This window comes from Actimicrobium antarcticum (assembly GCF_039536745.1).
In the GTDB taxonomy this organism is placed as follows: domain Bacteria; phylum Pseudomonadota; class Gammaproteobacteria; order Burkholderiales; family Burkholderiaceae_D; genus Actimicrobium; species Actimicrobium antarcticum.
The window spans coordinates 57,672-114,816 of record NZ_BAAAZE010000012.1 but is presented as its reverse complement, the minus strand read 5'-3'; the positions used below and the strand labels follow the sequence as shown (position 1 = coordinate 114,816).

The following is a 57,145-nucleotide window of genomic DNA, read 5'->3' as shown; positions in this document are numbered from 1 at the left end:
ATCTCGGCTTTGGCATGCTTGTTGCCGACCGTATCCATCATGTAGGCGGCTTTCAGTGTCAGCAGGCGGGCGCTGTCGATCTGGATGCGCGACTCGGCGATACGCTCGCGCCAGACACCCTGCTCGGAAATCTTTTTGCCAAAGGCGACCCGTTGATCGAGTCGCTTGCACATCAGTTCGAGGGCGCGTTCGGCGACGCCGATGGCGCGCATGCAGTGGTGAATCCGGCCAGGCCCGAGACGACCCTGGGCGATTTCAAAACCGCGACCTTCGCCGAGCAGTATGTTGGAGACGGGTACGCGCACATTCTCGAAGCGGATTTCGCAATGGCCGTGCGGCGCGTCGTCATAACCGAACACTGGCAACGGCCGAACCACGGTGACGCCTTTGGTCGATGCCGGTACCAGAATCATCGATTGCTGCGCGTGGCGCGCGGCGTCCGGGTCGGTCTTGCCCATCAGGATATAAATCGCGCAGCGCGGGTCGCCGGCACCAGAAATCCACCACTTGTGGCCGTTGATGACGTACTCGTCACCATCGCGTTCGATGCGGGTTTCGATATTGGTCGCGTCCGATGACGCCACACCGGGCTCGGTCATCGCGAACGCCGAACGGATTTCACCGCGCAGCAGCGGCTCCAGCCATTCGCGCTTGTGCGCTTCTACGCCATAGCGTTCGATGGTTTCCATGTTGCCGGTATCCGGTGCGCTGCAATTGAACACTTCGGGTGCCCAGCTGACGCGGCCCATGATTTCGCACAGTGGCGCGTAGTCGAGGTTGGACAAACCCTCCGGTGCGCGGTCCGACTTCGGCAGGAACAGATTCCACAGACCTTGTGCACGCGCCAGCGGCTTGAGGGTTTCCATCAATTCGGTGGCCAGCCAGCGATTGCCTTTTTCTTTGCCGTTGCGATCGATTTCCTGTTTGTAGGCTTTCTCGTTCGGGTAGATATGCTGGTCCATGAAGGTCAGCAATTGTGCCTGGAGGGTCTTGCAACGGTCTGAATACTCGAATTCCATGTCGTCTCCTAGTGAATTATTGTTTGCTATAGCTGGTGTCGGTATTGCTACTGATACTGGTGATGGAAGTCGTTATTGCGCGCATGCGTAACGCCAGCCCATTTCGGCCATTGCCCGCGCCGCCTGACCCGATTTCAGGGCCTGCGCGCTGGACGCTGTGCCATCGACGTAGCGTTTCATGATGCCCTGCAGGATGCCCGCCATGCGGAACATGTTGTAGGCAAGATAGAAATTGAAATCTTCCGGACGTATCGTCTTGCCGGTGCGGGCGCAATAGCTGGCGATGTAATCGGCTTCGGTCGGAATCCCGAGCGCAGCGTGATCGAGTCCGGCAATCCCGCGGAACTGGCCAGGCTCGATATGCCAGCTCATGCAGTGATAGGAAAAGTCGGCCAGCGGATGACCGAGTGTAGACAGCTCCCAGTCCAGTATCGCCAGGATGCGTGGCTCGGTCGGATGAAACATCATGTTGTCGAGACGGAAGTCGCCATGCACGATGCTGGTCTCGTCGCCGGGCGGGATATTATTCGGCAGCCAGGCGATCAGTTGATCCATCGCATCGATCTTTTCTGTTTCGGAGGCTTTGTACTGGCGCGTCCAGCGGTCGATCTGGCGGCCGAAATAATTGCCTGGCTTGCCGAATTCGCCCAGGCCAATGGCGGCGTAGTCGATCGTGTGCAACTGGGCGATGACGCGATTCATTGCGTCGTAATGGGCCGCGCGTTCGGTCGGCGTCATGCCCGGCATCGATTGATCCCACAGCACGCGACCATCGACAAATTCCATCAGGTAAAAGGCCCGCCCGATGACCGCTTCATCGGTGCACAGCGTGTATTGTTTTGCCGCCGGAAATCCGGCCTTGTTCAGTGCATCCATGACGCGATATTCACGGTCGATGGCATGGGCCGATGGCAGCAGTTTCGCAGCAGGACCGGGTTTAGTGCGCAGTACATAGTGCTGGTCGACTGTGCTGACCTTGAAGGTCGGATTGGATTGTCCGCCCTTGAATTGCGCGATCGTGAATGGACCCGAGAAGCCATCGACATGCCGGTTCAGGTATTCGCTCAAGGCATCGAGGTCGAACTTCTGGCGATCGGCGACGGGCATGGTGCCCATGAATTCTTCGTACATCTGGTCTCCTGACAACGTGTTTTTTTCGATTTTACAGCAACAAATCGTACGATCGTACTATTTGCGGCGACGGAGGTAATTTACACGAAGAACAGGCCGCCGCGACAAATCTTTGCCCTCCGCATAATGACTGTGCCGGGGCATGATTGTTCCGTTCTTCGCCATCGCATCAGGCGGGTTTCGGTCGATACGCACCTGACTGCATGCTGGAATTTTCTGGCCGGCTTAGCGATAGCGCGGCGAGCGCTTTTCGAGGAACGCGGTAATCCCTTCCTGCGCATCGCGGTGGTGAAGGCTTTCGACGAAGCTGTGTTTTTCAGCGTCGAAGTGGGTGCTCAACGCATTGCCGCTGACATCTCTGAGCAATCCCTTGATGCGTTGCACTGCGTTTGGCGAGCGTGTTGCAAGTTCGTCGGCCAATTGCAAGGCCGCCTCCAACGCGCTGCCGTCGGCGACAACCCGATTGACAACGCCTGCTTGATAGAGACGTTCCGCGCTCACGGGTTTGCCGCCAATCAGGATTTCGGTGACCAGTTGCCGAGGTAGTGCCTGGCTTAAAAACCAGGAGCCGCCGCCGTCGGGAGTGAGTCCGACATTGACATACGCCATGATGAATTTTGCGGAGGCGCCGGCGATGATCATGTCGCAGGCGAGAGCCAGAGAAAATCCGGCGCCTGCCGCGCTGCCTTCGACCGCAGCGATGACCGGTTTTGTACAATCCCGCAAGGCTTCTATCCATCCGTTGAGACTGTCAATCGAGTCGGACTGGACCGATCGCGGAAGCGCCCGGTTGCCGATCAGGCGGTTCAGATCGCCACCGGCACAAAAGAAATTATCTGCGCCAGTCAGGATCACCGCGTGAATGGACGGGTCCCGGTCGGCAGTCGCCAGCGCTTCGATTGCAGCAGTCGACATGTCGGGATGCAGCGCGTTGCGCTTTCCCGGATTGGCAATGGTAAGAATTAACGTCGTATCGTGGCGGGTAGCTTGCAGGTCTGCTGACATGGGATCGCTGGAAGAGGTTGAGTACAGGGCGGTCCTCGAGCAACGCTTGAGGACCAGCGGCATTGAACGCGCAGTATTTGCAGTATTAGCAGGCAGCAGATCGCCAATGGAATTAATAAAACTGCATCGTTGTCGCCTTGCAACCTAAACAAAAATCACTGAAAATGCAACTGCTCCCGGTAATCAGCCATTACATGAATATACGCATGGGAACCCGCCGCTCGCATTAGTGAGTATTAAGCCTTGTCCATCATGGAACCTTTTGGTTTTCAACTGCACTACGTGATTGGACAGCGCATCATTGCAGACCGTGATGTTAGGTGTCGGCGTCACAATTGTGCTGTTGAAATGACTGCCATTTGATTTCGCTTCATTCCAGACGGTTTTCTGTATATTATCAATCGACGTTAATGGTGACTGTTGGTGGCTTTGGAGACCATTTGTGAAGAAATTCAAAATAATGAAACGTATCAAGACAATTCCTGAAGCTCGCCATATTGCACTGGCATTGCTGGCAATCTGGTCTGGTTCAGCGCATTCGGTGGGTCTTGGATCGATTCGTGTGCAATCAGGTTTGGGTCAACCACTTAAGGTTTCCATTCCGCTCATCGGCGCAGATAGCGCTACTCTCCTGCCAAGTTGCATCAGGTCGCGGATCGAATCAGCGGATGGTGCTTTTCTTGTGACGCCGACGGTTAACTTGATCGGAGCCGGAAAAGACCAATCGCTCTTGCTTTCTACACGTAGCCCGATGAATGAACCCGCGTTGTCGGTGTCGATCGATCTTGCCTGCGGCGCGCTGGTACATCGCGACTTCCAGATTTTGATGGATCCGGTCGAAAGCCAGGCGCTGTTGAGTGAACCGGTGCAAGCATCCACTGCCAGGGTTCGGGATAACGGGAGCGGTAGCCCTGCGACGACTGCCATTGGTTCTGGCGCCGGAGCGAGTTTTCGTGGTCCGGCAAAAAATGAAATTCGGGCAGCAGGCGCAGTTGCCCGCGCGCGTACCGACAAGTCCCTGCAGTCACCTGTTCCTGCCAAGGCAGCGCCGAATGTTGTGCGCCGAAGTGTCCTGAAGTTATCTTCCGACAGCCTGACCAAAGAAGACATCGCAACACTAGGTCATCTTAGATTGAGCAACGAGCTGGCGGATGATGTCCCGGTGACAGACCCGGTGCGACAAAAGGAGATCCGCGCTGCGCAAAATCAGTTCGCGATGATTTTGCGCGGAGAAGACCCGCTGCGCAATGCAGAACTGGCCAACGATGCAAAAGTTACTGCTCTCAAACGACAAGCTGCAGCGGCGCAGGCGCAGCGTGTGACAGAACAGGCGGCGTTCGAAGACATGCGGCAAAACACCTTGCCATTGAGCTGGGGCATTGGCCTCGGCGTGCTGCTATTGGGAAGCCTGGCCGCCGCTGGTTGGCTGGGCTTGCGCTATCGGGCATTGAAAACGCAGGGTGCCGAGCGTCCATGGGATATGTCGTTCTTCGAGGAGAAGGCGGGGCAGGGCAATTCCGCGATAGCCGTTGGAGAGATGCAAGACAGTCCTGACGAAGAAGAGACACACTTTTTTTCCGGTGGTACAAAAGAACCGGTCAATCTGACGTCGGTACCCGAATTTTTGCGACCGGCAGACACCTTGCAGCCAGACCGGATTGAGCAACCCGCGCATGAACCTCTGGCATTCGAGCATGCAAGCAAGCCCGCCTTAACTCACTACGCAGACTCCAAAGTGACCGATGTCATGTCGGCAGATACAGTTGAAGCATTGCAGTTTCACTCAGCGAAAATAGAGAACCTGAAGGTCGAAGAGATCTCCGACATCATGCAGGAGGCGGAGTTCTGGATATCGCTCAACGATTCGGCGAGGGCCATCGAAATACTTGAGCCGTATGCTGAACTTGATTCGCCAGACTCACCGATGCCCTGGCTATTCCTGCTTGATCTGTATGTCGCGGCGGGTAACCAAGGCAAGTACGCATTGTTGCGCGAGCGCACATTACAGCGGTTCAATGCGCGGATCGCTACCTGGGAAGATGTGAAAGCAGGCGACACCGGCATGACGCTGGAAGATTTTCCGCACGTTATCGAGCGCATTTGCGAATTATGGCAAACCGCTGAGGTCGTTCCTTACCTTGAAAAATTGATCCTCAATTCCCGCGAAGAGATGAGAGAAGGTTTCGATATCGCCGTGTACCGCGAGATCGTCTTGCTGATATCGATTGCCCGTGGCTTCGGTCCATTGAATTATGCCAAGCCCTTCGGTGCGAAGCGGCAGCTTTCGGTTGAATAACGTACCCCAACACGACAACAAGGCAATGCGATGATCAAGCTGGGCGGATTTGCACTAAGCAATTATTACAATAAGGTCAAACTGGCGCTGCTGGAGAAAAACATCCCTTTTGAAGAGGTCCTGGCGTGGGCCGATCGCTCGGCCGGCCTGCTTCAGAAATCACCGCTGGGCAAGGTGCCATTTCTTGAAACCGAGCAGGGCGCGTTGTGCGAATCGCAGGTGATTGTGGACTATCTCGAGCAACGCTACACCGAGGTGCCGTTGTTGCCGGCAGACCCGTATGCGGCTGCCAAGCTGCGGGAACTGATCGCCTTCCTTGAACTGCATCTTGAGCTGGTGGCACGCGATCTGTACGGCGCGGCTTTTTTTGGTGGCACCGTTTCCGAAGAGACCAAAACGCGCGTGCAGAAGACGCTTAGGCGCAACGTCAAGGCCTTCGCGACTCTTGCCAGCTTCGGGCCCTACGTCGGCGGGTCGGAGTTCAGCATGGCGGACTGCGCGGCGCTGGTGCACTTGCCGCTGGTCGCGCTGTCATCGAAGATCGTGCTGGGCGAGGACGTGCTGGCCGGCTTGCCGGTGCGTGCCTATCTGGACATGTTGGCGCAGCGACCGCATGTGCAGCGGGTAAATGCGGACCGCAAAGCGAATCAGGCGTTGATGGCGGAACAGAACAAAAATCCGTTGTGATCGGTGGTGCTTGAGCCGTTGACCTGATTGCACAGGGATGCCGTACGGAGTTTATTCTTCGCGGCCAGAAATGTTGGTAAACATTGCCGTCCACGCCTCTGGTGTCAAGATCAGGAACAGGCCGTTGCGGCGCGTCTTGCCCGCCAGTTTCAGCAATGCCTTGTCTTTGGTGATCAGGACGGCGGCTTCCGCATCACGTGCCAGTTCGAGAAATTTCTGATCGTCGCGATCCTTGCAAACCGGCAGGCGGGCTACATCTCCGGCGGGTGTCGCAAATGGCAAGCAGCGAATCAACGCATCGAATTGCTCTGTACACGTCTGGCGCGACTCCGGATCGAGTGGCAAATGCGGGTAGCCGAGCACGATCAGCCATTCCGTTCTGCAATCGGTGCGCGTGACTGCCTCGATCGACCTATCGCGCATCGCGGCCAGCATCGCGTGCCAGCGTGGATCGTGGAACACAAACAGGTCCAGGCAGACGTTTGTGTCGATAACGATGCGGTTCGGTATCATGTGGCTTGCCCACTTTTTCTTCGTCTGTGTTCCATGCTCATCGTCCTGTCTCCCGCAAAAACCCTCGACTATGCCACACCCGCGACCACGACCGTGTCTAGTAGCCCCGACTTCGCTGACCGGTCGTCGGTACTGATCAAAACCCTCAAAAAAATGACGGCGGCCGATATTGGTACGTTGATGAATATCTCGGACCCGCTGGCCCAGCTCAATGCAACCCGTTATGCCGGCTGGGTAAAAACGGCGACCACCGACAATGCAAAGCAAGCCGTGCTGGCGTTCAACGGCGATGTCTACGAAGGACTTGATGCCCCGTCACTGCAACCGGCCCACCTCGATTATTTGCAGGCGCGCCTGCGCATCCTGTCGGGTTTGTATGGCGCACTGCGCCCGCTGGATCTGATGCAGCCGTATCGTCTTGAAATGGGTACGCGCCTGGCGAACGCGAAGGGGCGTGACCTGTACGCGTTCTGGGGCGACACGGTGACCGATGCACTCAATGCACAGGTGGCGGCGCAACAGGCCACGGCACTGGTCAATCTCGCATCGGAAGAGTATTTCAAGGTGGTACGGCCGGCACGCTTGACGGTCCCGGTTATCACGCCGGTGTTCGAGGACTGGAAAGGTGGCAGGTACAAGATCATTTCGTTCTATGCCAAGCGGGCACGTGGCCTGATGACTCGCCACGCAGCGCATCAGGGCATCACGGACGTCGAGCAGCTCAAGAGCTTCGACACGGCCGGATACCGTTTTGACGAGGCTGCTTCGGTGGGCGCCCGGTGGGTTTTCCGGCGTCGCATCGAAGCGTGATTTGCCAGCAGCGAACACATAAAAAAAGATCCCTTGAAGGGATCTTTTTTTGCATCGACTTGACTACCAGATCTTCCACCAGGGACCATCTGCCTTGCGGCCACCCTTGTAGTACACGCTGTTCGGATAATTCTTTTTCATGACACGGTCGGCATCGTCGCGCAATTCCGGCATGCCAAGCGCATCGTAGCTCCGGGTCATGACAAACAACGCTTCTTCGCTGGCCGGTGCGCCAGGGTATTCCTTGACAGCGAATTGGGCCCGGTTGACGGCCGCGATATACGCGCCACGACGGTAATAATAATTCGCCACATGGACTTCATGCTGCGCGATGGCGTTGACCAGATACTTCATCCGCAACCGCGCATCCGGTGCGTACACGCTGTCGGGAAAACGCTCGACCAGCTGCTTGAATGACTCGAAGGCTTCACGCGCGGCTTTCGGATCGCGTTCGGTGGCATCCTGGCGCGAGACAAAATCGAACAGGCCGAGTTTGTCATTGAAGTTGATCAGGCCACGCAGGTAGTACATGTAGTCGACATTCGGATGATTCGGATGCAGCTTGATGAAGCGTTCGACCGCTGCCAGCGCTTGCGCCTGGTCGCTCTGACGGTAGTAGGCATAGGCTACTTCCATCTGCGCCTGTTGCGCAAAGGTGCCGAACGGGTAGCGCGATTCGAGCTTCTCGAAATATTTGATTGACGTCTCGTAGTTACCGGTTGCCAGTTCGTCGCGTGCCTCCGCGTATAATTTGGACGCTGACCAGTTTTTGGTTTCGTCGACTTTCTCCGGCAACAGGCCACAAGCCGAGATGGTCAACACTAGCGCCAATGCGGCGTATTTCATTAATTTTTTTTGCATAGTCTTTTGCAAGAATCACTTCGTATCAATCAATAGGCTGATTATAGCCGATGGGACTTGCCGTGAGATTAACGCCACCGTTGCATGAAACGGAAACCCTGATCGACCTCGACATCGACGAACAGGAAGAACTCGCCGGCGGCATGCCAGTCATGCCGCCAATCGCACTGGATCTGGTACCCGCTGACTGCGGCGAACGCTTGGACAAAGTTGTGTCCAGGATGGTTCCTCAGTTTTCGCGCAGCCGCATGCAGCAATGGATCGAAGACGGGTTCGTGACTGTCGACGGCAAGGTCGGGCGCACCCGCATGACCGTCTACGGCGACGAGCACATCGTCATTCTGCCGCAAGCCGCGCCCGAGGATACCGCTTTCGCACCAGAAGATATCGCGCTCGATATCGTCTTCGAAGATGACGCCATCATTGTCATCAACAAGCCGGCCGGACTGGTCGTGCATCCCGGTGCTGGCAATTGGTCTGGTACGCTTCTCAATGGTTTGCTGCACTACTGGCCGGCGCTGATTGGTGTGCCGCGCGCGGGCATCGTGCACCGGCTCGACAAGGATACCAGTGGGCTGATGGTGGTTGCCAAGACGCTGGAAGTACATACCGACCTGGTTCGCCAGCTGCAAGCGCGCACGGTGCGTCGCGAGTATCTGGCGCTGGTCTGGGGTACGCCAAATCTGAGTGGCACGATCGATGCCGCAATGGGGCGTCATCCGCGCGACCGCATTCGCATGGCCGTGCTGGAAAACATCACCGCCAAGCCGGCCATCACGCATTTCGAACGCCTCGAATCGGGATTGCTCGATCGTCGTCCGGTCAGCCTGATGCGCTGCAAACTCGAAACCGGTCGCACTCACCAGATTCGCGTGCACATGCAATCGATCGGCTTCGCGCTGGTAGGCGATTCGCTGTACGGCAAAGCCCATCTGGCACCCGCGTTTCATCGGCAGGCATTGCAGGCCCGCAGGCTGGGGCTGGTGCATCCGGTCAGCGGTGAGGAGGTGGAATGGCAGGTGCCGCTGGCCGACGACTTTGCCGCCCTGATTGCCACTGCCGGTATCGCTGAGCCGGACTTCAGCAGCGCCGAGGAAGACTGATGCATTTGGTCGTCAAGGTGTAAAACGATGGCGATCATGCAGATCGACTGGCCCGACGCGCCGCGCAATATCTCCGCCATCAGCACCTTGCGCAGCGGCGGCGTCAGCCTGCCACCGTACGACGATGGTGCTGGCGGTGGTGGCTTCAACCTCGGCATCCATGTGGCAGACAACCCGGTGCACGTACAGCAGAATCGCGCGCGTCTGCGCCAGCTGCTGCCGGCCGACCCCGCCTGGCTCACCCAGATACATGGCACGACAGTGCTGGATGCGGCGTCGGTCATCGATGCACCTGACGCCGATGCCAGCATCAGCACCGAGGCCGGCGTGGTCTGTGCCATCCTGACGGCGGACTGTTTGCCGATCCTGTTCTCTGATGTTGCCGGCGCGGTGGTCGGTGCCGCGCATGCTGGCTGGCGTGGACTGGCAGCCGGTGTGCTGCAACAGACTGTCGCAGCGATGCGTCTTGCTGGCGCCAGCGAGATCGTGGCATGGTTGGGGCCGGCAATTGGCCCGCAACAATTCGAGGTTGGTCAGGACGTGGTCGATGCATTCGTGACGCGCGATCCGCATTGTGCGACGGCATTTCGTCCGTTCACAGGGCGTCCTGGAAAATACTTTGCCGATATCGCGCTGCTGGCACGTCAGACCCTGGCTACTATTGGTGTGGAGCGCGTCGCGGGCGGCGAGCAGTGCACCGTCACTGACCGCGAGCGCTACTTTTCATTTCGTCGTGATCAGCAGACCGGGCGCATGGCCTCGCTGATATGGATCAATCCGTAAGCCGCCGAACCGGATGCGTCCTGAGTGGGTCAAGTACTCTCGTCATTGGCTTTGGTTGGATCCACTTCGTTGGCGAGGGTCGTAGTACGCAATGATTTTTCTTGCGCCTGACGCCGACGTCTGCGCATGGGCGTTGCCATTACGTATAAGATAATACCCAACGGGAATACGCAGTACAGCAGGAAGGTCATCACCCCGGCAATGAGGGATACTTCCGTCATTGACATCAGCAGTACGACGTAAATCCAGGCAATGGCCACCAGATACAAGTACATGTTCGTCTCGTCCTAATCCGATAAACCGCAACGATACGCCCTATTTGAAAAGAACAGCATGACTACACCAGATCCGCTTGCCGCAATGCCCGCCTGGATGAACCAGTTGGCCAACCCTGCCCAGTGGCAGAATTTTCTGAAACCGATGCAGGGAAATACAACTCCTCATGGCGCACTTGGCATGACGGCGGACAGCGCGCAAATCGCACCGGAAGTTCTGGCGCAATTGCAGACCGAGTATGTCGGCGAACTGGGCAAGCTCTGGCAGGATATGCTGGCCTCCAAGCCCGCCGCGATTGCCGACAAACGCTTCGTGGCGCCGGCGTGGCAGGCGAATCCGATGGCGGCATTCAATGCCGCGGCCTATCTTCTCAATTCACGCTTCCTGACCGCCATGGCCGATGCTGTCACGGCGCCGCCGAAAGCCAAGGAAAAAATCCGCTTCAACGTGCAGCAAATGGTCGATGCGATGTCGCCGGCAAATTTCCTCGTCACTAACCCCGAAGCGCAGCAAAAGATCATCGATACCAAAGGCGAAAGTCTGGTGCAAGGCATTACCCAGATGCTGTCCGATATCAAGAAGGGCCGGATCTCCCAGACCGACGAGACGGCTTTCGAAGTCGGCAAAAATGTCGCCATGACCGAAGGTTCGGTGGTGTTCGAGAATGACCTGTTCCAGCTTTTGCAATACAAGCCACTGACCAAAACAGTCCATGAGCGGCCGTTGCTCATCATGCCGCCATGTATCAATAAATTCTACATCCTCGATCTGCAGCCAGAGAACTCGCTGGTGCGATATGCCGTCGAACAAGGCCACACCGTATTCCTGATTTCGTGGCGCAATCCCGACGCGTCGCTGGGTCATCTGACCTGGGATGATTACATCGAACAGGCGGCCTTCAAGGCCATCGCCGTAGTGCAGGAAATCTCCGGTCAGGAGCAGATCAATGCACTGGGTTTCTGCGTTGGCGGCACGATCCTGTCGACCGCGCTTGCGTTGCTGTTTGCGCGTGGCGAAAAGCCGGTCGCCAGCCTCACGCTATTGACAGCCTTCCTCGACTTTTCCGACACGGGTGTGATCGATGTGTTCGTCGACGAAGACGCAGTGAGTGCGCGTGAAGAAAAAATCGGCCAGGGCGGCCTGATGCAGGGCAAGGATTTTGCCTCGGCGTTTTCCAGCTTGCGGTCGAACGATCTGGTCTGGAACTACGTCAAGGCCAACTACCTGAAAGGCGAAGCACCACCTGCATTCGACCTGCTGTACTGGAATGCCGACAACACCAATCTGCCGGGGCCGATGTTCTGCTTCTATCTGCGCAACACCTACCTCGAAGACAACCTGAAGCATCCGGGCAAACTAAGTGTGCTGGGTCAGCCGGTCGACATCGGCAAGATCGCCGCGCCGACATTCATTTACGCTTCGCGCGAAGACCACATCGTGCCGTGGACATCTGCGTATGCCTCAATGCGCTTGCTCAATCCGAAAAATCCGAAGCTCAATCATTTCGTACTCGGTGCCTCTGGCCACATCGCCGGCGTGATCAATGCACCAACCAAGAACAAGCGCAACTTCTGGACCGGGGACAAGGCGGTCACGTCTGCCGAAGACTGGCTCGCGACATCGTCCGAGGTTCCCGGTAGCTGGTGGCCGGAATGGGCGGCGTTCCTGCACAAGCATGCCGGCAAGCAGATCAAGCCGCCACGTGTTGCCGGCAATGCGCAGTACAAGCCGATCGAGCCGGCTCCGGGGCGGTATGTGAAGGCCAAGGCGGAGTAGTCCAACGTCAGAGTGGCGATTGCCTGGTCGAGACAACATCGACCAGGCAATCCGCTTGGTTCAGTGGCAGGTCCGTATTTTCACGTGATGCTCATCGGCTCCGATATGCGTTCGTGGAATGCGCGCAGTCCGCCATCGCGCCCGGAGGGCGACGTAACACAACAGCATTCGCCTCTTCGTCACCAAAGCTTCTTCACCACGACCAAGCCTCCCGCAGCTCATTGTGAAGCGGCGGACTTTCCATTGTTAATGGGGGTTCCTGTCACTTCCATTGACCCCACCGCGCCCCATGCGCTCCCGGCCAATCCTGTTTTTTCGCCGCCCCCAACGCGGTGCCGCCATGGTCGAATTCGTCGTGGCGGGTTCACTCATCAGCCTGATGGGTTTGGCGATACTGCAATACGGGATGCTGTTTTTTGCCCGTAACCAGATGAACCATGCGGCTTTCATGGCCGCGCGCGCCGGCAGCATGCAGCACGCCGATCTGGCGGCAGTACGCACTGCATACACCGCGGCGCTCATGCCGATGTACGGCGGCGGCACCGCCGCTGCACAACGTTCCGCCCCGGCCGACAAGGCGCGCACCGATGTCAACGCCAATGTCCGCATTACCTTGCGCAATCCCACCACCGAGAGTTTCGCTGACGGGAAATCCGACGCCCTGCAAAGCACCAACCCGAACGGCAAGCGCGTTATACCCAACAGCGGACAGTCCTACAAAACGCCGTCGTGATCCGGCCCAATTCCGGCCAGAACATCCAGGACGCCAACCTGATCAAGATGCGCATCACGCATGGCTACGAGCCGAAGGTGCCACTGCTGCGCTCGGTGTATGCGGTCTACCTCGCCTGGCTTGATACGGGCACCGACGACTTCACGACGCAACTAATCCGCCAGGGCCGGATTCCTGTCGATACCCACGTCACGTTGCAGATGCAATCGGATGCGTTCGAACAGGACCCGGTGTCGATGCCCGGCATGGGCAACAACGGCAATCCGGTCGAATTTGCCCCACGGCCGGCTGCAGCACGGTCAGCTCGGGCTCGGGCGGTGGCGACGGCAGCGATTGCAATGGGACGAGTTGCCCGGTAACAGATTGCCGGTCCACCGCGACGGCAACGCTGCCCGCCGATGTGCTGTTCGGATTCGGCAGCAGCGTGATGTCGGCCAGTGGTGCCGCCCGACTGGAGTCGCTGATCGCCTACGTTCAGGAGAATCGCCTGACCACCGCCAAAGTGATCGGTGACACCGACCAGATCGGCAGCGACGCCATCAACCAGACTCTGTCGCAGGCCCGTGCCGACGCGGTGCGTCGCTATTTGCGCAGCCATGGCCTGGCCAATCTGGCCATCACTACCGAAGGACGCGGCGCCAGTCACCCGGTCACCGACCCGGCGCGTTGCGCAGGCCTGGCGCTGGCGGCGCAACGGGACTGCCTGTCGGCGAATCGCCGCGTCATGATCGAATTTCCTGCCTGAATGATGACGATGAAGATGACATGCCTGCGCCGATGGATACCCCGATTGCTGTCAGCCGTCCTGCTCTGCGCCAGCATGACCAGTGCGAACGGCGCCGCCAATCCCGTTGAAACGCCCCAGTGCACCAACGGCGCCAGCACCACCGGCACTACCGGCACCACCGGCACCCCGTGCGAGAAGGCCGCCGGCAATCCGATCAATATCGCCACCGGCAACAAGTACCAGCGCGAGGTTGACATGCCCGCGCTAGCGGGCGTCCTCGGTCTCGAAATCATTCGTCATTACAACAGCTACTTCAGCGGTACCGACATCCCCAACGGCAACCTCGGACGCGGCTGGAAACTCTTGTACGAAACCGATCTCTACGTCTCCGGCAAAACCCTGCAAGTCGTCCAGGCCGACGGCACCCGCCTGGTCTTCAACCGCGACCCGCTCTACCCGAGCCGATGCAGCACCGCCAATCCGGCCAACGGCACCATCGTGATTCGTCCCACGCCGGGCGGGAACAGTTATTTATGGACCCAGCGCGATGGCCGCCGGATGACCTTCAGCGCGCTCGGCAAGCTGGAGCAAATCCAGATCGCCAACGGTGAATTCGTCAGCATGCAGCACGATTCGCGCGGGCATCTGCTCAGCGCAGATGGGCGCAGCACCCGCCCATTGGTCACTGATATGGACGTGCGCGCGTTCACCGGACTGGCTGGTTTTACGCACGGCAATGGATTGAAGACCTCCCTTCAGCACGATCGTCGTACCGGGCAGCTGACCAAGCTGTCGACCACCGCATCGCAACCTGCTGCAGTGGCGCTACAGACGCACCAACTGGGTTACGACATCGGTGGGCGCCTTACCACGATCACGCGTAATGGCACTACAGAAAAATACGGTTACGACGGCAACGATTATCTGAATCGGGTCGATACGCCGACAGAGCAAGTCGGCTGGACTTACGATCTGGTTGGTAAGCGGCTGGCAGCAACTGCATTGCCATCGGGAACGGGAACGGCATCTATCGCGCTAGTCCAGGCACTGACCTACCAGCCGTCAAGCAACCGACTGCAATCGGTTGCTCAGCCCGAGGCACAAATCGCATACGACTATGACGCTGCCGGCAATCCGGTACGCATCGGTACGCGCAGTTCGGTCTACGGCGTAACTGGTCGGTTGATACAGGTCAGTGACGCCGACAAGGTGGTAGCGCGCTACGCCTACAACGCGCACAGCGAGCGCATCGCCAAGACAGTGATCGCCGCGAATGGCGTTGCGACGACCACGTACTTTTTTTGTCAGGGACAACAACTGGACGCGGAGGCCGACGGCAACTGCAGGGTCGTTGCGCATCACATTGATAGCGGGCACATACCGCTGATCAAACTGGACTACCCGATACTCAACGCTCAAAAGTTCTGGTGGCGTGCGGTGCTCGATTGGTGCACGGGATGGTTGGGAGTCGATACGGATCCTCGAGCCAGTCACATTTATGCGATCCATACCGATCACCTGGGCACGCCGCGTAGCATGACGGATGCGCAGCAGCGGAGTGTGTGGCAGGCGACGTATGCGGCTTTCGGGAAAGCGACAGTGACAGTGACAGCGACGGCTACGTTGAACTTGCGGTTTCCGGGGCAATATTTCGATGGCGAGACGGGTGGGCATTACAATTATTTCAGTGATGATGATCCGCAGACGGGGAGGTACATTCAGTCAGATCCTCTCGGTCTTAATGGAGGGCCGAACACATATACCTATGTCGGAGGCAATCAGCTTTCATTCGTCGACCCACTTGGTCTTGATCGATGGGGAAGTTACGGTTATGGGCGTTATATTCCTTCAACCAATTTTTCTCCGTCATTCCGGGAAAAGCTAAATTTTGCCGAGACGCCTGAGCAGCGAGCGTTCGGTCAAAAGCTAATCGATGGTTTTGCCGGCGGGATATGTGGGTCATCAAAGGCGACAACCACACTTTTTAGAGCTGTTACAGAAGGTGAAGCAGCGCAGATTGCTCGCACTGGCACGTTTATACAGGTACTCACATGACGACTGCATCGGTGAACACAAGAGTTACATGGGCAACAGAAAAAGAGCCGCATCGCCCTTCATCCACAAGCTACAGCACGGTAGCAAAATTTCGGAGGATGCCGAAAACTGGCCTGATACAGCTTGGAGGGTAATGCTTGATTTTTCATCGCCAGCGACTGCACATGCAGCTTCATTTGACGCTACAGCTCGCTTCCTCGCGCCGGACGCTGCTTGGGAAAGATTAAAAAGCGGGTGTGTATTTGAACTTTATGGAGGCTTTAATAAAACAGCCAGCGTTATTGGCCTGTGACGGAAGAGTCAATGTTTAAGCTGATGGATTCTTAGTCCATGTCATCGAAAGAATCTCTGGCAGCAGCATCGCTGCGACTGCTCATTCCGAACTCTGGCATCGTTCAGCGTTTCGTTGACGCGAATTTTTGCCCGCCTCGACGAGATGCGACTGCTCATCGGCAGTCCTGCGGAAAAGGTCGTCAATTAGTGTAATCCTGCCACCGGCCAGCAAGTAATCGATACCATCTAAAAAGGACTTACGATGACACCTAACAGCAGAATCAAACTTGCAAACTTCATCACGCTGAAAGCTAAACCCGGTCAGGAAGAAAACCTCGCAGCCTTTCTCGCTGGCGGAGCCAGTGCAGTCGCTTCGACCGAACCATTGACGCTGTCCTGGTTCGCTGTGCGCATCGATGCCGGCACTTTCGGCATCATTGATTTCTTCGCTGATCAGGTCGGACAGGATGCCCATGTATCCGGTCAGGTTGCCGCAGCGTTGAAGGCTGGCGCAGACCAAATGATTGTTGGAGGCTGGGAGGAGGGCGTGCTCAAGCACTTTCAAGTGTTTGAAGTGCTATCGGCTGCGATCTGACGTTCGTCCGTTTAACCAAATACCCCGGCGTGATATTGCGCCGTCGCTACGTCAGAAACGCCAAGTTATCTCCGGTTTTCTCTGACTTGCAGACGCAAGGCGGTGCGCAAGTTTGATCACTGATGATATCTGCGAACGACTGAATCCGGTACCGGACAATCTGCCAGCTCCGGTGTGCGAGACGGAAACGGCCGTCAAAAATCCGGTTGTCGTTGACGACAGTACTTGTTCCTTGCAGCCCGTCATGGGCGAATCGACGTACTGCAAAAACAGCCGGTCTTCACCAAATCAAGAAAGAGCGCCTCGTATCACTGACACCATTCCATTTGACCCTATAATGCTGCAGCGCGAAGAGAACGAGCGTTCAATTCGGTGAAGACTAATGACAAGGCATGGCAGCGACGCGTTGCGATGCAATAGATGGGACTTTTTAATGAACAGTGTCAAAAAAATTTCCGAGCGCCTGATCAAGAAGTACCCGAACCGCCGTCTCTATGACACCCAGACCAGCTCCTACATCACGCTCGTCGATGTCAAGCAATTGGTGCTCGACAATGAAGAGTTCACCGTCATCGACGCCAAGACCAATGACGACCTGACCCGCACCATCCTGCTGCAGATCATTCTTGAAGAAGAGTCGAATGGCTCGCCAATGTTTTCCAGTGCGGCGCTGTCACAGATCATCCGGTATTACGGTCATGCGATGCAGGGCATGATGGGTAACTACCTGGAAAAAAACATCCAGGCGTTCATCGATATCCAGAACAAGCTGACCGAAAATTCCAAGGGCATGTACGAAGGCAAACCCTTCAGCCCCGAAATGTGGACCCAGTTCATGAACGTCCAGGGTCCGATGATGCAGGGCATTACCAGCAACTACATTGAACAGAGCAAGAACCTGTTCGTGCAGATGCAGGAACAGATGCAGACCCAAACCAAGTCGATGTTCGGTGCCTTCCCGTTCAATCCGCTGGATCCGGGCTCCAAAAAATAAGCCTGCCGGATCGCAGGAGTACAAAGGGTACAATGGCGCCTTCGCTTTTTGTGCCCTTTTTTACGGGCCCCAACTCCTCATTCCCATGTCCAGTCCCTCCGAAGTAGTACCCCAGATCGCCTCCGGCGCCGCACCCAAAGTCGGTTTCGTCTCGCTCGGCTGTCCCAAAGCCCTGGTCGATTCCGAGCAGATTCTGACGCAACTGCGCGCCGAAGGGTACGAGACCGCCAAGTCCTACGACGGCGCCGACCTCGTCATCGTCAATACCTGCGGCTTCATCGATGCCGCAGTGCAGGAATCGCTCGATGCGATCGGTGAAGCGCTGCACGAAAACGGCAAGGTCATCGTCACCGGCTGTCTCGGTGCCAAGAAAGATGCGAGCGGCGAGGACATCATCCTCAAGGTACATCCGAAAGTGCTGGCGGTCACCGGTCCGCATGCGCTGGCCGAGGTCATGGATGCGGTCCATATTCACCTGCCGAAACCGCACGCGCCGTTCTTTGACCTGGTGCCGCCACAGGGCGTCAAGCTGACCCCAAAGCATTTTGCGTATCTCAAAATTTCCGAAGGCTGCAACCACCGCTGCAGCTTTTGCATCATCCCGTCGATGCGCGGCGACCTGGTCTCGCGGCCGATTGCCGAGGTCATGCTGGAAGCCGAAAACCTGTTCAAGGCGGGCGTCAAGGAATTGCTGGTGATTTCGCAGGACACCAGCGCGTATGGTGTCGATGTCAAATTCCGCATGGGATTCTGGAACGGCAAGCCGGTCAAGACGCACATGACCCAACTGGTGGGCGCGCTCGGCGAGCTGGCCAAACAGTATGGCGCCTGGGTGCGCCTGCATTATGTGTATCCGTATCCGCATGTCGACGCGATCATTCCGCTGATGAATGAAGGCCACGTGCTGCCGTATCTCGATGTACCGCTGCAGCATGCGCATCCGGATGTCCTGAAGCGCATGAAGCGGCCCGCCAATGGCGAAAAGAATATTGAGCGCATACAAGCATGGCGTGCCATGTGCCCGGACATCACGATCCGCTCGACCTTCATCGCCGGCTTTCCCGGCGAGACCGAAGCCGAATTCGAGTACCTGCTGGACTTCCTGAAAGAAGCCGAAATCGACCGCCTCGGTTGCTTCGCTTACTCTCCGGTCGAAGGCGCGACAGCGAATGCGCTCGACAATCCGGTGCCGGAAGAACTGCGCGAAGAACGGCGTGGCCGCGTGATGCTGCTGCAAGAAGAAATTTCAACCAGGCGTCTGAAGGCCAAGGTCGGCAAAACCATGCGCGTGCTGATCGACTCGCTCGATCGCAGCGGTGGTATTGGCCGTTCGTCGGCGGATGCCCCCGAGATCGATGGCGTGGTCTACGTGAAGCCGCCGTACGAGCCGCATCGCAAACTGAAAGTCGGCGAGTTCGTCGAGGTCAAGGTCACCGCATCGGATGCGCATGATCTGTGGGGCGAGGCGCAATAAGCCTGCCTTCATCGCATTGCAATCATCCCGAGGCACTTCATGGAGCGTAACGCGTGAGCCAGCAAAAATCCCTGCAAACCCTGCTCAGTCATAGCGACTACACCGCACCCGAAGGCTTCGATGCCTTCCCGGTGCCGATCCACCATGCCTCGACGGTGGTGTTCAAGGATGTGGCCGCGATGCGTTCGCGCAGCTGGCAACACAAGAACTCCTACACCTACGGCCTGCACGGTACGCCGACCTCGTTCACGCTGGAAGCACGACTGGCCGAAATCGAACAGGCCAGGCACTGCCTGCTGGCACCCAGCGGACTGGCGGCAATTGCACTGGTCAATCTGGGGCTGCTGAAAACCGGCGATGACGTGCTGTTGCCCGACAATGTCTACGGTCCCAATCGCGAGATGGCGTTGTGGCTGGCACAGGATCACGGCATCAGCGCACGTCTTTACGACCCGATGACAGGCGCAGGGATTGCTGCATTGATCCAGCCGAATACCCGTTTGCTCTGGACCGAGGCACCGGGTTCGGTGTCGATGGAAGTGCCCGATATCCCGGCTCTGTGCGCCGCCGCACATGCCCGCGACGTGCTGGTGGCGATCGACAATACCTGGTCGGCCGGACTGGCGTTTCCGGCGTTCGATCATGGCGCCGACATCGTCATGCAGGCGCTGACCAAATACCAGTCCGGTGGCGCCGATGTGCTGATGGGTGCGCTGCTCACTCGCGACGACGCATTGTCGCAAAAGCTGGGTCTGGCGCACATGCGCCTCGGGATGGGTGTCGGCATGGACGACGTCTATCTGATTCTGCGCAGCCTGCCCAGCATGCCGCTGCGTTTTCATGCGCACGACATGAGCGCACGGCATCTTGCAACCTGGCTCAAGGCGCGCCCGGAAATCACGACGGTATTGCATCCGGCATTGGAAGATTGTCCCGGACATGCCAACTGGAAGCGTGACTTTACTGGCGCTGGCGGCTTGTTTTCGGTGATCTTCGATGCGCGCTTCAGCGAGGATCAGACCGACCGTTTTGTCGATAGCCTGCAACTGTTCAAGATCGGTTTTAGCTGGGGCGGCAGCAACAGTCTTTGTGTGCCATACCGAATGGCGACCATGCGGCACGACTGGCCGCACACGGGACAGCTGGTGCGCTTCAATGTTGGCCTGGAAAACCCGCTCGACCTGATTGCCGATATCGAGCGTGCGATGGCGATTGCGTTTTCCTGACGACGTGCTGAACGACAAATTCCTGCTGCTGTAATGCCCTCGTCGCGGCATCCCGAATCCGGGATGCCGCGCACACGTCAGGCCGGCATCGGCCGATTGTTGTTGAGATCGACGAACCCCCGTATCAGGCGATACGCCTTCCAGACCCACGCCCCGAACCAGATCAGGTAAGCCAGCGGTATCCCGATGATCGTGACAAAGCAAACGCCACCGACCACGATCCAGAGTACGTACCACCAGAACGAACTGATTTGCCAGCTGTGATGGCTGTAGACAAACGTGCCGGCGGCGTCGCTGCGCTTGAGGTAACTGATGAGCAGCGGAATCCATGAGAACGCACCCAGCGAAAACACCAGACTCAGCGCATGAAAGATATACAGCCACCAGGCCAGGTTCTTGATGGACTGCGTTTGATTATCGAAGACAATGTCCTGCGTCATAGAGGTGCTTTCGTCATCGGTGAGTCTATGGATTCAGATGAATCAGGAGGACCAACATGGCATCATGGTCGATAAAATTCAAGACTGGTTTTTTGTAACGAAAAAAATCGCTATTCCTGCCGTTGGGGAGCAAATCCGGAATTCACATGCGCAGAGTACGGCGGCAGCATTGGAGCGACAAATCGTTTGGCAGGACGGTCAGGCATCGGCGGCACAGCATGCCACGCTGTTGGGGCAGCAAGCAGTCACGCTCTGGTTGACCGGCCTGAGTGCTTCCGGCAAATCCATCCTCGCATACGCACTGGAGCAGCAGTTGCATGGCCTCGGCCGCGCATGTTACGTTCTCGATGGCGATAACGTTCGGCATGGCCTGAACCGCGACCTCGGATTTTCCGAGCAAGACCGCGCCGAGACTAGTCGCCGGATAGCCGAGGTCGCACGGCTGATGAACCAGGCCGGGCTGATCGTGATTACGGCGTTCATCTCTCGGTCTCGCGCAGACCGGGCCATGGCACGGGACATTATCGGCGCCGATAATTTTCGGGAAGTATCGGTGAGCACGTCGCTGGCGGTCTGCGAGGCACGCGACCCGAAAGGCTTGTATCTGAAAGCCCGCAGCGGGCAGCTGGCGGGATGCACGGGGGTGTCGTCGCCCTACGAAGCCAGCGAAAGTCCGGCATTGTCGATCGATACGGCGCAGGTGCCGGTCGACGTGGCGGTGCGCCAGATGATGCAATTGATCGGCATGTCACCTGCTACTTAGCGCGTCGGCCCGATCCGCACGATGTGCCGAAGCCTCAGCGTGCATGCACCCGCTGCCGATATTCGCCGGGGCAGGCGCCGGTCCATTTCTTGAACGCGCGATGAAAGGCGCTGGCTTCGGCAAAGCCGAGTTCGCCGGCGATATCAGCCACGCTTTTTGCGGTGTGGCACAGGTAGTCGATGGCCATGTCACGGCGCAGCTGATCCTTGATGGCCTGGAACGATTGGCCTTCTTCGTCAAGCCGTCGGCGCAGGGTGGACGGTGTCATGTTCAGGCTGTCGGCCACCACCTCGAAATCCGGCCATTCGGTGCGTGCCGCAGCACGCAGGCGGCGGCGTATCTGTGCCGCCAGGCCCGTGCTGTTCTTGTATTTCAGGACGATATTGGCCGGTGCGCCGCGCAGGAATTCTTTCAGGCTGTCCTGGTTCTGGATCACCGGTAACGCCAGATTGGCGGCGTCGAAGGTAAGCCGCGTGGTGTCTTCGTTGAAGGACAATTGTTCCGAATACATGCGGTGGTATTCGGCGCTGCGGGAGGGTTCGGGATACGCAAATGCGGCAGCGCGGATCGGAATACGCCGGCCCACCAGCCAGCACGCCACACCGTGCTGCATCATCAGCAGCGTCTCGAAACCAAACACATGCGGCACGCGGCCAGCGGTCTCGCGGATGGTCAGATGGGCGTGGCGCGCATCCGATTCGATCGCGCAGTGGAAGTCATCAAGCAGCAGGTTGAAAAACCGCGCCATCCGCTGCAATGCCGTATGCAGCGTGTCGCAGTGAATCAGGGTCTGGCACAGCATCGCAAAGCTGCCGACCTTCATGCGTCGTGCATCCTGATTGAACAGTTCGTCATTGAGGACGTGGGCCACGCCTAGCCACAGGAAACTGAAGTTCTGCGCGGTGACGCGGCTTTGCGCCGACAGCAGCAGGGCGGGCGAAATGCCGGCATTGCGCAGCAGCGGGCCGATATCGATGCCGCGTGCGATCACCGGCTCCAGCGCCGACTGCACGAAGTAAATGGAAATACTGCCTTTGCCCATGGCTGTCACAGTGTCAGATAAAAAGATGGCCGATTGCAGCCGCATGGAAAACAAATACGCGAGTGTATCGCGAAGCGCCCCGGCATCGACATGACACGACACGACAGGCTACCCAAAGTGACCAATCCTCGCAGACAATTTGCCAGTTTTTGGCATGGTCTTGCGGCGGTCTGCTTTCTATACTCGTGAGGCAGGAATAGTATCGGTTGGTATCAACCGCAATCCTGTTCTCCCGAGTCCCCCATTTCCGTGAAGCGAGCCGCCATGACTGATCTCTCCGTTGTCCAGAAACTGACCGAATACAAAGTGGTCAACAAGGTCCGCTTCGTGACTGCCGCATCGCTGTTCGACGGGCACGATGCCTCGATCAACATCATGCGCCGCATCCTGATGGCCAATGGCGTCGAGGTGATCCATCTCGGTCACAACCGTTCGGTCGACGACATCGTCACCGCAGCCTTGCAGGAAGACGTGCAAGGCATCGCGATCTCCAGCTACCAGGGCGGTCACGTCGAATATTTCAAGTACATGATCGACCTGCTGCGTGAGCGCGGCGGCGCCCACATCAAGGTATTTGGCGGTGGCGGCGGCGTGATCGTGCCGTCCGAAATCGCTGACCTGCATGCGTATGGCGTCTCGCGTATTTTCAGTCCGGAAGACGGCCAGCGCCTCGGCCTGGTCGGCATGATCCTGTCGATGATCCAGGCCTGCGATATCGACCTGTCGACCTATGCGCCAACCACCCTTGCGCCACTCGAAAATGGTTCATTGGTCGAGCGCCAGCGTCCGCTGTCGCAACTCATCACCGCACTCGAAAATGAAAAAGTCACCGCCACGCTGCTGACCGAATTGCACACCGCTGCCGACGTGATCAAGGTGCCGGTACTCGGCATCACCGGCACCGGTGGCGCTGGCAAATCCTCGCTGACCGACGAGCTGATCCGCCGCATCCGGCTCGATCAGGACGATGCGCTGAACATCGCCGTCATCTCGATTGATCCGTCCCGCCGCAAGTCCGGTGGCGCGCTGCTCGGCGACCGCATCCGCATGAACGCGATCAGCCCGTGGGGCGGTGTCAGCCGTGTCTTCATGCGCTCGCTGGCGACCCGCGAAGCCGGCTCCGAAATCTCGCAGGCATTGCCCGACGTGATTGCTGCCTGCAAGGTGGCCGGCTTCGATCTGGTCATCGTCGAAACCTCCGGCATCGGCCAGGGTGACGCCGCCATCGTCCAGCATGTCGACCTGTCGATGTACGTGATGACACCCGAATTTGGCGCCGCCTCGCAGCTGGAAAAAATCGACATGCTCGACTTTGCCGACTTCGTCACCATCAACAAGTTCGACCGCAAGGGCTCGCTCGATGCCTTGCGCGACGTCGCCAAGCAGTACCAGCGCAACCGCGAACTGTGGAGCCAGAAGCCGGAGCAGATGCCGGTGTTCGGCACGCAGGCCTCCCGCTTCAACGACGATGGTGTCACTGCGCTGTACCAGGGTTTGCTGCCACGTCTGGCCGAATGCGGGTTGCCGGTCATGGCGGGCAAACTGGCGCGGGTCGCTGTGCGCCACTCCTCGGGCAAGAACGCCATCGTGCCCGCAGCGCGCAGCCGCTATCTGGCCGAGATCGCCGACACCGTACGCGGCTATCACAAGTTCACTGCCAAAAACGTCCGGCTGGCACGCGAGCGACAGCAATTGCAGGAATCCAAACGCATGCTGGCTGAAGCCGGCAAGGTCGTCGACATGGATGACCTGATCGCCGACCGCGAGCACCGGCTTGACGCCGGTGCCCGCCAGCTCATCGCCGGCTGGCCGGCGATGCAGCTCGCATACGCCGGTGACGATTACGTCGTCAAGATCCGCGACAAGGAAATCCGCACCCGCCTGGTTGCGACCACGCTATCCGGCACCAAAATCCGCAAAGTCGCCTTGCCGCGCTTCGAAGACCACGGCGAAATCCTGCGCTTCCTGATGCTGGAAAACGTCCCCGGTTCGTTCCCGTACACCGCCGGCGTGTTCCCGTTCAAGCGCGAAAACGAAGACCCGACCCGCATGTTCGCCGGCGAGGGCGATGCCTTCCGTACCAACCGTCGCTTCAAGCTGGTCTCCGAAGGCATGGATGCGAAGCGCCTCTCGACCGCGTTCGACTCGGTCACGCTGTACGGTGCCGATCCGGCCATACGCCCTGACATCTACGGCAAGGTGGGTAACTCGGGCGTCTCGATTGCCACCCTCGACGACATGAAGGTGCTCTACAGCGGATTCGAATTGTGCGACCCGACCACCTCGGTCTCGATGACCATCAACGGTCCGGCACCATCGATACTGGCGATGTTCATGAACACCGCCATCGACCAGCAAATGGACAAGTTCCGCGCCGAAAAATCCCGCGAGCCGAGTGCCGAGGAAGCCGCAAAAATCCGCGCCTGGGTCCTGCAGAATGTCCGCGGCACGGTCCAGGCCGACATCCTGAAAGAAGACCAGGGCCAGAACACCTGCATCTTCTCGACCGAATTTTCATTGAAGGTGATGGGCGATATCCAGCAGTATTTCGTGCAGCATCTGGTGCGCAATTTTTACTCGGTCTCGATCTCCGGGTATCACATTGCCGAAGCCGGCGCGAACCCGATTTCACAGCTCGGCTTCACGCTGTCGAACGGCTTCACGTTCGTCGAAGCCTATCTGGCACGCGGCATGAAGATCGATGACTTCTCGCCAAACCTGTCGTTCTTCTTCAGTAACGGCATGGACCCGGAATACACGGTGCTGGGCCGCGTCGCCCGCCGTATCTGGGCGGTTGCCATGCGTGAAAAATACGGTGCCAACGAGCGCTCGCAAAAGCTCAAGTACCACATCCAGACCTCCGGTCGTTCGCTGCATGCGCAGGAAATCGACTTCAACGACATCCGCACCACACTGCAAGCCCTGATCGCGATTTACGACAACTGCAATTCGCTGCACACCAACGCCTACGATGAAGCCATCACCACGCCGACCGATGAATCGGTGCGCCGCGCGCTGGCGATCCAGCTGATCATCAATCGCGAATGGGGCCTGGCCAAAAATGAAAATCCGAACCAGGGCAGCTTCATCATCGAAGAACTGACCGACCTCGTCGAAGAAGCCGTGCTGCAGGAATTCGAGCGCATCGCCGAACGCGGCGGCGTGCTCGGCGCGATGGAAACCGGCTACCAGCGCGGCAAGATTCAGGAAGAATCGATGCTCTACGAGCACCAGAAACACGATGGCACGCTGCCCATCATCGGCGTCAATACCTTCCGCAATCCGAAGGCCAGCGACACCCCGCAAGTCATCGAACTGGCGCGTTCCAGCGACGAAGAAAAGCAGTCGCAACTGACGCGTTTGGCGGCCTTCCATGCACAGCACGCCGCCGAGTCACCGGCCATGCTGGCGGCGCTGCAGCAAGCGGTGATCGAGGACGGCAACGTGTTCGAGAAGCTGATGGATGCGGTGCGGGTTTGTTCGCTGGGGCAGATTACGGATGCGTTGTTCGAGGTGGGTGGTCAGTATCGGCGCAGCATGTGATGGTGGGGCGGTTATCTTGCTGAGTTGATAAACCGCTCCGTCGACCAATCGACCATTCCACTAATTGAATTCGAGGCAGCATTGACGCGAATTCGGTAAGCACAATTGCACGAATACAGGCGGCTATCTCTCGATGCCGCTTTTTTTATCGGCAACCTCCAGCGCATGGTCTGCCTGCCTGACAACGCTTCCCATCTAATTTCGGTTCCTTCGGTGAACCAGGAACTTGACTGTTCGCGACGCATCCCGCGTTGCAATGACGCGGAACAATAATATGGCCAAAGGTCATTTTTTTGGATTGCGGTACAAGTTCCCCCCTCATCCGTGAAATTTTGCCATCGCTGTTGTAATAGGTTGATGAGCATTTTTTTATTCATGCGACTTCGAGATAATAGGTTTTTACTTATGGTAATTTTGAGGAGGCACTAAATTTTTCCTGAAATTACATGGCCGTACGTCAGTCTGCAAAGACTGCGCCAACCATCAACTCACGCAGACCCTCCCAACCATGAAAGATGTTTTATTCATCGTCAATCCCAAGGCCGCATCCGGACGTGCAAGCCGGGTCTGGTCGTCGTTATGTGACGGATTGCCAAGTCTGCGCAAGGCGCCGCTACTGCATTGGAGTGGCGCCGATTCGGTGCGCCAGGCAATCGTTGCTGCCTTGACGCCGCGCATACGCCGTGTGGTGGTGTTGGGAGGTGACGGGACACTGCATGCGTTAGTCAATGTGATGTTGAACGAGGCATCCGATACGTCGCGTTGCCTCGGGCTGGTGCCGGTCGGTACCGGCTCCGATCTCGCGCGCGGGTTGGGTCTGGACCAGAAACCGGTACATGCCTTGACTCGGGCACTTGATGCGCCGCCGGGCTGTCTCGATGTGTTGCGTCTGCAATCCGGCCAGCAATCACGCTACTTTCTCAACGAGGCATCGCTCGGCATCACGGCGATGGTAGCGGCACGCGTGAACGCGCTGTCGCACCGGAATGCCGGCACGTTTCTTGGTGCCGCACTGCGTGAACTCGTGACCTACAAGCCAAAGTGGGCACGTATTCATCTCGACGGCAAACTCTGGCGCGAAGGGTTTTTCTACATGGTGGTCGTTGCGAACTGCACGCACTTCGGACGCGGCATGCGCATTGCCCCGACAGCGGATGCGGCCGATGGTTACGCCGACATCGTCGTGGTTGAAAATGCATCGAGGGCGCTGTTGCTGGCATGGCTGCCGAGCATTTATCTTGGCAAGCACCTCAAGGCGCCTTTCGTTCACTGTGCTCGCGCGCAAACGATCGATATCGATACCGGGCCAGAATGTCTGGTTTTCGAGGGTGATGGTGAAGTCACGCTGCCGGCGCCCGGCAACATTACCGTGTTACCCGATGCTGTTTTATTTTGCGGTGCAGGTCGACAGACTGTCACCTGACCGAGATGATGCGCGACTAACCGAGGCAAGCGATCCATGCAAATCAACATGCAGCCAACATTAACCAAACAGCAAGGACATGCGGCCTGGTGTGCGCTGTCGCAAGAGGTCAACGCGCAGCAGCTGTCCGCGAGCACGTCATCCCGGTCCATCGTCAGGTTGGTGGCGCTGCTCGGATTGCTGAGCGCAGCGCTGGCAGTCGCCTGGTTGTCGGTGCCGTCGTTCTGGACGCTCACGGCAGCCTGCACGGTCATTGCGCTGTTGCTCGCGCAATGTGCGTTTATCGGCCACGACGCCGGGCACGGTGCCATCAGCCAACACGAGCGCCTGAACCGGGTGCTTGGTCAGTTGAGCATGACGCTGCTGACCGGTTTGGCGTTCGACGAGTGGATGGCACGGCACCGGGTGCATCACCGCTTTTGCCAGAATGAAGATCACGATCCGGACCTCATGGTCGAGTTCGTCGTCTCGCTCACGGATAAATCCAGGCGACGCAAAGGTCGATTCGGCAGATTTCTGACACGCTATCAAACATGGCATATCTGGTTGTTGTCGCTTCTGTTCGGCCACAGTCAGCGCGTGCTTTCCCAAGGCGCCGTATTACGCAAGCTGCGTCGTTACCCGCTCGACGGTGCGATGCTGGTGCTGCATCTGGGACTGTGGTTCGGCATCCCTTGTGTGATTCTTGACGTGTCCTTCGGGCTTGCGCTGCTGGTCTATCTGGTGCCATTGACCATCCTCGGCCCGTATCTGGCAGCGATCTTCTGGGTCAATCACATGGGCATGCCACTGATCGAGGATGTGTCGACGTATTCGTTTCTGGAGCATCAATCGGTCACTTCGCGCACCATCATCAATGCGCCGCGGTGGAACTGGTTATTCGGGGGACTGAATTTTCAGATCGAGCATCACCTGTTTCCGAAAGTGCCTTCAGAACGGCTTGCCGCGGTGCAGATCATCGTCCGGTCCTATTTCGAGAAACATGGCATCGCTTACAACGGCGTGTCCTGGGTCGCCGCGGTGCGCGCGATCCAGACCCACCTTCGCAGAATTGCCACCGCATCATGAACCTCTCCTACACATGGCAACAACGGTGGGTCGAATACGTGGCGATCGGACTGTTCGTGCTGCTCGCTGGCTGGAGCGCGTGGCGCCTTTTTGTAGCGGCAAACTGGTTTCTGGTGCCGGTGCTGCTGGTCGCCGTACCGGTAGCGTGGCTGGTCACGGATGTGTTAAGCGGCGTCGTGCATTGGGCCTGCGATTCCTTTGGCAGCGTCAACACGCCACTCATCGGCAAATCGCTCATACGTCCGTTCCGTGAACACCATGGCGATCCCAAGGCGATGACGCACCACGATTTTATCGAGACCCACGGCGCGAGCTGCTTTGCGGCGTTGCCGTTCGTGGTCGGTTCGAGCTTGCTTCCGCTAAACGGGTTCGCGACCTTCCTGCTGCAGGCAATCCTGCTGTCGATTGCCCTCGGCGCGCTAGCAACAAACCAGTGTCATCAATGGGCACACAGGGATAGTGCAGCAATCCCGGCCGCCATTCGCTGGGCGCAACGCCACCATCTCGTTCTATCGGACCGGCACCATCAGCGACATCACACGGCGCCATTCGACGCGCACTTTTGCATGGCCAATGGCTGGTTCAACCCGCTGTTCAATGCCGTGTTGCGCCGATGCCGTCGCTGACCGCCAGCCTTCGCATTGCCATCGGCAAGCGCGCTGCGCTGACGTCGGTCCTTCTGGGCGCGCTCTGTATCGTTGCGGAGCTGTGCTTCTTGTTGCCCGACCTGCTGGTCACCAAGGATGCACTGCCTCTCTACAAAGCGCATATCGCGCTGTGCCGGGGCATACTTCATGCAAGTATTTTTGCCACATTCGCACTCGGGGCATTGGGAACAATGCTGGCGCCCATGAGTCGCCATGGCCTGTTTGGCATTGCCTTTGGCATCGTCGCGATGTTGATGGGTGGTTCGCAGGCCGAAGCAATCGACATCGGCGGTCTGCGGTCCTGGGCGGCCGGTCTGGACTACTTTGTCCTTGAGTTGCTGGTGCTGGGGCTGGTCTTCATACCCACTGAAGCCTTGTTCTGGTTACGTCGGCAAAAGGTATTGCGTCAGGGATGGCAGACCGACCTGAAACATTTTTTTGTCAGTCACGCCGGCGTGCAGCTGCTCTCGTTTGCCGTTTTGCTGCCTGCACAGGTTCTGTTTTCATGGGCCGTCCAACTCGACTTCCAAAAGGCCGTTGCCGCCCAGCCGCTCTGGCTGCAATTCATCGAAATGGTCGCCATAGTCGACCTGGCTACCTACTGGATCCACCGTGCCTTTCACCAAGTTCCGTGGCTCTGGCGATTCCATGCCATTCACCATTCAAGTCAGCAAATGGACTGGCTGGCCGGTTCGCGCATTCATCTTGTCGATGCCTTGCTCACGCGCGCGGTTGCCTTCATTCCTGTGTTCTTACTTGGTTTTGCACCCGCTGCGTTGTACGGATATCTGGTGTTTGTCTCGTTTCATGCCGTATTCATCCATGCAAACATCCGATGGCGTTTTCCTGGGCTGCAGTGGGTGCTATCGACGCCGCAGTACCATCATTGGCACCATGCCGCCGATGCCGAGGGTATCGACAAGAACTTTGCCCAGTTTCTTCCACTGTGGGACATTTTGTTCCGGACTGTGCATCTGCCGCATTACTGGCCACGTCGCTATGGGGTAGATCATGTCCAGCCGCCGGAGTCTTATCTGGGACAGCTGGTGTACCCGTTTCGGTCCAGGGCGGAGCTGCGGGATCGGAGCCGGATTGATATCAGCTGATACTGATCGTTGGCAAATGCATTGATGGAACATCTGATTGGTGGCACTGCTTTTCAGCCGTCTTTTACATCGTCAGTCATTCACCGATCGTATCGGCTGAAAGATCTGCATGAAGGTTACATGCCACCGCCGCCCTGGCAGGATCGAGTAACCGGTTCGTGAACGATTTGCGCAGAGCAGGGTGCATCACTGACGCAAGCAAAACCGTCGTCGCTGCCTTCAACTGGATTGCCATGAATATCGTCAATAAAATAAAGAACGCCAATACCGGCCGCGAACCGGAGCGGTTGGCAATGAAGTACCAGGCGATGCGGCGAAACCCGTTTGTTTTTATGCGCGGCAGCTGTTCTCTTTTTTATGACCGGCTGGTAAAAACCGGCATTGTTGCGACGGCGCCTTTGGTGTGGTCGTGTGGCGATCTGCACAGCGAAAATTTCGGTAGCTACAAGGGTGATAACCGGCTCGTGTATGTCGACATGAACGATTTCGATGAAGCCGCGCTGGCGCCGGCAAGCTGGGACCTGGTACGCATGTTGACCAGTATCCTGCTTGGCGCGCAGAGCTTCGGCATGTCGGACGCCAGCGCAAAAGCGCTCTGCGTTGAGTTTCTTGGTGCCTATGGGTCAACCCTCTCGACAGGCAGAGCCATCTGGCTTGAGCGCGATACCAGTCACGGCGCGGTACGTCATTTGCTGGATCAGGTGCGATGTCGCACACGGGTTGCGTTTCTTGACAGCCGTACCGAGCGCAAAGGCAAACGCCGCAGTTTCCGCCTGACTGGCACCAGGATGTTGCCCGTGACTGCACAGCAGCGCAGTGAAGTAACAACCTTTATCGCCGGGTTTGCGCGAGGCCAGCCTGATCCCGACTTTTACAAGGTGCTTGATGTCGCGCGACGTGTAGCTGGTACCGGTAGTTTAGGTGTCGACCGCTATGCCATTCTGGTGCAGGGCAAGGGGTCACCGGATCAGAACTATTTGCTCGATCTGAAAGAGGCACGGCAGTCCTCCATCGCCACGCATTTACCGGGCATACAGCCGGTATGGCGCAGCCATGCGGAGCGGGTCCTTTCGGTACAACAGCGGATGCAGGCAGTGCCGATGGCGTTTTTGCATGCGGTTGACTGGAAAGATACCTCTTACATTTTGCGCGCTCTGCAACCGTCAGAAGACCGCGTTGTTTTCTCAGCCAGCGGGAAGGATGCGTCCTCGTTGCCGGGTGTCGCCAACACGATGGGCGTCTGCGTGGCCTCTGCGCAGTTGCGCAGTGCGGGCCGTCAGAACTCGGCCATTGCGGATGCGTTGATGGCGTTTGCCAACCGAAAAAAATGGGCGGCAAAGCTGTTAGTGGCAGCGACTGACATGGCAGACAGGACGACGCGTGACTGGATGACTTATTGCGATGCCTATGACGCGCTCAAGTTCGCGCCAGCGGCAGGGGGCAGCGACCGCCCTGGTACGAAGTGAGGTGCTAAGCGACTAGTGTTGAGACAAAACAAGTCAGATAAATTTTCAAGGCCTTAACATGGTCGCCGGAATTCCATGAAGGCGCTTAACGCCAAAGCAGCACGGATGCTGTATCGACCAACTCGCAGGGTCCGATGCGCAGTGCGTGTTCGGGACCGATCGGCGAATCTCGCATGACTTCAGCGTCGGTGAGCAACAGCTGATGCCGATCTGATAAATGCATCGTTGCGCGTCATTGAAAGGGGTCTGTCGTGTCCAGCATCCCACCACCTCCGCCATCGTCGGCAGTTGTGTATTCGGAAACGCAATACGGCCCGCTGCTTGCCGATTGGCTGCGCCGTTTTCACCACTTGAAGAGTGCTCATTTCCGGGCAGCATGGCATTTCGAGCATCGGCACCGGCGTTATGGCCGCGTAACCGTAGCGCTTTCCACTATCGTTCCGCCGGTGCTCGTGTTATTGGGGCAACCCGACACGCGGACTGTACTGACCGGGCTGCCTTACATTTTTCTGGCGCTTGGTCTCATTGCCGCAATTGCCGGGACGCTGGCAACGCTGCAAATTTTCGATCGCGATTCGGAACGCGCTGAACGTCATAGAGTGGCAGGCTCCAGCTATGCAAAGCTGGAGGCCGATCTGGAGTTACTGATCGCTTCCATGCCGGCAGCAGCGCAAGTGGCCAATCAGGTATCCGAATTCAGAGACGAGTGGAGCCGGGTGACAGGTGGCAGCCCGGTCATTCCGGAGTGGCTCTTCAAGCAGGTCGAGCAGGAGGTTGAAAAACCATCGGCACTGCTTCTTCGGATTCAGCAGCCGCGTTCTGCGAATGACGCGTGATCGCGGCATTTTTTGAGCGCACTCCGTGTTCTTCCTGTCGCGCAGCACACAGCCAATCCAATCATGTCAAACCCCAGGCAACACATACCGTATGCAAGGAAGGCTTCGATGAGTATCGATGAAAGCTTCAGGCTCGAGCGCTACAAGCTGGTCACGTCGCGACAAGTCTGGGTGGTGGATGTCGCCCGCGCTGTTTTTACAGGCTATGCAGCGACGCTCGCCGCGTTTGTCGGCGGAGCGATCACACTGACGTTTGCTACCAATGCGGTTGCTCGACTCGGCGCGACGACGGTGAATGAAATTCTGTTCTTCATCGCCGTGTTCTTGTCCTGCGTCGCAATTGCATCCGTGTACCAGATCGGCTTCTGCATCTGGCGTTGGTATGAGTATCGCGGCGCCGAGTGCAAGCTCTATGCCGCCGCGCCGCAGCCAGAAAGTTGGGCGAAGTATTTTGAACTCTCCTTCATCGTGATCATTTCTGCCTCCGTCGCGCTGGTCTGGCTCGGCTATCGAGAACTGGGGGAGCTTATTCATACCATCCCTGATCAACCTGTTGCTGTATCGTGCTTGCACTGAGGAAGCGAACCAGGCCGGAGACTTCCATCACCGCCATCGGCGTCGAGATCGCCCCGACAATATGCATCCGTTTGATTTACCGAACGATACACAAAACTTTCTACCCTGATTTTTAATGCGTAATTCCGTCCAAGATGGTTTCGCCACCCGCCGCGGTGTGCGATTTCATTAGGCCAGGATAGTGCCTGCGCCGCGTAATCCTTCAGCATCGCAACACCATTCACGATGCTGCAGCGCAATGCTTGCTATCCTAGCCAACCTCATCCAAAACAATCAAAGAGACCCATGGACTTTTCACTGTCACCGGACATTCAGGACCTGCAGCAGCGCACCCGCCGCTTCATCGCAGACGTCGTCATCCCGTTTGAAAACGATCCGCGCCAGACCGGCCACGGTCCCAATGAATCATTGCGCGCCGAGCTGGTGGCCGCCGGTCGTGCAGCCGGCTTGCTGACGCCGCATGCCTCGGTCGAGCACGGTGGACTGGGCCTGTCGCATGTCGCCAAGGCTGCGGTATTCGAGGCGTCCGGCTACTCGCCGCTAGGCCCGGTTGCAATGAATATCCATGCGCCGGACGAAGGCAATATCCATCTGATGGAAGTGGTGGCATCGCCATCGCAAAAAGAGCGCTGGTTGCGCCCGCTGGTCGAAGGTCGTACGCGCTCTTGCTTTGCCATGACCGAACCGGCACCGGGCGCTGGCTCGGACCCGTCGATGCTGCAAACCGTCGCCATTCAGGATGGTGACGATTACCTGATCAGCGGCACCAAATGGTTCATCACCGGTGCCGAAGGCGCATCATTTGCGATCATCATGGCGCGCATGGAAGACGGTTCGGCGACGATGTTCCTGTGCGATATGGACCGTCCCGGCATCGTGCTCGAACGCCTGATGGAGTCGCTCGATTCCTGCTTCGCCGGGGGTCATGGCGTGCTGCGTTTCGAGAATGTGCGGGTGCCGGCGACCGATGTCCTCGGTGAAATCGGCAAAGGTTTCCGCTATGCGCAGATCCGCCTCGCACCAGCCCGGTTGACGCACTGCATGCGCTGGCTCGGCCAGGCGCAACGTGCGCATGACGTCGCACTGGCGTATGCCAGCGAGCGTCAGGCCTTCGGCAAATCACTCGGCGAACACGAAGGCGTGGGCTTCATGCTGGCCGATAACGAGATGGACCTGCATTCGGCGCGCCTGACTATTTTGCATACGGCGTGGGTGCTCGATCAGGGCGGCCGCGGCAATATCGAATCGAGCATGACCAAGGTGATCTGTTCGGAAGCGATCTGGCGTGTGGTGGACCGTTGCGTGCAGATACTGGGCGGACGCGGCGTGACCGCAGAAACCATCGTCATGCGCATTTTCAAGGATGTGCGCGCGTTCCGGATCTACGACGGCCCGAGCGAAGTACATCGCTGGAGCATCGCCAACAAGATTGTTGGTGCCCGCAAAAAAATGCTGGATGCCGAAAGACCATGAGCAAACTGACTCTGTTGCGGCATGGTCAGGCGGCCTTCGGTGCCAGCGATTACGACCAGCTGTCGACGCTCGGCCAGTTGCAGGCGCAGGCCACGGGTGAATTTTTTCTGCAGCGCGAGAGCCAGTTTGATCGTGTCTGGATAGGTCCGCGCCGGCGTCATCGGGCGACGGCCGAGTTGGCGCTGGCCGGCATTGGCGGGATGATTTCCGAGATCGACGATGGTCTCGATGAATTTGCCGAAGGAACGCAGTTGCTCGCTGGTGCGGAGCAACGCACCGGACTGCGGGTCATGTCCGATGTCGGCGTGCCTGCCGCGACGCGCCTGCGCCTGTATGCCGAAGAAATCCATCTGTGGGCCAATGGCCGCATCGTGGTCGATGGCGTGGCCCCGGCCACGCAGTTTCGCATCAGCGTGGCGCACTGGCTGCGTCGCGCCACCGCGGACACCGCATCGGGTCAGAACGTACTGGCCGTGACCTCGGCAGGCGTGATCGCGGCTGTCTTGTGCGAAGTCGCCGGTTTGCCTGATAGCGCGCTGGCGCATTACATCGGGGTGATCGGCAATGCCTCGCTGACCGGCCTGGTATTTTCGGGGAAGGGTATCGCGCTGGAATATTTCAATGGGACCGGGCACCTGGCCCCGGATTTATTGAGCGGGATTTAATCACCCGTTAGCTTCCCTCCGACTTCAGGACTGCGCAGACCGGCCCCCGTCATTCCCTCCGCATGGTGCGATTGGTGGGGGCTTTTTTCTGGCCGGCAAAGTCCGCGTTCCGGCTCAGCCAAACAGATTCAACACTCCATCCAGCCCCACAAAATTCAACGCCACATCCGCCTGCGCCCGCACCACCGGCTTGGCGCGAAACGCCACCGACATCCCGCCTATGCCCATCATCTGCAAGTCATTCGCGCCATCGCCCATCACGATCGCGGCCGCTGGCGTGGTGCCGAGTTCGGCGCAGATGCGCGCAACGGTCAGTTTCTTTTCGTCGGCATTGACGATGCCGCCGATCACGCGGCCGGTCAGTTTGCCATCGACGATGTCCAGCACGTTCGAATGCGCGTAATCCAGCCCGAGCTGTTGCTTGATACGGTCGGTGAAGAAGGTAAATCCGCCCGACACAAGCAAGGTTTTCAGGCCGGCTGCCTTGACGGCTGCCAGCATGTTCTCGGCACCCGGTGACAGCTGCAGGCGCTCGTCAAATACGCGCTGCAACGCCGATGCATCCAGCCCGGCCAGCAGCGCAACGCGGCGCGTCAGGCTTTCGTTGAATTCGATCTCGCCGCGCATCGCGGCTTCGGTGATGGCCGAGACCTGGGGCTTCAAGCCTTGCATGTCGGCGATTTCATCGATGCATTCGATCGTGATCAGCGTCGAATCCATGTCCATCGCAAGCAGCCTGAAGTCGCTCAGCTGCAGGCCGGCTTCGACGAAGGCATAGTCGAGTTGCGCCGCCAGACAGGCCTGGTCGACTGCGGTCTTGATGTCGCCGGTCAGCGTTACACCTTCGCAGCGGAATGCCGTAGCGTTGATCGGCACGATGCGGGTCGCGCCAGCAAGTGCGGCAATGCTGTTAATGGTAGTGCGCTCGGCGGTAAGGCCCTGGAGTATCAGGTTCATTGTGTACGATTAAATAGTGAGTCAGCCAACCAGCGCACGGATGGTGTTCTTGATCTGCAGCACGCGCGCCGCGAGGTCGGGCATGCTGGCGGTGATGCGCAGCTTGTCCTGGCCATTGAGCTTGATGTGCCGGTTTTTCTGGATCAGGCTGATGATGCGCATCGCATCGATCGGCGGATTCGGTTCGAACTGGAGTTGCGCCGCTTCGCTGTGGGCATCGATCTTGACGATGCCGACCGGCTTGGCCAGCACGCGCAGGCGATGCGTTTCGACCAGCGCCTTGGCCGGTTCGGGCAATTTGCCGAAGCGGTCGATCATCTCTTCCTGCAGGTCGTCGATCTTGTCGGCCTCGTTGCAGCTGGCCAGCCGCTTGTAGAGTGACAGCCGCTCGTGCACATCGCCGCAATACTCGGCGGGCAGCAGCGCTGGCACATGCAGGTTGATTTCAGTGGTCGAGGCCAGCGGCGCGGCAAGATCCGGTTCCTTGCCGTTGCGCAGCGAGCGCACGGCCAGGTTGAGCATGTCGGAATACATCTGGAAACCGATTTCGGTCATCTCGCCGGACTGGTTGTCGCCGAGGACTTCGCCGGCGCCGCGGATTTCGAGGTCGTGCATTGCCAGATAGAAGCCGCTGCCGAGTTCTTCCATCTGCTGGATCGCGTCGAGGCGACGCTGCGCCAGCTTGGTCAGGCCGGCCACATCATGCACCAGCAGGTACGCATAGGCCTGATGGTGCGAGCGACCGACCCGGCCGCGCAACTGATGCAGCTGCGCCAGACCGAACTTGTCGGCCCTGTGCATGATGATGGTGTTGGCAGTCGGCACGTCGATGCCGGTTTCGATGATGGTGGTGCACAGCAGGATGTTGAAGCGCTGCGCCACGAAATCGCGCATGACTTTTTCGAGTTCGCGCTCGTGCATCTGGCCGTGCGCGACGCCGATGCGCGCTTCCGGCAACAGCGCTTCGAGCATTGCTTTGCGGTTCTCGATGGTGTCGACTTCATTATGCAAAAAGTACACCTGGCCGCCGCGCTTGAGTTCGCGCAGGCAGGCTTCGCGGATTACCGATTCGCCTTCGCTGCGCACAAAGGTCTTAATCGCCAGCCGCTTTTGTGGCGCGGTGGCAATGATCGAGAAATCGCGCAAGCCTTCGAGCGCCATCCCGAGCGTGCGCGGGATCGGCGTGGCGGTCAGCGTGAGCACGTCGACTTCGGCACGCAGGGATTTCAGTGCTTCTTTTTGTCGCACCCCGAAGCGGTGTTCTTCATCGATGATGACCAGGCCCAGACGCTCGAACTTGACGTCATCCGACAGCAGTTTGTGCGTGCCGATGACGATGTCGAGCGTGCCGTCGGCCATGCCTTTCATGGCGGTGTTGATTTCCTTGCCTGAGCGAAAGCGCGACAGTTCGGCAATTTTTACCGGCCAGTCGGCGAAGCGGTCGGCGAAGGTCTGGGCATGCTGTTCGGCCAGCAGCGTGGTCGGTGCGAGGATGGCGACCTGCTTGCCACCGAGGACGGCGACAAAGGTGGCGCGCAAGGCGACTTCGGTCTTGCCGAAGCCGACATCGCCGCAGATCAGCCGGTCCATCGGTTTTCCGCTGGTCATGTCGCCGATGACGGCGTTGATCGCGGCAGCCTGGTCGACGGTTTCCTCGAAGCCGAAGCTTGCGGCGAAGGCCTCATAGTCATGCGCCGAATACTCGAATGCGTGACCCTTGCGCAAGGCGCGACGCGCGTACAGGTTCAGCAGTTCGGCGGCAGTGTCGCGGATTTGCTGGGCGGCGCGGCGCTTGGCTTTTTCCCACTGGCCGGAGCCGAGCGAATGCAGCGGCGCGTCTTCCGGCGAGGCACCCGAGTAACGCGAGATCACGTGCAATTGCGACACCGGCACGTACAGCTTGGCTTCCTTGGCATAGTCGAGATGCAGGAACTCGGTTTCGCCTTCGCCGAGGTCCATGCTGATTAGTCCCATGTAGCGACCGATGCCGTGGTTGCTATGGACTACCGGGTCGCCGATCTTCAGTTCGGACAGGTCGCGCACCATCGATTCGACCTGCGTGGCGGCTTCCTGTTTCTTGTGGCCGACGCGACGACCGGAGCCGGCGTACAGCTCGGTTTCGGTGATGAAGACCAGATTGCCGAGCGCTGCGCCGAGTTCGAAACCGGCATGCATCGGTGCCACACCCAGCATCAGTTTGGCCGAGCCGTTGACGAAGCCGGTATAGCCTTCGCACGGTGTCAGGTCGAGCTGATATTCATTGAAATACTGCTGCAGGGTTTCGCGCCGGCCATTGGTTTCGGCGCAGATCATGACGCGATTCGCGCTGTGCAGCAGGTAGGCGCGCAGGTTGATCAGCGGATCATCCATGCGCCGGTTGACGGCGATGTTGGGCAGGGGCGCAGACAGTTCCGAAGCCTGGTCATCGGCGCGCAAGATCCAGCGACCGAAGGACTTGGCGCGGATGAAGAATTCGTCGTCGGTCAGGAACAGCGTCTCGGGCGCCAGGATAGGGCGCTCGCGATCGGCTTTGAGGAAGTTGTGGCGCGCGCGGGTATCGGCCCAGAAGCGCGTGATGGCGCCGTCGATGTCACCGCACAGGGCGAAGGTGGTGTCCTCGGGCAGGTAGTCGAACAGCGTGCGGGTTTCTTCAAAAAACAGTGGCAGGTAGTACTCGATACCGGCCGATGCGATACCGTTGCCAATGTCTTTGTAGACCGATGAACGCGACGGATCGCCCTCGAAAATTTCGCGCCAGCGGCTGCGGAAGGCGGTGCGGGCAATCTCGTCCATCGGGAATTCGCGGCCCGGCAGCAGGCGCACTTCACGCACCGGATAGAGCGAACGCTGGGTATCGGCGTCGAAGGTGCGGATGGTCTCGATGGTGTCGCCGAACAGGTCGATCCGGTAGGGCAGTGCCGAGCCCATCGGAAACAGATCAATCAGGCCGCCGCGCACCGAGTATTCGCCGGGCGACATCACTTGCGAGACCGGGGTATAGCCAGCGAGGGTCAGCTGGGTTTTCAGGCGAACTTCATCGAGCACTTCGCCCTGCTTGAAAAAGAACGTGTACGCAGCCAGGAAGGATGGTGGCGCCATGCGCACCAGCGTCGTGGTGGCCGGCACGATTAGCACGTCGCACTGGCCGTTCTGCATTTCGTAGAGCGTGGCCAATCGTTCCGACACCAGGTCCTGGTGCGGCGAGAACGCATCGTAGGGCAGCGTTTCCCAGTCCGGCAGCAAGTGGCAGCGCAAAGGCGGCTGGCCTTCCTGGGCAAACCACGGGATTTCGGTCAGCAGGCGCTGGGCATCGGCCGCATTGGCGACCACGATGGCGAGCATCTTCTGCTCGGCTTTCAGGGCCGCGCCGGCCTGTGCCAGAACGCAGGCATCGGCCGAGCCGTGCAAGCCTGGCAGCGCAAAACGCTGGCCTTGTTTCGGAAGTGATTTTATAAGCTGGAATGCCATCGGGGGGAGCTTGGTTCTGCGGGTTCTTCGTCACCGGAACAGGGCGCTCCGGCTTTGAATTGACACTAAAAAAGTAAGCTGCGATTATAGTCGAACGCTTTCCGGACCGCCCGCACGCTCAAACATCCGGCGTTCTTTTTCCATCTTCTCAATAGTGAGTAGCCATCATCGCAGTCCGACCATCGCCCCACGCTTCACATGCCTTCCCGGCAGACCCCGCATGAACCCGCCACGCTGCTTTGCGCTCATTCCCGCTGCGGGAACTGGCGCCCGCATGGGTAGTGCCATACCGAAGCAATACCTGATGTTGGGCGCGCTCCCGATGCTGCGTCATGTACTCGATACGTTTGCCAGTGCCAGCGTGATTGCCCATACCTATCTGGTGGTCAGTCCCGAGGATGGCTATATCGATGCACTGCTGGCCGATGCGCCAGAATTATCGGACAGGGTCACGCTGCTGCGGGTGGGTGGAGCGACCCGCCATCAATCGGTATTGAATGGATTGCACGCGTTGCAAGATCACGTAGCTGGCGACGACTGGATGCTGGTGCATGATGCGGCGCGGCCCGGCCTGACGGTCGCCCTGATCGAACAATTGATTGCCGCCGTGGGTGCCGATCCGGTGGGCGGATTGCTGGCGTTGCCAGTGGCCGATACGCTCAAGCGCGGTCGTGATGACCGGGTTGAACAGACCGTTGAACGTGCCGGGTTATGGGCGGCACAGACACCGCAGATGTTCCGACATGCGTTGCTGGTGCAGGCGCTGGAGCAGGCCCGGCAGGTAACCGACGAAGCCAGCGCCATCGAGGCGCTCGGCCTGCAGCCACTTCTGGTACAAGGCAGTACCCGCAATTTCAAGGTGACGCTGCCCGATGATGCCGACCTTGCCACACTTATCCTGAATCGAACGCCATGACACTTTCTGCTACTCCTCCCCCGTTTCGCATAGGCCAGGGTTACGACTGCCACCAGCTGGTGGCTGGCCGCAAGCTGATCGTCGGCGGTGTCCTGATACCGCATTCGACTGGCCTGCTGGGGCATTCGGATGCCGATGTGCTGCTGCATGCGGTTACCGATGCGCTGATTGGTGCTGCGGCACTGGGCGATATCGGCAAGCATTTTCCGGATACCGATGTGCGTTTTGCCGGAGCGGATTCGGTGACGCTGCTGCGCGAAATTGCGTTGCGGGTGCGCCAGTCGGGCTATGCGGTGGGCAACGTCGATGCCACCATCATTGCGCAGGCGCCGAAGATGGCACCGCATATCCCGCAGATGGTCGCCATCATTGCCGAGGCCATTGGTGTGCCGGTCGGGTGTGTGAACGTGAAGGCCAAGACCAACGAGAAGATGGGATTTCTGGGGCGGGAAGAGGGGATGGCGGCGGAGGCGGTTGTGCTGATTTATCGGCTTTAACCCGGGCTAAAGGTCGCGTTTGTGTCGCGACGCTATCGCCTGCTATTTGTCGAGCACAGGTCCAAACTATTTTGTTACTGCATCGCGTAGCAGAACGGCCTGGCTGTAATCCAGAAATTCATGCAGATGCGTGGTGATGATGCTCACGGTGATGGCGTGTTGCAGTGCCTGATAGTCGTGCACTGCGATATTGCGAAATCCCACCATGCGCTTCAGATTGTCTGCCAGCGTTACATTAATCCAGCCACCTTGCGCCAGCAGCGTAAATACATCGCGTGCGCTTTGCGGCACGCCCAGTTTTTCACGGCGTATCAGGTGTTGTCCGATGTCCAGCGCCGCTTCGCAAGCGCGCTGGATGTTGAGAATGGCAGCATCCTGCCTTGTGAAATCGGTCGCAAAACTTGCCGTGTCGAAGGCATATTCCTCGCGTGCCCGGGCGACGCATCGCTCGATAGTGGCAGCTTTGTTGATGAGCACATCATCGGCCATAGATCGTTCCTCGTTGTTCTATGTCGGCCAACAGCCCGGCGCGGGCGCGGTCGAGTTCGGTCTTGTCGCTCAACACGGCGGCTTCATACAAGCCGGCCTGAACATCTTTGGACCACCAGCGCAGGCCAGTGGTCAATATCTGGTATTGCATGACAGTGGATGCTGCACGCAGGTCGAGCAGATCTACCGGACAACCCGCAACATCAGCAAGGTCGCCCGCCAACTCGAACAACTTCAGGGCATCGGCATAGCCCGCCACCAGCACAGCAAGATCGAGGTCGCTGTCCGGTCCCGCTGTGCCTTGTATTCGGCTGCCGAAGGCATGAACAGCCAACAGTCCGGGTACGCGGTTTTGCAGAATTCTAAGTATGGCTACGCGGTTAATGTCGACTCCTGAACGTTGAAGTTGTCGGTGACGGCGCGAAGATTCGTGCGCCACCGACAACTGCAAACACTAAATTACAAACTCAGTTCCAGCACCTTGCGGCTAACCTCCAGCGTCACGTCGCGCCGTTCGCCCAACGTCGTCATCTTGTGCGCGCCCAGCTGCGTCAGGATGGTGTCGATGCTGTCGGCTTTCAGGCCATAGTCGCCGAGGCGGGTCTTGACACCCATCTGCTCGAAGAATGTCTGGGTCTTCTGGATGGCAGCTTCGATGCGCGTATCTTCATCGCCGCTGGTCAGGTTCCAGACGCGCGCTGCGTATTGCAGCAACTTCGCGCGTTTGCTTTCCTTGCGCACGCGCAGCATGCTTGGCAGGATGATCGCCAGCGTTTGTGCGTGGTCGAGGTCGTATTGCGCGGTCAGTTCATGACCGACCATGTGCGTAGCCCAGTCCTGCGGTACACCGGCGCCGATCAGGCCATTCAGTGCCAATGTCGCACACCACATGATGTTGGCGCGGACTTCGTAGTTATCTGGCGTGGCCAGCGCTTTCGGACCTTCTTCGATCAGGGTTTGCAGGATACCTTCTGCAAAACGGTCCTGCACCGGTGCATCGGCCGGGTAAGTCATGTACTGCTCCATCACGTGCGCAAAGGCGTCGACCACGCCATTGCCGATCTGGCGGGTTGGCAGCGTAAATGTTTTGGTCGGATCGAGAATCGAAAACAGCGGGAAGCAATGCTTGCTCGAAAACGCCATCTTGGCTTTCAGCGATTTACGTGTGACGACACCGCCATTGTTCATTTCCGAACCGGTCGCTGGCAGGGTCAGCACCGAACCGAATGGTAAGGCACTGGTGACGTTGCTGCCGCGCTTTTCGAGGATGCTCCATGGATCGCCTTCGAAATTGGCTGCCGCGGCGATAAACTTGGTGCCATCGATGACGGAACCACCACCGACTGCCAGCAGGAAATCAATTTTTTCCTTGCGCACCAGTTCGACGGCCTGCATCAGGTTTTCGTAGCTGGGATTTGGCTCGATGCCAGAAAATTCATGGAAGGTGCGGCCAGCCAGTGCGGCATGGACTTCATCGAGGACGCCGTTTTTCTTGATGCTGCCGCCGCCGAACAGCAGCAGGACGCGGGCATCGGCAGGAACGACTTTGGCCAGGTCGGCGATGCGGCCTTTGCCAAAAATAATGTGGGTCGGGTTATAGAAGTCAAAATTTTGCATGGCGAATTCTTTCTGTTGGTGCAATCTGTACGGCCGACGTTTGCCGGGCTGGCGTGCATCATAGCCCGGTCTGATACTCCTTGCTGCGATGGCATAGTGCAACTAAGTTTGTCGTTATGATGGCTTACTGCTATTCGGACTCTCCGTTGACTTGCCGATTTTGTCTTCAAGTAGATGGATGAAGTCGCCTTGCAGCAGCGTCTGTGAGACGCCGTCCTGGCGCCACAGTCCCGAGCGCAGCAGCGCACGCGAACACTGCACGAAGGCTTGTTCGACGCGGACCACCATGACGGATTTCGGAGCGATGTCGTCCACGGTGAAACGTGTCAGCAAGGCGGGTTCGATGCTGATGCTGGCGCGTCCGTTGACACGCAGGCATTGGGTAACTCCCGGGATCAGGAACAGCAAGCCCACCTGCGGGTTCGTGATCACGTTGCGCAGGCTATCGATGCGGTTGTTTCCTGCACGATCAGGGATCAGCAGGGTATGCGCATCGGCGACTGCGACAAAACCCGGTTGATCACCGCGCGGTGAACAATCCGTCCCGGCGTCGCCGCAGCTGGCAAACAGCATGAACGGTGCCGCCGCAATAAAGCGCTGACAAAGCGCATCCAGATGATCGCTCTGTTTCTGGCGTGCGCGCTCGCCGGGCTGGCCATACAAGGCTTCCAGCTGCTCGATGGTGCTGATCTGATGCGTTGCGTGCATGGCGGTGGTCTTGGTTGGGAAAAACGTGATGAGGGCGATGGACGTCAGGCAATCGGCAGCGTAATCGCGACGACCAGTCCACCACCATCGCGATTGCGCAAGTGCAGTTTGCCAGAATGTCTGCGGATGACGCGTTCGACGATGGCCAGTCCGAGACCGGAGCCATTGGCTTGTCCGCGCGCGGTATCGAGGCGGGTGAACGGACGTCGCAAGCGATCCATATCGGCCTCGGGAATGCCGACGCCGTGATCGGAGACTTCGATCAGTGCCATGTTGCCATCGATGCGGCACGACAGCGCGATGTCGGCGATGTCACTGTTGCCGCTTTTGCCATACCGGCGGGCGTTCTCGACGAGGTTGCTGATGACGCGTTTGAGTTCGATCGGATTGCCTTTTGCCACCACATCCGGGGCGAGGTTAGAGGTGATCCGTACGTCCTGCAGCCGACCTGCTTCCAGCGCTGATTGTTCCAGCAGTCCGGCCAGATCGACTGGTATGAAACTGGCGCTGTCGGTCGGTTTGGCATAATCGAGAAACTGGCCAATGATGCCGTCCATTTGCGCCAGATCCGATTGCATTCCGGTGCGCGCGGCATCGTCGAGCCGCGCCATTTCGACTTCCAGCAGCATCCGCGAAATCGGCGTGCGCAAGTCGTGCGAGATGCCCGCCAGGATCACCGCGCGGTCGGATTCGATCCGGTTCAGGTCGTCCATCATCTGATTAAAGCTGCGATTGGCTTCGCGGATTTCGAGTGGTCCGCGTTCGGGTAGCGGATCGGGTTGCTGCCCCTTGGTGATGGCCCGGGCCGCGGCACTCAGGCGGGCCAGAGGTTGATTGATCAGGCGCGAAATGAATACCGCACCGACCAGAGCAAGCAGCAACGTGACGGCACCCCAACCGAGCCACTGGATACCGGAGGCGCGGTCCAGCCGGTCTCGGTCCAGCATCAGCCAGTAGTCGTCTTCATCGATCTGGAAGCTGACCCAGAAACCGGTCACGTCGTTGACTTTGCCGGCGAAGCGCGTTTGTTCGCCCAGCTTGCCGCGTACGCGCGCTTGCAGCAATGGCGTCAGGTTGGTGTTGCGTGCTGCTTCAACGATATCGGTGTCTTCCAGCGGATAGACGCGGATACCTTCGTTACTCGCCAGCTCGAACAGCAGCTCGCTGCGCAAGGCCGGCGCAGAGTGCGTCAAGGCGACACGTGTGATGGTCACCACCGAGATTATCTGGTTGGCAAGCTGTTCGGCACGCGGTACCCGTTCGACCACGCGCAGGCTGGTTACCCACACGCCCATGCTGCCCATGATCAGGACGGCGAGCAGTACGAACGTGCGCCAGAACAGCCCGCTGCCTAGCCAGGCGAAGCGACCGGGGACAGGATTTTCCGTGTTGTTGGAGGTGGACACGGGCGCAATCAGCGTGGCTGGCCCTCAGGAATAAAGACGTAACCGAGACCCCATACGGTCTGGATATACAACGGGCTGGACGGGTCGGGTTCAATCAGTTTGCGCAAGCGCGAAATCTGCACATCGAGGCTGCGGTCATAGACTTCGTATTCGCGGCCACGGGCCATTTCCATCAGCTTTTCGCGTGACAGAGGTTGGCGCGCATGGCGGGCAAACACCTTGAGCACCGAAAATTCACCGGTCGTCAATGGCACGCTGACGCCGCTTTTTTTCAGGGTTCGGGTACCGAGGTCGAGGACGAATTCGCCAAACTCGAATGACTGCGGCCGATCGGACGGCGCACCTGGAATTTCATCCGGTCCCTTGCGTCGCAGGACTGCGCCGATCCGTGCGACCAGTTCGCGCGGATTGAACGGTTTTGGCAGGTAGTCATCGGCGCCCATTTCCAGACCGACGATGCGATCAACGTCTTCGCCTTTGGCGGTCAGCATGATGATCGGCGTCATGTCCCCGGCACCGCGCAGGCGTCGGCAAATCGAGAGCCCATCTTCACCCGGTAACATCAGGTCAAGTACCAGCAGGTCATAGCGTTCACGCAGCCAGAGCTTGTTCATGGTTTGCGCGTTCTCTGCCGTGATGACATTGAAGCCTTGTTCCGCGAGATAACGGCGCAATAAATCTCGCAGTCGGATATCGTCGTCAACCACAAGGATTTTGGCCTGGTGGGCGGTTGGTGTAACAGGAGTGGCAGGTGTGTTCATGGGCGTATGGTAACGTCAGCAATCCGATTGGAACCTCCATCATGGCAGGCATTACAAAATATTACACACTTTACGGAATCGGCCCGTGGCACTTTTGTAAAGCGACTTAGACTGGTTCGTCGATTCGGCTGGTAACAACGCCGACAGTTTCAAGGATTAAAAAATGAAAACCACCTTCAGCGCCTGCATCCTCAGCCTGTCCGCTTTGTTTGGCGCGACGTCGGCGCACAGTAACAATCGTGACGACAGACAGGAGCAGCAGCAGCAACAGCAGCAACAACGTGCCGCCAGAGTCGAACAGCGCCAGCAGGAGCGGGCGGCCAATCAGGAACGTCGCAATACCTATCGATCGGTGCCCGAGCAGGACCGGCAATTCCAGGAAGAGGCAGCCCGCAGAAACGGGCGCATGAGCCCCGACGACCGACGCGACCTGCGTCGCCAGATCGACGAAGCCAATCAACGAATCTCCGACAAAAAACGCTGAGCGCCGACTCCCATGACGATCCTTGCCAACCCTGCAACAAAATTACTGATGACCGTGTTCGTCATGCTGATGGCAATCGGTACTGGTGCTGCTTCGGCGCAGGTGCTCGACGCTGACGAGGTGCGATTTTTCCTGACCAGAACCGGCTTTGCGCCGGATGCCACCGAAGCGGCCAGCTTTGCTGGTTTGACCCGGCGGCAGGCAGTCGAACGGATACTGTCCGACTCGCGCAGCCTTGCCGCAATTGCGGCGCCAGACTGGACCAGCGAGACCGGCAGTGGACTCCAGAATCTGAAAGACAAATCCGACGAAGAAAAGAAAACCCTGCGCGAGCAGGAGCATCGCCGTATGTTTGAGCTGCGCGGCTGGTGGCTGCGCGAAATGCTGTCCACGCCAACACCACTGACGGAACGCATGACGCTGTTCTGGCATAACCACTTCACGTCGAGCGAGCAAAAAGTCCGCTCTGCGCAATTGATGTACCGACAAAATGTCTTGCTGCGGCAAGAAGCGCTAGGCCACTTTGGCGACCTTCTGCACGCGGTCTCCAAAGACCCTGCGATGCTGCTCTATCTCGATAATTCCAGTAACCGCAAAGGTGCGCCGAACGAAAATTTTGCGCGCGAAGTGATGGAGCTCTTCACGCTCGGTGAAGGCCATTACAGCCAGCAGGATGTGACGGAAGCGGCACGTGCTTTTACCGGATGGAGTGTCGAGCGCGATATTGGTGAGTTCAGATGGCGTCCGGGTGCGCATGACGCGGGCAGCAAAACCGTGCTGGGTGTCAGCGGCAACCTTGGTGGCGATGCGGTACTCGACATCCTGCTGGCGCAACCTGCGTGCGCCGAGTATCTGGTCACCAAATTGTGGCGCGAGTTCGTCTCGCCGAATCCGGATGCACGGGAAGTACAACGCATCGCCCAGCGCTTGCGCGATAGCCGTTACGACATCAAGGTCGCCTTGCGCGAACTGTTCCTGTCACCGGCATTCTGGGAGCCGGCCAATCGCGCCACGCTGATCAAGTCACCGGTGGAGATGGTGGTCGGCACCCTCCGTCAATTCCAGTTCACGTATGACGACCCGTTGCCATTCACGTTTGCGGTCGCGCAGCTTGGGCAGAACCTGTTCAATCCGCCCAATGTCAAGGGCTGGCCGGGTGGCGACGCATGGATCAACAGCACCACACTGCTGGCGCGCAAGGCGGTGCTGGAGCGGTTGTTTCGCGCTACCGAACGTCGCCCTGCAGACATGATGCAGGTCCGGGCGCACATGCAGGACGGTGCAAAGCTGCCGGGGCAGGGCGCGCTCGGGCGTGACGGCCGGATTCAGTTTGCCAATGCGGCAACGATGATCGGCTTCGATCCGCATGCCTGGCTGGCTAATGTCGGCGGTGACGCGTTGGCGGTGCCTGACACGCGCCAGCGACTGGCGATTCAGCGCGTGGTACTGGCGCGTGAACCTAGCGCTCCGACCAACTCGGGACTTGGCGGGACTGCGTATTTGCGCAGCCTGGTGATGGATCCGGTGTATCAGCTGAAGTAAATCCATAGTAATTTCTCAGCAGCCACTCAACGAAAGCCTGCGATGCAACGACGCGATTTTTTGCAATTTTCAGCCGGACTGGGTGCGGCTTTTTTTGCGCCTTTTGTTGCGCCTCGCATGGCCCTGGCCGCAGCACCATCCCCGTTCCGCAACCTGCTGATTCTGATTGAACTCAAGGGCGGCAATGATGGCCTCAACATGGTCGTGCCATATGCCGACCCGGCTTATTACGCGCTGCGACCGCGTATCGCGATCAAGCGTGACGAGGTACTGCAACTTGATGCCAACACCGGCCTGCATCCCGCGCTGCAAGCCTTGATGCCGTTCTGGCAGAGCAGGGAATTGGCCGTCGTGCAGGGGGTCGGTTATCCGCAGCCCAACCTGTCGCACTTTCGTTCGATCGAGATCTGGGATACCGCGTCGCGCGCCGATCAGTATTTGCAGCAAGGCTGGCTCACGCGCGTATTTGCGCGTCACCCGACGCCGAGCTCGTTCAGCGCCGATGGTGTCATCATCGGCAGTCAGGAACTGGGCCCGCTGACCGGCGGCGCCCGGGCCGTGGCATTGAGCAGCACCGACCAATTCCTGAGTAATGCCCGTCTCGCAATGCCAGCCCAGGTCCATGGCAATGCGGCGCTGGATCATCTGATGAAAGTCGAAACCGATATCGTCAAGGCAGCCGATGGCATGAAACCCGTGCAGGGAAAAATCGCCTTCGCCACTGAATTCCCGAAAGGCGCATTCGGCGACGTCATCAAAACAGCAGCACAGGTCGTTGGCAATGGCGAACAAACCGGCAAGCCGGTGGCAGTATTGAGACTGACGCTGGGCGGTTTTGACACGCACCAGAATCAGGCCGGCATTCAGGCGGGCCTGTTCAGGCAGCTTGGCGACGGACTGGTTGCACTGAAATCTGCGCTGGTCGAACTGCATCGCTGGGATTCGACCGTTATCGCCACCTATTCCGAATTCGGTCGCCGACCCAAAGAAAATCAGTCCGGTGGCACCGATCACGGCACGGCCGCGCCACACTTCGTCATCGGCGGTCGTGTCAACGGCGGGCTGTTTGGCGCTGCACCGCAACTGGCTCGGCTGGACGACAACGGCAACCTCGCTCATGCGGTCGATTTCCGGACCGTGTATGCCAGTCTGTTGAAGCAATGCTGGTCGCTCGAAGCCGATGAGTTGGCCGGGTCAGGCACGCTCGATCTGGTTCGGGTCTGATCCGTTCGGGAGCTCCGTCGGACGGCGTCCGCTTCGGGCCTGTGCGACGGTGACTTCGGTCGTTTCAATATGCGAGGGATCCCAGCCCGGCTTGATGCGCGCCTGCCAGTCGTTTGCCGCAATGGCGCGATCAATTGCAGCTGCCAGTCGGCTCGGCAAGCCCCAGCGGATGCCACTGTGCAGACCGGCTTTTTCTGCGGCATCCGACAGCTGCAACAGGAAGGCCGTGGAAGGACTGGATGGCGTTGAATTGTCCAATACATCGACCGCCAGCGCCGCCGGTTCACCGTCCGGGCCGGTGACATTGTGAAAACCAAACTTCAGTTTTGAATAGCCATCCCGATAAGCCCGCAGCTGGTCTTCCGGCGTACGCCACGCATCTTGCAAGCGCGGATGCAGGCCGCGTGATTCGAGGTCTTCCAGCATGCGTTTGACGCGTTTGGAAAAGCTGGGATAGAGCTCAAGCAGACGCGCGGCATTGCGCCGCAGGCGTTCCTGTTCGGTCATTCACGGACCTTTCCGCGCAATGCCTTGATGGCACCGCGCCCGGTTTTGGTATCGACGCGCTTGCGTTGCGAACTCCGTGTTGGTCGTGTCGGGCGGCGCAATTCCTGTACCACCAATGCTTCCTGAATCAGTTCCTGCAAGCGGCGTAATGCCTCGGCCTTGCTTTGACTCTGGCTGCGGCCGTGCTGCGCCTTGATGATGATCACGCCGTCGCGGGTGATGCGCTGGTCGTTCAGCGCCAGCAGGCGTTCGCGGCAGTACTCCGGCAGCGACGACGCACCGATATCAAAGCGCAGATGGATCGCGGTGGCGACCTTGTTGACGTTTTGCCCGCCCGGGCCCTGGGCACGGATTGCGGTGAGGTCGATTTCGCTCAGGGGCAGGCTTAGTCGGTCGGTGATTTCCAGCAGCATGATGGTCGGTTCGTGGTGAGTTCTTGGTCAAAAAAATTCGGGCTGTCAGGAAGTCTTGCGCGATGCTGCCAGTCGCGTCGTGGCGTTGGCAAGTTGCCGGTACAACTCACCATAACCCGAATCCCAGTGTTCGACGGCCAATTGCTGACGCTGCACTGTCGCCAGATCACCACGGGCAATCGGTCCGGTCAGCGCAACAGCAGGTCCGAGTCGCATCACGTTATCGACCGTTTCACAGGCTAGCGGCGCGAGCAATTCAAGTGCAACATCCTCTGGAATGCCGGCGGCTACATAGGCTTGTTGTGCAACTGCCAGTGTGCTCACCAGATAGTTCGAGGCGAATACGGCGGCAGCGTGATACAGCGTTTTCGACGATGTGTTCACTGGGACAAGTCGTGCACCTATTCCCTCGAACATCGGTCCCAGGACCGCCAGTGCCGCCGCATCACCCTCGACGCCGCACCACGTGCCTGCAAAGTCATCCATGACTTTTTCAGGGTCGGCAAAGCTCCTGATTGGATGGATGCTGGCCACCGTTGCGCCTGCTGCGGAAGCGTTTTTCAATTCGCCAGAACTCAACGCGCCACTGCAATGAAAAACGATGTTCCCGGCTCCGATCAAGCCTGTTTGTACAAGGCGTTCGCAGCAGGGGGCAATCTGGTCATCTGGTACTGCAAGCAAAAATATCCGGGCTGGCTTGAGCAATTCAAAGCGGTCGACGGGCGAACCGGCTCCAATCATTGCAACGGCTTGCTGCGCGCTCGATACAGTGCGATTCAATATGTCGACAATGGTAGCGACGTGCTTGCGCTGGAATAAACCTGCCAGTGTTTTACCGACGCGGCCAGCGCCGATGACCGTCAGGGAAGGACTCATCGTTGGCTCCAGGTTATCTACCGACATGCAGTTTAACGTAACGAGATGCACTGAACGGGTGGAACTAGCCTGGCTCGACATCCACTTATTTACAAGAAGTTCATTTCACTCTGACAACGTGAGGTTTGTATGGCAGCGATATCTCTAACACCTGGATCATCCTCGGGACAGACAGTATCGACCAACCTTGGTGAAAGAACAGTGTCGAGTCTGAATACATGGAATAACACGGCATTTGCCAAGTTGTGCATGGGTGGAATGTCGGAGGTGGAGCTGGAAAAACTGGCACACAACCCGGAACTCAGTGCGGACAAGCGCGAGATAGCCGCAGGCAAGCTCGAAGAGCTGTATGGCGTAACGACAGGCAATCAGGTGTGATCTGCATGGGTCCAGCGATTGCCTGAAACAACCCAAGCGGGAATAGTTTTATCAACCTCCAATTGAAAGGAAATATCATGGGTGAAGTAACATCTTATTCAGGAATACTAAGGACGGCTGTTATGCAGAGTCAATCTGCTGATGAATCGAAAAAATTCGCCACTCTACGTAATGCCGGATACAAAAAAGAGCTTCAAGGGATGTCAGACATCGACTTAACGTTAGCTCTTAAAGATCCAGCGGTAAAGCAAGAAAAGAAGGCAATGATCGCGGAGGAATTGCTCAATCGAAGGAGTAAAACGCCTTTGGCTGAAGGTGCACTACCGCAAGACAAGGCCGATGAAAAAACAATCAATGACCTGCTTGAAAAACAAAAGCATGGACAACTCACAAAGGACGATACGATAAAATTGAATGACTTGCTGGCCGCACATTATGCTGGTGCCAGCTATATCTAGTAATATTTAACGTAGTTCAATGCGCTGATAATGCTGACGGATAGTCAGCGCATCAGCGCATTTTTTTGTGCCATCACTTTGCTGTAATTGATCCTCACTCCATGAGCACCGACCGTATTGTGTCGTGCTGCTGTCAACGCCGATATTCTGGTGTCACCTATCCGTAATAACCCAGCTACGCAGATGCAGGTACCGCCAACCTGCAATATCGCATTTTTGGCACCGTTGTCGATACTGGTCAGCACGGCATGACTTATTGGCTCGCAATTGGGTGTCCAATCAAATTGATCTACCTGCACACCTGCTTCGATCTATCTGCAATCAGGCAATTTAACGTAATGAAATGCATTGAACGTTTGGAACTGCTCTGGCTGGAAATGCACCTATTTACAAGAAGTTAAATTGATCGTGATAACAGGACGTCTGCATGGAGTCGGGATATTCGATACCTGCTTCATCCTCGTGGCTGATGGTATCGATAAACCTAGGCGAAAGAAGGCTGCCGAGTATGAACACGTGGAAAAACTGGCAAACAACCCGGAATTCGGTACGGGCTAACTGAAAGAGCTTTATGGCGTAATGACAGGCAATCAGGTTTGATCTGTTCGGCTTCAGTGGTTGCCTGAATTAATCCGAGCAGACATTGTTTTATCACTCTTCACTTAAAGGAAACTTTCATGGGAATGTCTACTAACGGAATCGTTCAGGGCAACGGTACTTCTAGTCTCGCCGGAGTTGCGGCACAGACTACTGCTTTGGCAATAGAGGCAACAGTCAAATCAGACAATAAAATGACTTCGAGCCAATTCGCGACAGAGATGGCAGGAAAGTCAAACAAGGATCTGTCATCGTTACTTGGTATGCAAGGTTTATCCGAAACGCGCAAAGAGGAGATTGCTGCGGAATTGCTAAAGCGCATGGAAGCAGCAAAAACGTCAGCGGCCTCGAACGGCACTGCATCTGAAGAAACCAACGAAGAAACCACGCTCAAAAGGCTGCTTGAAAAACTAAAAAAGGGTGAAACACTTACGCCAAACGAAATGCAAAAATTGACTGAATTGTTGGCCAAAAACGAGACTACGCAGGACACAACTCCTAGCAGGCACGTTTGACCATCTAGCAGCACTCAAGCTACTTTAGTGCATTGATGATGCTGATGCCTAGTCAGCGCATCAATGCATTTTTCTATTTCATGTTTGTTCAGGAAATGAACTTCACCGGACTGCCAACCACCCTGTTGTGAAACTGATGTCATGGCGTGAATGAAAATGCTGACAAGGGTGCGACGAAATGCCAATGAAGACTAGCAACCAAACCTGACCGGGCTCCGGATTTCGTCCGCGCCCGTGTGCTCCAGCACCGCCGACCGCATTGCCTCATCCATCCGTAACACCGCCGAAACACAACAATCCACACCATCGAAACGGGCCATTGCAACGGACAACTCCAGCGCTGCAAAATAGGCGGCCACCGCATCGATCAACGCCAGTGCGTCATCGCCGCCCACCGTCTGCCCAAGTGCCCAATGCCGTTTCGCCCAATCCGCCCGGCCAACCGTGGCACAAAATAATTCCCAGAATTTCAACTCCAGCGCACCGACCGCAATGTAGCGATGATCTTTGGTGCGATACACGTTATAGCAAGCCACGCCGCCGGTGAGCAAGTCGCGTCCGGGTGGCGCGGTCACGCCGAAGTTCTTCACCGCCACCAGTGGCATGACGTTATTGGCAAACACCGCATGCGTCATCGACACATCGACAAAGCGTCCCGGTCCGCCCATCTTCACCGCAAGTAGCGCGGCCAGAATACCTTGCACCGCCGTCTGCGAACCACCTAGCAAGTCCGCCACCTGCAGGTTTCCCAGCGCAGGCTTGCCATCGCTGCCGGCATTCTGTTCCAGCATGCCGGCGCTGGCCAGATAGTTGATGTCATGACCGGCCATCAGCGCCATCGGACCAGTCTGGCCATAGCCCGAAATCGCGCACATTACCAGTGTCGGATTGCGCGCCCTGAGCACATCCCAGCCCAGTCCCAGACGTGCCATCACGCCCGGTCGGAAACTCTCGACCAGCACATCGGCGCTCTCGACCATGTTCAGTAGCTGCTCGCGCTGATCGGCATTTTTCAGATCGAGCCGCAGCAATTGCTTGCCACGATTGACCACCTGAAAAAATTGCGACAACTCTCCCGGAAATGGCCCCATCGAGCGGGCCGGGTCGCCAGCGCCGGGTTCCTCGATCTTGATGACATCGGCACCCATGTCGGCGAGCTGCAATGTCGCCATCGGGCCGGGCAACAAGCGTGTCAGGTCGAGGATGCGGATGCCGCGCAGTGGCTGGTCGATGGGTGCGCTCATGGTCAGACGATCTGTTCCAGTGCTTCCTGCTGCTCGATCCATTGCGCTTCCAGTTCGGTCAGTTCTTTTTTGTAATACGCCTGGTCGGTCAGCAGCGTTTTCAACTCCTTCTTGTTGGCGCTGTCGTAGATTTCCGGATTGGCCAGGCGCTCGTCGACGGCGGTTTTTTGCGCCGTGCGCTTGGTAATCTGTTCTTCCAGTTTCTTGAGCTTGTTCTCGATCGGCTTTTTGCGCGCGGCCAGTTTCTGGCGTTCCTCGGCATCGGCGCGTTTCTGGTCCTTGCTCGGCGCGGCCGCGGTCGGCGGTGCGATGATGCTGGCCGATTTGGTGGTCACGGTGGGCAGTGCGGTACCGATGGCGTTGGTTTTGGTGGCCAGCTTGGTCTTGAAGAGCCAGTCCTTGTAATCATCCAGATCGCCGTCGAATGGCTGCAATTTGCCGTCTGCGACGATGATGAATTCATCGGTAGTGGCGCGCAATAAGTGGCGATCATGCGAGACCACCACCAGCGTGCCTTCGAACTGCGCCAGCGCCATCGTCAGCGCTTCGCGGGTTTCCAGGTCCAGATGGTTGGTCGGCTCATCCAGCAGCAGCAGGTTGGGGCGCTGCCAGACGATCAATGCCAGTGCCAGCCGGGCTTTTTCGCCACCGGAAAATGGCGCGATCTTGCTGGTCACCATCGGGCCATTGAAGTTGAAGCTGCCGAGGAAATTGCGCAGTTCCTGTTCGCGCACGGTCGGCGCGATGTGGGCCAGATGCCAGAGCGGCGATTCTTCGTGGCGCAGCATTTCAACCTGATGCTGGGCGAAGTAACCGATGGCCAGTCCCTTGCCGAACTGGGCGTCACCGGACAGCGGCGCAATTTCACCGGCGATGGTCTTGATCAGCGTCGACTTGCCGGCGCCATTGACGCCCAGCAGGCCGATACGCTGGCCGATCTGCAATGAAAACTTGATGTTCGAGACGATGGTTTTTTCGACCACGCTGTGGTCGGTTTCACTTTCGATGCGATAACCGGCATTGACATCTTCCATCGTCAGCAATGGATTCGGTGCGCTGGCAGGCTCGCGGAATTCGAATGAAAATTCGGCGGCGGCGCGCAACGGCGCGAGTTCTTCCATCTTCGCCAGGGCCTTCATCCGGCTCTGCGCCTGACGGGCCTTGCTGGCCTGGGCCTTAAAACGGTTGATAAAGGATTCGAGATGCGAGCGCTGGCGCTGCTGCTTTTCGAGCGTGCCTGCGGCCAGAATCATTTGCGCTGCGCGCTGGCGCTCGAACGAACTGTAGTTGCCCGAGTAGCGCTTGAGTTTGCGTTCGTCGATATGCACCACGACGTTGACCACGCCATCGAGAAAGTCGCGGTCATGGGAAATGATGATCAGCGTGCCGGCATAGCGCTTGAGCCAGTCTTCCAGCCAGATGATGGCGTCCAGGTCCAGATGGTTGGTCGGTTCATCGAGCAGCAGCAAATCGGAGGGACACATCAGTGCTTGTGCCAGGTTCAGTCGCATGCGCCAGCCACCTGAAAAACTCGCCACCGGCTGGTTCATCTGCGCCATCGAAAAGCCCAGACCGGTCAGCAATTGCTCACCACGCGAACGCACGGTGTAGGCGTCGGCATCGGCCAGCGCGCTGTACAGGTCGCCGATCAGCAGGCCATTGGCCGAGGTGTCGGGTTCGCTTTCGAGGAAGGCCAGTTCGTCTTCCAGACGGCGCAACGTGACATCACCATCGATCGCGTAATCCAGCGCGCCACGCTCCAGTGCCGGCGTCTCCTGCGCGACATAGGCCATGCGCCATTTGGTAGGGAAGTCGATGCTGCCGAGGTCGGCATGCAATTCGCCGCGCAACAGGCCGAACAGGCTGGACTTGCCGGCGCCGTTGGCGCCAATCAGACCGATCTTGTCGCCGGGATTGAGAGTGAGGTCGACATTGTCGAGCAGCGGCTTGATGCCGCGCATCATGGAAACTTGCTGGAAACGAATCATGGTTAATGCACTTGCGGGAGCGCGGTAACGCTCCCCTTTCTTGGTATCGGGGATGGAAATACAGGCGGGAACGGGCTGGAGTATACGCGAAGCGCCGGCCTGCCGGCCGGCCAATTCGGCGGGTTGTGCCTTACAGCTTGTCGGCGGTCGTCAGGAAAACCATGTCATCGCCTGCACTGGTGGTCATCCAGGTCAGCTCCAGCGTCGGGAATGCCAGCTCGGCATGGGCGCGTTCGTTGCCGATTTCGACCACCAGCACACCCTGTGGCGTGAGGCGCTTGGCAGCGCCGGCGACGATGCTGCGCACCAGGTCCATGCCATCGGCGCCACCGGCCAGCGCGATCTGTGGTTCGCGCTGGTATTCCTCGGGCAGCTTGCCCATCGAGGCACTGTTGACGTAGGGCGGGTTGGTGATGATGAGGTCGTATTTTTTATCCGGAACGGCGCTGTAGAGATTGGATTCGATCAGCGTGATGCGATCCTGCAGCTGGTAATCGTCGACATTGCGACGCGCTACCTGGAGTGCATCGGCCGAGATATCGACTGCGTCCACATGGGCATTCGGAAACGCGTCCGCCAGCATGATCGCCAGACAACCTGAGCCAGTACACAGTTCAAGAATAGTGAGCACCGCATCGGCATCGCCGACCCACGGCGAAAATTGATCCGGGATCAGTTCGGCGATAAACGAGCGCGGCACCAATACCCGTTCATC

At 58.2% G+C, this 57,145-nt stretch carries 57 protein-coding genes (2 of these 57 only partly in view); 34 read left to right on the top strand and 23 right to left on the bottom strand.

Going from position 1 to position 57,145, the window contains the following annotated elements:
- From ABD720_RS14845 to ABD720_RS14835, 3 genes are all read right to left on the bottom strand, one after another.
- Positions 1-1,019 carry the 5' portion of an acyl-CoA dehydrogenase family protein gene (locus tag ABD720_RS14845; RefSeq protein WP_344764260.1) on the bottom strand. It extends 244 nt beyond the left edge of the window, so the window shows 1,019 of its 1,263 coding nt (coding positions 1-1,019); it begins with the start codon at positions 1,017-1,019; the stop codon falls past the left edge of the window.
- A 72-nt stretch (positions 1,020-1,091) separates the two neighbouring features.
- A complete protein-coding gene (locus tag ABD720_RS14840) occupies positions 1,092-2,150 on the bottom strand; it encodes a phosphotransferase (protein WP_344764259.1) in 1,059 nt (352 codons plus the stop codon).
- Positions 2,151-2,375: 225 nt separating this feature from the next.
- A complete protein-coding gene (locus tag ABD720_RS14835) occupies positions 2,376-3,155 on the bottom strand; it encodes an oxepin-CoA hydrolase, alternative type (RefSeq protein ID WP_344764257.1) in 780 nt (259 codons plus the stop codon).
- A gap of 442 nt (positions 3,156-3,597) precedes the next feature.
- Between ABD720_RS14835 and ABD720_RS14830 the strand changes: the two genes are divergently transcribed.
- Positions 3,598-5,451, top strand: a complete 1,854-nt coding sequence (locus ABD720_RS14830; RefSeq protein ID WP_344764255.1) for a type IV pilus assembly protein FimV — start codon at positions 3,598-3,600, stop codon at positions 5,449-5,451.
- A 30-nt stretch (positions 5,452-5,481) separates the two neighbouring features.
- A complete protein-coding gene (locus tag ABD720_RS14825) occupies positions 5,482-6,138 on the top strand; it encodes a glutathione S-transferase family protein (protein WP_344764253.1) in 657 nt (218 codons plus the stop codon).
- 51 nt (positions 6,139-6,189) lie between these two features.
- On the opposite strand, the gene ABD720_RS14820 is transcribed toward ABD720_RS14825, so the two are convergent.
- Positions 6,190-6,651 (bottom strand): putative toxin-antitoxin system toxin component, PIN family, encoded by a 462-nt coding sequence (locus ABD720_RS14820; protein WP_344764252.1) that lies wholly within the window; start codon positions 6,649-6,651, stop codon positions 6,190-6,192.
- A 33-nt stretch (positions 6,652-6,684) separates the two neighbouring features.
- Between ABD720_RS14820 and yaaA the strand changes: the two genes are divergently transcribed.
- Positions 6,685-7,461 (top strand): peroxide stress protein YaaA, encoded by a 777-nt coding sequence (yaaA, locus tag ABD720_RS14815; RefSeq protein WP_344764250.1) that lies wholly within the window; start codon positions 6,685-6,687, stop codon positions 7,459-7,461.
- Positions 7,462-7,524: 63 nt separating this feature from the next.
- Here the strand turns inward: yaaA and ABD720_RS14810 are convergent, their stop codons facing one another.
- Positions 7,525-8,322, bottom strand: coding sequence for an outer membrane protein assembly factor BamD (locus ABD720_RS14810; protein WP_344764248.1), 798 nt, complete (start codon positions 8,320-8,322; stop codon positions 7,525-7,527).
- 50 nt (positions 8,323-8,372) lie between these two features.
- On the opposite strand from ABD720_RS14810, the gene ABD720_RS14805 reads away from it, so the two are divergent.
- Both ABD720_RS14805 and pgeF read left to right on the top strand, forming a co-directional pair.
- Positions 8,373-9,425 (top strand): RluA family pseudouridine synthase, encoded by a 1,053-nt coding sequence (locus tag ABD720_RS14805; protein ID WP_425547984.1) that lies wholly within the window; start codon positions 8,373-8,375, stop codon positions 9,423-9,425.
- 27 nt (positions 9,426-9,452) lie between these two features.
- Positions 9,453-10,208 carry a peptidoglycan editing factor PgeF gene (gene pgeF, locus ABD720_RS14800; RefSeq protein WP_344764247.1) on the top strand — a complete coding sequence of 252 codons (756 nt, stop codon included), beginning with the start codon at positions 9,453-9,455 and terminating at the stop codon, positions 10,206-10,208.
- A 29-nt stretch (positions 10,209-10,237) separates the two neighbouring features.
- Here pgeF and ABD720_RS14795 read toward each other — a convergent pair whose 3' ends face one another.
- On the bottom strand, positions 10,238-10,477 hold the full coding sequence (locus tag ABD720_RS14795) for a hypothetical protein (RefSeq protein WP_344764509.1): 240 nt from the start codon (positions 10,475-10,477) through the stop codon (positions 10,238-10,240).
- Between the two features lie 64 nt (positions 10,478-10,541).
- Here ABD720_RS14795 and phaC point away from each other — a divergent pair, with 64 nt between their 5' ends.
- From phaC to ABD720_RS14745, 10 genes are all read left to right on the top strand, one after another.
- Positions 10,542-12,260: a class I poly(R)-hydroxyalkanoic acid synthase gene (gene phaC / locus ABD720_RS14790; RefSeq protein ID WP_344764244.1), complete on the top strand. Its 1,719-nt coding sequence runs from the start codon at positions 10,542-10,544 to the stop codon at positions 12,258-12,260.
- 289 nt (positions 12,261-12,549) lie between these two features.
- On the top strand, positions 12,550-12,993 hold the full coding sequence (locus ABD720_RS14785; RefSeq protein WP_344764240.1) for a TadE/TadG family type IV pilus assembly protein: 444 nt from the start codon (positions 12,550-12,552) through the stop codon (positions 12,991-12,993).
- Positions 12,990-13,352, top strand: coding sequence for a hypothetical protein (locus ABD720_RS14780; protein ID WP_344764238.1), 363 nt, complete (start codon positions 12,990-12,992; stop codon positions 13,350-13,352). Before ABD720_RS14785 ends, ABD720_RS14780 begins: the two co-directional genes overlap by 4 nt.
- A gap of 41 nt (positions 13,353-13,393) precedes the next feature.
- A complete protein-coding gene (locus tag ABD720_RS14775; protein ID WP_344764236.1) occupies positions 13,394-13,738 on the top strand; it encodes an OmpA family protein in 345 nt (114 codons plus the stop codon).
- Positions 13,739-13,813: 75 nt separating this feature from the next.
- The gene (locus ABD720_RS14770; RefSeq protein ID WP_344764234.1) at positions 13,814-15,775 is read left to right on the top strand and encodes an RHS repeat-associated core domain-containing protein; all 1,962 of its coding nucleotides are present in this window, start codon (positions 13,814-13,816) and stop codon (positions 15,773-15,775) included.
- Positions 15,776-15,803: 28 nt separating this feature from the next.
- Positions 15,804-16,067 carry a hypothetical protein gene (locus ABD720_RS14765; protein WP_344764233.1) on the top strand — a complete coding sequence of 88 codons (264 nt, stop codon included), beginning with the start codon at positions 15,804-15,806 and terminating at the stop codon, positions 16,065-16,067.
- A 243-nt stretch (positions 16,068-16,310) separates the two neighbouring features.
- Entirely contained in the window at positions 16,311-16,643 is a 333-nt protein-coding gene (locus ABD720_RS14760) for a putative quinol monooxygenase (RefSeq protein WP_344764231.1), read from the top strand.
- A 433-nt stretch (positions 16,644-17,076) separates the two neighbouring features.
- Positions 17,077-17,637 (top strand): polyhydroxyalkanoate synthesis repressor PhaR, encoded by a 561-nt coding sequence (phaR, locus tag ABD720_RS14755; RefSeq protein WP_344764229.1) that lies wholly within the window; start codon positions 17,077-17,079, stop codon positions 17,635-17,637.
- Positions 17,638-17,722: 85 nt separating this feature from the next.
- Positions 17,723-19,111 (top strand): 30S ribosomal protein S12 methylthiotransferase RimO, encoded by a 1,389-nt coding sequence (rimO, locus tag ABD720_RS14750; RefSeq protein WP_344764228.1) that lies wholly within the window; start codon positions 17,723-17,725, stop codon positions 19,109-19,111.
- A 53-nt stretch (positions 19,112-19,164) separates the two neighbouring features.
- Positions 19,165-20,337, top strand: a complete 1,173-nt coding sequence (locus ABD720_RS14745; protein WP_344764225.1) for a cystathionine beta-lyase — start codon at positions 19,165-19,167, stop codon at positions 20,335-20,337.
- Between the two features lie 77 nt (positions 20,338-20,414).
- Here ABD720_RS14745 and ABD720_RS14740 read toward each other — a convergent pair whose 3' ends face one another.
- The gene (locus ABD720_RS14740) at positions 20,415-20,777 is read right to left on the bottom strand and encodes a DUF4870 family protein (protein ID WP_344764223.1); all 363 of its coding nucleotides are present in this window, start codon (positions 20,775-20,777) and stop codon (positions 20,415-20,417) included.
- Positions 20,778-20,946: 169 nt separating this feature from the next.
- On the opposite strand from ABD720_RS14740, the gene cysC reads away from it, so the two are divergent.
- On the top strand, positions 20,947-21,540 hold the full coding sequence (cysC, locus tag ABD720_RS14735) for an adenylyl-sulfate kinase (RefSeq protein ID WP_344764221.1): 594 nt from the start codon (positions 20,947-20,949) through the stop codon (positions 21,538-21,540).
- A 34-nt stretch (positions 21,541-21,574) separates the two neighbouring features.
- Here cysC and ABD720_RS14730 read toward each other — a convergent pair whose 3' ends face one another.
- Entirely contained in the window at positions 21,575-22,582 is a 1,008-nt protein-coding gene (locus ABD720_RS14730) for an AraC family transcriptional regulator (protein WP_344764508.1), read from the bottom strand.
- A gap of 264 nt (positions 22,583-22,846) precedes the next feature.
- Between ABD720_RS14730 and icmF the strand changes: the two genes are divergently transcribed.
- From icmF to ABD720_RS14680, 10 genes are all read left to right on the top strand, one after another.
- A complete protein-coding gene (gene icmF / locus ABD720_RS14725; RefSeq protein ID WP_344764219.1) occupies positions 22,847-26,125 on the top strand; it encodes a fused isobutyryl-CoA mutase/GTPase IcmF in 3,279 nt (1,092 codons plus the stop codon).
- 508 nt (positions 26,126-26,633) lie between these two features.
- Positions 26,634-27,548: a diacylglycerol/lipid kinase family protein gene (locus ABD720_RS14720; RefSeq protein WP_344764217.1), complete on the top strand. Its 915-nt coding sequence runs from the start codon at positions 26,634-26,636 to the stop codon at positions 27,546-27,548.
- Positions 27,549-27,584: 36 nt separating this feature from the next.
- Complete coding sequence (locus tag ABD720_RS14715) at positions 27,585-28,616, top strand: fatty acid desaturase family protein (protein WP_344764215.1); 1,032 nt, start codon at positions 27,585-27,587, stop codon at positions 28,614-28,616.
- Positions 28,613-29,242, top strand: coding sequence for a fatty acid desaturase CarF family protein (locus ABD720_RS14710; RefSeq protein WP_344764212.1), 630 nt, complete (start codon positions 28,613-28,615; stop codon positions 29,240-29,242). The genes ABD720_RS14715 and ABD720_RS14710 overlap by 4 nt, the downstream gene beginning before the upstream one ends.
- Positions 29,230-30,369, top strand: a complete 1,140-nt coding sequence (locus tag ABD720_RS14705) for a sterol desaturase family protein (RefSeq protein WP_344764211.1) — start codon at positions 29,230-29,232, stop codon at positions 30,367-30,369. The genes ABD720_RS14710 and ABD720_RS14705 overlap by 13 nt, the downstream gene beginning before the upstream one ends.
- 233 nt (positions 30,370-30,602) lie before the next feature.
- On the top strand, positions 30,603-31,835 hold the full coding sequence (locus ABD720_RS14700) for a DUF2252 domain-containing protein (protein WP_344764209.1): 1,233 nt from the start codon (positions 30,603-30,605) through the stop codon (positions 31,833-31,835).
- 290 nt (positions 31,836-32,125) lie between these two features.
- Positions 32,126-32,671, top strand: coding sequence for an SLATT domain-containing protein (locus ABD720_RS14695; RefSeq protein ID WP_344764207.1), 546 nt, complete (start codon positions 32,126-32,128; stop codon positions 32,669-32,671).
- A 108-nt stretch (positions 32,672-32,779) separates the two neighbouring features.
- A complete protein-coding gene (locus ABD720_RS14690; RefSeq protein ID WP_344764205.1) occupies positions 32,780-33,247 on the top strand; it encodes a hypothetical protein in 468 nt (155 codons plus the stop codon).
- A 285-nt stretch (positions 33,248-33,532) separates the two neighbouring features.
- Complete coding sequence (locus ABD720_RS14685; protein ID WP_344764204.1) at positions 33,533-34,720, top strand: acyl-CoA dehydrogenase family protein; 1,188 nt, start codon at positions 33,533-33,535, stop codon at positions 34,718-34,720.
- A complete protein-coding gene (locus ABD720_RS14680; RefSeq protein WP_344764202.1) occupies positions 34,717-35,385 on the top strand; it encodes a histidine phosphatase family protein in 669 nt (222 codons plus the stop codon). Before ABD720_RS14685 ends, ABD720_RS14680 begins: the two co-directional genes overlap by 4 nt.
- A 114-nt stretch (positions 35,386-35,499) precedes the next feature.
- On the opposite strand, the gene serB is transcribed toward ABD720_RS14680, so the two are convergent.
- On the bottom strand, positions 35,500-36,342 hold the full coding sequence (gene serB / locus ABD720_RS14675; protein WP_344764200.1) for a phosphoserine phosphatase SerB: 843 nt from the start codon (positions 36,340-36,342) through the stop codon (positions 35,500-35,502).
- 21 nt (positions 36,343-36,363) lie between these two features.
- Positions 36,364-39,810: a transcription-repair coupling factor gene (gene mfd / locus ABD720_RS14670; protein WP_344764198.1), complete on the bottom strand. Its 3,447-nt coding sequence runs from the start codon at positions 39,808-39,810 to the stop codon at positions 36,364-36,366.
- Between the two features lie 220 nt (positions 39,811-40,030).
- Between mfd and ispD the strand changes: the two genes are divergently transcribed.
- Both ispD and ispF read left to right on the top strand, forming a co-directional pair.
- Positions 40,031-40,726: a 2-C-methyl-D-erythritol 4-phosphate cytidylyltransferase gene (ispD, locus tag ABD720_RS14665; RefSeq protein ID WP_344764196.1), complete on the top strand. Its 696-nt coding sequence runs from the start codon at positions 40,031-40,033 to the stop codon at positions 40,724-40,726.
- Positions 40,723-41,223 (top strand): 2-C-methyl-D-erythritol 2,4-cyclodiphosphate synthase, encoded by a 501-nt coding sequence (gene ispF, locus ABD720_RS14660; protein WP_344764195.1) that lies wholly within the window; start codon positions 40,723-40,725, stop codon positions 41,221-41,223. Before ispD ends, ispF begins: the two co-directional genes overlap by 4 nt.
- A gap of 66 nt (positions 41,224-41,289) precedes the next feature.
- Here ispF and hepT read toward each other — a convergent pair whose 3' ends face one another.
- From hepT to ompR, 6 genes are all read right to left on the bottom strand, one after another.
- Positions 41,290-41,712, bottom strand: a complete 423-nt coding sequence (gene hepT / locus ABD720_RS14655) for a type VII toxin-antitoxin system HepT family RNase toxin (RefSeq protein WP_344764193.1) — start codon at positions 41,710-41,712, stop codon at positions 41,290-41,292.
- A complete protein-coding gene (gene mntA, locus ABD720_RS14650) occupies positions 41,702-42,097 on the bottom strand; it encodes a type VII toxin-antitoxin system MntA family adenylyltransferase antitoxin (RefSeq protein WP_344764506.1) in 396 nt (131 codons plus the stop codon). The genes hepT and mntA overlap by 11 nt, the downstream gene beginning before the upstream one ends.
- A 74-nt stretch (positions 42,098-42,171) precedes the next feature.
- A complete protein-coding gene (locus ABD720_RS14645) occupies positions 42,172-43,329 on the bottom strand; it encodes an iron-containing alcohol dehydrogenase (RefSeq protein ID WP_344764191.1) in 1,158 nt (385 codons plus the stop codon).
- A 114-nt stretch (positions 43,330-43,443) separates the two neighbouring features.
- The gene (locus tag ABD720_RS14640) at positions 43,444-44,037 is read right to left on the bottom strand and encodes an MSMEG_1061 family FMN-dependent PPOX-type flavoprotein (RefSeq protein WP_344764190.1); all 594 of its coding nucleotides are present in this window, start codon (positions 44,035-44,037) and stop codon (positions 43,444-43,446) included.
- Between the two features lie 44 nt (positions 44,038-44,081).
- Entirely contained in the window at positions 44,082-45,443 is a 1,362-nt protein-coding gene (locus ABD720_RS14635) for a sensor histidine kinase (RefSeq protein ID WP_344764188.1), read from the bottom strand.
- An 8-nt stretch (positions 45,444-45,451) separates the two neighbouring features.
- Positions 45,452-46,204, bottom strand: a complete 753-nt coding sequence (ompR, locus tag ABD720_RS14630) for an osmolarity response regulator transcription factor OmpR (RefSeq protein ID WP_344764186.1) — start codon at positions 46,202-46,204, stop codon at positions 45,452-45,454.
- Between the two features lie 163 nt (positions 46,205-46,367).
- On the opposite strand from ompR, the gene ABD720_RS14625 reads away from it, so the two are divergent.
- From ABD720_RS14625 to ABD720_RS14615, 3 genes are read left to right on the top strand one after another with little or no spacing between them, the layout of a single operon-like run.
- The gene (locus ABD720_RS14625) at positions 46,368-46,688 is read left to right on the top strand and encodes a hypothetical protein (protein WP_344764184.1); all 321 of its coding nucleotides are present in this window, start codon (positions 46,368-46,370) and stop codon (positions 46,686-46,688) included.
- Between the two features lie 48 nt (positions 46,689-46,736).
- Positions 46,737-48,230, top strand: a complete 1,494-nt coding sequence (locus tag ABD720_RS14620) for a DUF1800 domain-containing protein (protein ID WP_425547987.1) — start codon at positions 46,737-46,739, stop codon at positions 48,228-48,230.
- A 42-nt stretch (positions 48,231-48,272) separates the two neighbouring features.
- The gene (locus tag ABD720_RS14615; RefSeq protein ID WP_344764180.1) at positions 48,273-49,454 is read left to right on the top strand and encodes a DUF1501 domain-containing protein; all 1,182 of its coding nucleotides are present in this window, start codon (positions 48,273-48,275) and stop codon (positions 49,452-49,454) included.
- Here the strand turns inward: ABD720_RS14615 and ABD720_RS14610 are convergent.
- The 3 genes from ABD720_RS14610 to ABD720_RS14600 are packed head-to-tail and all read right to left on the bottom strand — an operon-like array spanning position 49,425 to position 51,250.
- Positions 49,425-49,961 (bottom strand): M15 family metallopeptidase domain-containing protein, encoded by a 537-nt coding sequence (locus tag ABD720_RS14610; protein ID WP_344764178.1) that lies wholly within the window; start codon positions 49,959-49,961, stop codon positions 49,425-49,427. The genes ABD720_RS14615 and ABD720_RS14610 overlap by 30 nt on opposite strands.
- Complete coding sequence (arfB, locus tag ABD720_RS14605) at positions 49,958-50,374, bottom strand: alternative ribosome rescue aminoacyl-tRNA hydrolase ArfB (protein WP_425547983.1); 417 nt, start codon at positions 50,372-50,374, stop codon at positions 49,958-49,960. The genes ABD720_RS14610 and arfB overlap by 4 nt, the downstream gene beginning before the upstream one ends.
- 45 nt (positions 50,375-50,419) lie before the next feature.
- Positions 50,420-51,250 (bottom strand): Rossmann-like and DUF2520 domain-containing protein, encoded by an 831-nt coding sequence (locus tag ABD720_RS14600; protein WP_344764176.1) that lies wholly within the window; start codon positions 51,248-51,250, stop codon positions 50,420-50,422.
- A gap of 201 nt (positions 51,251-51,451) precedes the next feature.
- Between ABD720_RS14600 and ABD720_RS14595 the strand changes: the two genes are divergently transcribed.
- Positions 51,452-51,628 carry a hypothetical protein gene (locus ABD720_RS14595; protein WP_344764174.1) on the top strand — a complete coding sequence of 59 codons (177 nt, stop codon included), beginning with the start codon at positions 51,452-51,454 and terminating at the stop codon, positions 51,626-51,628.
- Between the two features lie 77 nt (positions 51,629-51,705).
- The gene (locus tag ABD720_RS14590) at positions 51,706-52,086 is read left to right on the top strand and encodes a hypothetical protein (RefSeq protein ID WP_344764172.1); all 381 of its coding nucleotides are present in this window, start codon (positions 51,706-51,708) and stop codon (positions 52,084-52,086) included.
- A gap of 44 nt (positions 52,087-52,130) precedes the next feature.
- Here ABD720_RS14590 and ABD720_RS14585 read toward each other — a convergent pair whose 3' ends face one another.
- Positions 52,131-52,331: a hypothetical protein gene (locus ABD720_RS14585; RefSeq protein ID WP_344764170.1), complete on the bottom strand. Its 201-nt coding sequence runs from the start codon at positions 52,329-52,331 to the stop codon at positions 52,131-52,133.
- 432 nt (positions 52,332-52,763) lie between these two features.
- Between ABD720_RS14585 and ABD720_RS14580 the strand changes: the two genes are divergently transcribed.
- Positions 52,764-53,198, top strand: coding sequence for a hypothetical protein (locus ABD720_RS14580; RefSeq protein ID WP_344764169.1), 435 nt, complete (start codon positions 52,764-52,766; stop codon positions 53,196-53,198).
- Between the two features lie 191 nt (positions 53,199-53,389).
- On the opposite strand, the gene ABD720_RS14575 is transcribed toward ABD720_RS14580, so the two are convergent.
- The 3 genes from ABD720_RS14575 to prmB all read right to left on the bottom strand — a co-directional run.
- A complete protein-coding gene (locus tag ABD720_RS14575) occupies positions 53,390-54,442 on the bottom strand; it encodes a CaiB/BaiF CoA transferase family protein (protein WP_344764168.1) in 1,053 nt (350 codons plus the stop codon).
- A gap of 2 nt (positions 54,443-54,444) precedes the next feature.
- On the bottom strand, positions 54,445-56,403 hold the full coding sequence (gene abc-f, locus ABD720_RS14570) for a ribosomal protection-like ABC-F family protein (protein WP_425547986.1): 1,959 nt from the start codon (positions 56,401-56,403) through the stop codon (positions 54,445-54,447).
- A 157-nt stretch (positions 56,404-56,560) separates the two neighbouring features.
- Positions 56,561-57,145, bottom strand: partial view of a 50S ribosomal protein L3 N(5)-glutamine methyltransferase gene (gene prmB, locus ABD720_RS14565; RefSeq protein ID WP_344764164.1) — the 3' portion only. Its footprint extends 294 nt past the window's final position; 585 of the gene's 879 nt are visible here — the last part of the coding sequence; its start codon lies off the right edge, out of view; the stop codon is at positions 56,561-56,563.

Excerpts from the sequence above, each read along its gene's own strand:
- ABD720_RS14715 (WP_344764215.1), top strand. The coding sequence starts at position 27,585 with ATGCAAATCAACATGCAGCCAACATTAACCAAACAGCAAGGACATGCG.
- ABD720_RS14825 (WP_344764253.1), top strand. The coding sequence starts at position 5,482 with ATGATCAAGCTGGGCGGATTTGCACTAAGCAATTATTACAATAAGGTC.
- ABD720_RS14740 (WP_344764223.1), bottom strand. The coding sequence starts at position 20,777 with ATGACGCAGGACATTGTCTTCGATAATCAAACGCAGTCCATCAAGAAC.
- phaR (WP_344764229.1), top strand. The coding sequence starts at position 17,077 with ATGAACAGTGTCAAAAAAATTTCCGAGCGCCTGATCAAGAAGTACCCG.
- ABD720_RS14680 (WP_344764202.1), top strand. The coding sequence starts at position 34,717 with ATGAGCAAACTGACTCTGTTGCGGCATGGTCAGGCGGCCTTCGGTGCC.
- pgeF (WP_344764247.1), top strand. The coding sequence starts at position 9,453 with ATGGCGATCATGCAGATCGACTGGCCCGACGCGCCGCGCAATATCTCC.
- abc-f (WP_425547986.1), bottom strand. The coding sequence starts at position 56,403 with ATGCGCGGCATCAAGCCGCTGCTCGACAATGTCGACCTCACTCTCAAT.
- phaC (WP_344764244.1), top strand. The coding sequence starts at position 10,542 with ATGACTACACCAGATCCGCTTGCCGCAATGCCCGCCTGGATGAACCAG.
- ABD720_RS14700 (WP_344764209.1), top strand. The coding sequence starts at position 30,603 with ATGAATATCGTCAATAAAATAAAGAACGCCAATACCGGCCGCGAACCG.
- ABD720_RS14720 (WP_344764217.1), top strand. The coding sequence starts at position 26,634 with ATGAAAGATGTTTTATTCATCGTCAATCCCAAGGCCGCATCCGGACGT.
- ispF (WP_344764195.1), top strand. The coding sequence starts at position 40,723 with ATGACACTTTCTGCTACTCCTCCCCCGTTTCGCATAGGCCAGGGTTAC.
- hepT (WP_344764193.1), bottom strand. The coding sequence starts at position 41,712 with ATGGCCGATGATGTGCTCATCAACAAAGCTGCCACTATCGAGCGATGC.
- ABD720_RS14810 (WP_344764248.1), bottom strand. The coding sequence starts at position 8,322 with ATGCAAAAAAAATTAATGAAATACGCCGCATTGGCGCTAGTGTTGACC.
- ABD720_RS14770 (WP_344764234.1), top strand. The coding sequence starts at position 13,814 with ATGACCAGTGCGAACGGCGCCGCCAATCCCGTTGAAACGCCCCAGTGC.
- ABD720_RS14620 (WP_425547987.1), top strand. The coding sequence starts at position 46,737 with ATGACCGTGTTCGTCATGCTGATGGCAATCGGTACTGGTGCTGCTTCG.
- yaaA (WP_344764250.1), top strand. The coding sequence starts at position 6,685 with ATGCTCATCGTCCTGTCTCCCGCAAAAACCCTCGACTATGCCACACCC.
- ABD720_RS14615 (WP_344764180.1), top strand. The coding sequence starts at position 48,273 with ATGCAACGACGCGATTTTTTGCAATTTTCAGCCGGACTGGGTGCGGCT.
- ABD720_RS14690 (WP_344764205.1), top strand. The coding sequence starts at position 32,780 with ATGAGTATCGATGAAAGCTTCAGGCTCGAGCGCTACAAGCTGGTCACG.
- ABD720_RS14685 (WP_344764204.1), top strand. The coding sequence starts at position 33,533 with ATGGACTTTTCACTGTCACCGGACATTCAGGACCTGCAGCAGCGCACC.
- ABD720_RS14710 (WP_344764212.1), top strand. The coding sequence starts at position 28,613 with ATGAACCTCTCCTACACATGGCAACAACGGTGGGTCGAATACGTGGCG.
- ABD720_RS14610 (WP_344764178.1), bottom strand. The coding sequence starts at position 49,961 with ATGACCGAACAGGAACGCCTGCGGCGCAATGCCGCGCGTCTGCTTGAG.
- ABD720_RS14840 (WP_344764259.1), bottom strand. The coding sequence starts at position 2,150 with ATGTACGAAGAATTCATGGGCACCATGCCCGTCGCCGATCGCCAGAAG.
- ABD720_RS14600 (WP_344764176.1), bottom strand. The coding sequence starts at position 51,250 with ATGAGTCCTTCCCTGACGGTCATCGGCGCTGGCCGCGTCGGTAAAACA.
- ABD720_RS14640 (WP_344764190.1), bottom strand. The coding sequence starts at position 44,037 with ATGCACGCAACGCATCAGATCAGCACCATCGAGCAGCTGGAAGCCTTG.
- rimO (WP_344764228.1), top strand. The coding sequence starts at position 17,723 with ATGTCCAGTCCCTCCGAAGTAGTACCCCAGATCGCCTCCGGCGCCGCA.
- ABD720_RS14730 (WP_344764508.1), bottom strand. The coding sequence starts at position 22,582 with ATGGGCAAAGGCAGTATTTCCATTTACTTCGTGCAGTCGGCGCTGGAG.
- ABD720_RS14765 (WP_344764233.1), top strand. The coding sequence starts at position 15,804 with ATGGGCAACAGAAAAAGAGCCGCATCGCCCTTCATCCACAAGCTACAG.
- ABD720_RS14625 (WP_344764184.1), top strand. The coding sequence starts at position 46,368 with ATGAAAACCACCTTCAGCGCCTGCATCCTCAGCCTGTCCGCTTTGTTT.
- ompR (WP_344764186.1), bottom strand. The coding sequence starts at position 46,204 with ATGAACACACCTGCCACTCCTGTTACACCAACCGCCCACCAGGCCAAA.
- ABD720_RS14590 (WP_344764172.1), top strand. The coding sequence starts at position 51,706 with ATGGGTGAAGTAACATCTTATTCAGGAATACTAAGGACGGCTGTTATG.
- ispD (WP_344764196.1), top strand. The coding sequence starts at position 40,031 with ATGAACCCGCCACGCTGCTTTGCGCTCATTCCCGCTGCGGGAACTGGC.
- ABD720_RS14645 (WP_344764191.1), bottom strand. The coding sequence starts at position 43,329 with ATGCAAAATTTTGACTTCTATAACCCGACCCACATTATTTTTGGCAAA.
- ABD720_RS14580 (WP_344764169.1), top strand. The coding sequence starts at position 52,764 with ATGGGAATGTCTACTAACGGAATCGTTCAGGGCAACGGTACTTCTAGT.
- icmF (WP_344764219.1), top strand. The coding sequence starts at position 22,847 with ATGACTGATCTCTCCGTTGTCCAGAAACTGACCGAATACAAAGTGGTC.
- ABD720_RS14835 (WP_344764257.1), bottom strand. The coding sequence starts at position 3,155 with ATGTCAGCAGACCTGCAAGCTACCCGCCACGATACGACGTTAATTCTT.
- ABD720_RS14820 (WP_344764252.1), bottom strand. The coding sequence starts at position 6,651 with ATGATACCGAACCGCATCGTTATCGACACAAACGTCTGCCTGGACCTG.
- ABD720_RS14705 (WP_344764211.1), top strand. The coding sequence starts at position 29,230 with ATGCCGTCGCTGACCGCCAGCCTTCGCATTGCCATCGGCAAGCGCGCT.
- ABD720_RS14760 (WP_344764231.1), top strand. The coding sequence starts at position 16,311 with ATGACACCTAACAGCAGAATCAAACTTGCAAACTTCATCACGCTGAAA.
- mfd (WP_344764198.1), bottom strand. The coding sequence starts at position 39,810 with ATGGCATTCCAGCTTATAAAATCACTTCCGAAACAAGGCCAGCGTTTT.
- ABD720_RS14785 (WP_344764240.1), top strand. The coding sequence starts at position 12,550 with ATGCGCTCCCGGCCAATCCTGTTTTTTCGCCGCCCCCAACGCGGTGCC.
- arfB (WP_425547983.1), bottom strand. The coding sequence starts at position 50,374 with ATGCTGCTGGAAATCACCGACCGACTAAGCCTGCCCCTGAGCGAAATC.
- ABD720_RS14575 (WP_344764168.1), bottom strand. The coding sequence starts at position 54,442 with ATGAGCGCACCCATCGACCAGCCACTGCGCGGCATCCGCATCCTCGAC.
- serB (WP_344764200.1), bottom strand. The coding sequence starts at position 36,342 with ATGAACCTGATACTCCAGGGCCTTACCGCCGAGCGCACTACCATTAAC.
- ABD720_RS14805 (WP_425547984.1), top strand. The coding sequence starts at position 8,373 with ATGGGACTTGCCGTGAGATTAACGCCACCGTTGCATGAAACGGAAACC.